The sequence below is a fragment of the Ruegeria arenilitoris genome, from assembly GCF_013031355.1.
Lineage (GTDB): Bacteria > Pseudomonadota > Alphaproteobacteria > Rhodobacterales > Rhodobacteraceae > Ruegeria > Ruegeria arenilitoris_C.
The window spans coordinates 1073347-1130461 of sequence record NZ_WPZO01000001.1; the positions used below are offsets into that span (position 1 = coordinate 1073347).

Annotated in this window: 55 protein-coding genes (2 of these 55 running past the window's edge); 37 read left to right on the forward strand and 18 right to left on the reverse strand. The window is 60.8% G+C overall.

All coding sequences use genetic code 11. The features are described 5' to 3' along the window. Positions 1-481, reverse strand: partial view of a cobalt-precorrin-6A reductase gene (locus GOX63_RS05335; protein WP_170325438.1) — the 5' portion only. Its footprint begins 269 nt before the window's first position; only the first 481 of its 750 coding nucleotides appear in the window; the start codon lies at positions 479-481; its stop codon lies beyond the left edge, outside the window. Here GOX63_RS05335 and cbiE point away from each other — a divergent pair. From cbiE to mdoH, 13 genes are all read left to right on the forward strand, one after another. Further along, positions 480-1679, forward strand: a complete 1200-nt coding sequence (gene cbiE, locus GOX63_RS05340) for a precorrin-6y C5,15-methyltransferase (decarboxylating) subunit CbiE (RefSeq protein WP_170325439.1) — start codon at positions 480-482, stop codon at positions 1677-1679. The two genes, GOX63_RS05335 and cbiE, sit on opposite strands and share 2 nt — an antisense overlap. Then, complete coding sequence (locus GOX63_RS05345; protein ID WP_170325440.1) at positions 1676-2044, forward strand: cobalamin biosynthesis protein; 369 nt, start codon at positions 1676-1678, stop codon at positions 2042-2044. The genes cbiE and GOX63_RS05345 overlap by 4 nt, the downstream gene beginning before the upstream one ends. Then, positions 2041-2835 carry a precorrin-4 C(11)-methyltransferase gene (cobM, locus tag GOX63_RS05350; RefSeq protein ID WP_170325441.1) on the forward strand — a complete coding sequence of 265 codons (795 nt, stop codon included), beginning with the start codon at positions 2041-2043 and terminating at the stop codon, positions 2833-2835. Before GOX63_RS05345 ends, cobM begins: the two co-directional genes overlap by 4 nt. Continuing rightward, positions 2828-4144, forward strand: a complete 1317-nt coding sequence (locus GOX63_RS05355) for a cobyrinate a,c-diamide synthase (RefSeq protein WP_170325442.1) — start codon at positions 2828-2830, stop codon at positions 4142-4144. The genes cobM and GOX63_RS05355 overlap by 8 nt, the downstream gene beginning before the upstream one ends. Next, the gene (gene cobA / locus GOX63_RS05360) at positions 4141-4869 is read left to right on the forward strand and encodes a uroporphyrinogen-III C-methyltransferase (protein WP_170325443.1); all 729 of its coding nucleotides are present in this window, start codon (positions 4141-4143) and stop codon (positions 4867-4869) included. Before GOX63_RS05355 ends, cobA begins: the two co-directional genes overlap by 4 nt. Next, complete coding sequence (cobF, locus tag GOX63_RS05365) at positions 4862-5608, forward strand: precorrin-6A synthase (deacetylating) (RefSeq protein WP_170544997.1); 747 nt, start codon at positions 4862-4864, stop codon at positions 5606-5608. Before cobA ends, cobF begins: the two co-directional genes overlap by 8 nt. A gap of 61 nt (positions 5609-5669) precedes the next feature. After that, entirely contained in the window at positions 5670-6128 is a 459-nt protein-coding gene (locus GOX63_RS05370; protein WP_170544999.1) for a DUF302 domain-containing protein, read from the forward strand. Between the two features lie 79 nt (positions 6129-6207). Beyond that, complete coding sequence (locus GOX63_RS05375; protein ID WP_170545001.1) at positions 6208-7827, forward strand: thiamine pyrophosphate-binding protein; 1620 nt, start codon at positions 6208-6210, stop codon at positions 7825-7827. Beyond that, positions 7814-8998: a CaiB/BaiF CoA transferase family protein gene (locus GOX63_RS05380; protein WP_170545004.1), complete on the forward strand. Its 1185-nt coding sequence runs from the start codon at positions 7814-7816 to the stop codon at positions 8996-8998. Before GOX63_RS05375 ends, GOX63_RS05380 begins: the two co-directional genes overlap by 14 nt. 181 nt (positions 8999-9179) lie before the next feature. Further along, entirely contained in the window at positions 9180-10550 is a 1371-nt protein-coding gene (locus GOX63_RS05385; RefSeq protein ID WP_170325448.1) for a tetratricopeptide repeat protein, read from the forward strand. 35 nt (positions 10551-10585) lie between these two features. Further along, positions 10586-11803, forward strand: a complete 1218-nt coding sequence (locus tag GOX63_RS05390) for an OpgC family protein (RefSeq protein ID WP_170325449.1) — start codon at positions 10586-10588, stop codon at positions 11801-11803. Further along, entirely contained in the window at positions 11800-13299 is a 1500-nt protein-coding gene (locus GOX63_RS05395; RefSeq protein ID WP_170325451.1) for a glucan biosynthesis protein, read from the forward strand. The genes GOX63_RS05390 and GOX63_RS05395 overlap by 4 nt, the downstream gene beginning before the upstream one ends. Next, complete coding sequence (mdoH, locus tag GOX63_RS05400; protein ID WP_170325452.1) at positions 13296-15164, forward strand: glucans biosynthesis glucosyltransferase MdoH; 1869 nt, start codon at positions 13296-13298, stop codon at positions 15162-15164. The genes GOX63_RS05395 and mdoH overlap by 4 nt, the downstream gene beginning before the upstream one ends. Here the strand turns inward: mdoH and GOX63_RS05405 are convergent, their stop codons facing one another. Both GOX63_RS05405 and GOX63_RS05410 read right to left on the reverse strand, forming a co-directional pair. Beyond that, a complete protein-coding gene (locus GOX63_RS05405; RefSeq protein WP_170325453.1) occupies positions 15165-15989 on the reverse strand; it encodes an alpha/beta hydrolase family esterase in 825 nt (274 codons plus the stop codon). After that, a complete protein-coding gene (locus GOX63_RS05410; RefSeq protein WP_170325454.1) occupies positions 15986-16459 on the reverse strand; it encodes a rhodanese-like domain-containing protein in 474 nt (157 codons plus the stop codon). The genes GOX63_RS05405 and GOX63_RS05410 overlap by 4 nt, the downstream gene beginning before the upstream one ends. A 224-nt stretch (positions 16460-16683) precedes the next feature. Between GOX63_RS05410 and GOX63_RS05415 the strand changes: the two genes are divergently transcribed. Genes GOX63_RS05415 through selD form a run of 7 tightly spaced genes read left to right on the forward strand, consistent with a single transcriptional unit; the run spans position 16684 to position 24767 of the window. Then, positions 16684-19551, forward strand: a complete 2868-nt coding sequence (locus tag GOX63_RS05415) for a monovalent cation/H+ antiporter subunit A (RefSeq protein WP_170325455.1) — start codon at positions 16684-16686, stop codon at positions 19549-19551. Then, complete coding sequence (locus GOX63_RS05420) at positions 19551-19910, forward strand: Na+/H+ antiporter subunit C (protein WP_170325456.1); 360 nt, start codon at positions 19551-19553, stop codon at positions 19908-19910. The genes GOX63_RS05415 and GOX63_RS05420 overlap by 1 nt, the downstream gene beginning before the upstream one ends. After that, positions 19907-21445 (forward strand): monovalent cation/H+ antiporter subunit D, encoded by a 1539-nt coding sequence (locus GOX63_RS05425; protein WP_170325458.1) that lies wholly within the window; start codon positions 19907-19909, stop codon positions 21443-21445. Before GOX63_RS05420 ends, GOX63_RS05425 begins: the two co-directional genes overlap by 4 nt. Continuing rightward, positions 21445-21942 (forward strand): Na+/H+ antiporter subunit E, encoded by a 498-nt coding sequence (locus GOX63_RS05430; protein ID WP_170325556.1) that lies wholly within the window; start codon positions 21445-21447, stop codon positions 21940-21942. The genes GOX63_RS05425 and GOX63_RS05430 overlap by 1 nt, the downstream gene beginning before the upstream one ends. Then, positions 21939-22208, forward strand: a complete 270-nt coding sequence (locus tag GOX63_RS05435; RefSeq protein ID WP_170325459.1) for a K+/H+ antiporter subunit F — start codon at positions 21939-21941, stop codon at positions 22206-22208. Before GOX63_RS05430 ends, GOX63_RS05435 begins: the two co-directional genes overlap by 4 nt. Positions 22209-22215: 7 nt before the next feature. Then, complete coding sequence (locus GOX63_RS05440) at positions 22216-22602, forward strand: Na+/H+ antiporter subunit G (RefSeq protein WP_170325461.1); 387 nt, start codon at positions 22216-22218, stop codon at positions 22600-22602. 5 nt (positions 22603-22607) lie between these two features. After that, complete coding sequence (gene selD / locus GOX63_RS05445; RefSeq protein ID WP_170545007.1) at positions 22608-24767, forward strand: selenide, water dikinase SelD; 2160 nt, start codon at positions 22608-22610, stop codon at positions 24765-24767. On the opposite strand, the gene mnmH is transcribed toward selD, so the two are convergent. Next, complete coding sequence (mnmH, locus tag GOX63_RS05450) at positions 24758-25810, reverse strand: tRNA 2-selenouridine(34) synthase MnmH (protein WP_170545010.1); 1053 nt, start codon at positions 25808-25810, stop codon at positions 24758-24760. The genes selD and mnmH overlap by 10 nt on opposite strands. A 44-nt stretch (positions 25811-25854) precedes the next feature. Beyond that, positions 25855-26520 (reverse strand): SOS response-associated peptidase, encoded by a 666-nt coding sequence (locus GOX63_RS05455; RefSeq protein ID WP_170325464.1) that lies wholly within the window; start codon positions 26518-26520, stop codon positions 25855-25857. A gap of 55 nt (positions 26521-26575) precedes the next feature. Here GOX63_RS05455 and GOX63_RS05460 point away from each other — a divergent pair, with 55 nt between their 5' ends. Further along, on the forward strand, positions 26576-28228 hold the full coding sequence (locus tag GOX63_RS05460) for a tetratricopeptide repeat-containing sulfotransferase family protein (protein WP_170325465.1): 1653 nt from the start codon (positions 26576-26578) through the stop codon (positions 28226-28228). A 64-nt stretch (positions 28229-28292) separates the two neighbouring features. Here the strand turns inward: GOX63_RS05460 and GOX63_RS05465 are convergent, their stop codons facing one another. Next, positions 28293-29870, reverse strand: a complete 1578-nt coding sequence (locus GOX63_RS05465) for a bifunctional metallophosphatase/5'-nucleotidase (RefSeq protein WP_170325466.1) — start codon at positions 29868-29870, stop codon at positions 28293-28295. A 108-nt stretch (positions 29871-29978) separates the two neighbouring features. On the opposite strand from GOX63_RS05465, the gene GOX63_RS05470 reads away from it, so the two are divergent. Genes GOX63_RS05470 through arsC form a run of 4 tightly spaced genes read left to right on the forward strand, consistent with a single transcriptional unit; the run spans position 29979 to position 32138 of the window. Next, positions 29979-30317 carry a DUF952 domain-containing protein gene (locus GOX63_RS05470; RefSeq protein WP_170325467.1) on the forward strand — a complete coding sequence of 113 codons (339 nt, stop codon included), beginning with the start codon at positions 29979-29981 and terminating at the stop codon, positions 30315-30317. Next, a complete protein-coding gene (locus GOX63_RS05475) occupies positions 30314-30745 on the forward strand; it encodes a DUF1330 domain-containing protein (protein WP_170325468.1) in 432 nt (143 codons plus the stop codon). Before GOX63_RS05470 ends, GOX63_RS05475 begins: the two co-directional genes overlap by 4 nt. Beyond that, positions 30742-31800, forward strand: coding sequence for a quinone-dependent dihydroorotate dehydrogenase (locus tag GOX63_RS05480; protein WP_170325469.1), 1059 nt, complete (start codon positions 30742-30744; stop codon positions 31798-31800). Before GOX63_RS05475 ends, GOX63_RS05480 begins: the two co-directional genes overlap by 4 nt. Then, on the forward strand, positions 31797-32138 hold the full coding sequence (gene arsC, locus GOX63_RS05485; protein WP_170325470.1) for an arsenate reductase (glutaredoxin): 342 nt from the start codon (positions 31797-31799) through the stop codon (positions 32136-32138). Before GOX63_RS05480 ends, arsC begins: the two co-directional genes overlap by 4 nt. Here arsC and GOX63_RS05490 read toward each other — a convergent pair. Genes GOX63_RS05490 through GOX63_RS05500 form a run of 3 tightly spaced genes read right to left on the reverse strand, consistent with a single transcriptional unit; the run spans position 32135 to position 34395 of the window. Next, complete coding sequence (locus GOX63_RS05490) at positions 32135-33451, reverse strand: MATE family efflux transporter (RefSeq protein ID WP_170325471.1); 1317 nt, start codon at positions 33449-33451, stop codon at positions 32135-32137. The genes arsC and GOX63_RS05490 overlap by 4 nt on opposite strands. 6 nt (positions 33452-33457) lie before the next feature. Next, positions 33458-33976: a PaaI family thioesterase gene (locus GOX63_RS05495; protein WP_170325472.1), complete on the reverse strand. Its 519-nt coding sequence runs from the start codon at positions 33974-33976 to the stop codon at positions 33458-33460. Further along, the gene (locus tag GOX63_RS05500) at positions 33976-34395 is read right to left on the reverse strand and encodes a PaaI family thioesterase (RefSeq protein ID WP_170325473.1); all 420 of its coding nucleotides are present in this window, start codon (positions 34393-34395) and stop codon (positions 33976-33978) included. Before GOX63_RS05500 ends, GOX63_RS05495 begins: the two co-directional genes overlap by 1 nt. Before the next feature lie 113 nt (positions 34396-34508). Here GOX63_RS05500 and GOX63_RS05505 point away from each other — a divergent pair, with 113 nt between their 5' ends. From GOX63_RS05505 to GOX63_RS05540, 8 genes are all read left to right on the forward strand, one after another. Then, complete coding sequence (locus GOX63_RS05505; RefSeq protein ID WP_170329415.1) at positions 34509-34877, forward strand: MerR family transcriptional regulator; 369 nt, start codon at positions 34509-34511, stop codon at positions 34875-34877. A gap of 284 nt (positions 34878-35161) precedes the next feature. Continuing rightward, positions 35162-35563, forward strand: a complete 402-nt coding sequence (locus tag GOX63_RS05510; protein ID WP_170325475.1) for a MerR family transcriptional regulator — start codon at positions 35162-35164, stop codon at positions 35561-35563. Positions 35564-35609: 46 nt separating this feature from the next. Continuing rightward, positions 35610-37391 (forward strand): acyl-CoA dehydrogenase C-terminal domain-containing protein, encoded by a 1782-nt coding sequence (locus GOX63_RS05515; protein ID WP_170325476.1) that lies wholly within the window; start codon positions 35610-35612, stop codon positions 37389-37391. A gap of 53 nt (positions 37392-37444) precedes the next feature. Continuing rightward, on the forward strand, positions 37445-37657 hold the full coding sequence (locus GOX63_RS05520; RefSeq protein ID WP_170325477.1) for a hypothetical protein: 213 nt from the start codon (positions 37445-37447) through the stop codon (positions 37655-37657). Between the two features lie 132 nt (positions 37658-37789). Beyond that, on the forward strand, positions 37790-38428 hold the full coding sequence (locus GOX63_RS05525) for a glutathione S-transferase family protein (RefSeq protein ID WP_170325478.1): 639 nt from the start codon (positions 37790-37792) through the stop codon (positions 38426-38428). An 11-nt stretch (positions 38429-38439) separates the two neighbouring features. Beyond that, positions 38440-39651, forward strand: coding sequence for an acetyl-CoA C-acetyltransferase (locus GOX63_RS05530; protein ID WP_170325479.1), 1212 nt, complete (start codon positions 38440-38442; stop codon positions 39649-39651). After that, positions 39651-40139: a cupin domain-containing protein gene (locus tag GOX63_RS05535; protein WP_170325480.1), complete on the forward strand. Its 489-nt coding sequence runs from the start codon at positions 39651-39653 to the stop codon at positions 40137-40139. Before GOX63_RS05530 ends, GOX63_RS05535 begins: the two co-directional genes overlap by 1 nt. Beyond that, positions 40132-42333 (forward strand): 3-hydroxyacyl-CoA dehydrogenase NAD-binding domain-containing protein, encoded by a 2202-nt coding sequence (locus GOX63_RS05540; RefSeq protein ID WP_170325481.1) that lies wholly within the window; start codon positions 40132-40134, stop codon positions 42331-42333. The genes GOX63_RS05535 and GOX63_RS05540 overlap by 8 nt, the downstream gene beginning before the upstream one ends. A gap of 66 nt (positions 42334-42399) precedes the next feature. Here the strand turns inward: GOX63_RS05540 and GOX63_RS05545 are convergent, their stop codons facing one another. Together GOX63_RS05545 and GOX63_RS05550 are read right to left on the reverse strand one after the other, a co-directional pair. Beyond that, positions 42400-43155 (reverse strand): Hint domain-containing protein, encoded by a 756-nt coding sequence (locus tag GOX63_RS05545; RefSeq protein ID WP_170325482.1) that lies wholly within the window; start codon positions 43153-43155, stop codon positions 42400-42402. Positions 43156-43414: 259 nt separating this feature from the next. Further along, positions 43415-44335, reverse strand: coding sequence for a DMT family transporter (locus GOX63_RS05550; RefSeq protein ID WP_170325483.1), 921 nt, complete (start codon positions 44333-44335; stop codon positions 43415-43417). Positions 44336-44485: 150 nt separating this feature from the next. Between GOX63_RS05550 and GOX63_RS05555 the strand changes: the two genes are divergently transcribed. Further along, the gene (locus GOX63_RS05555; protein WP_170325484.1) at positions 44486-45502 is read left to right on the forward strand and encodes a hypothetical protein; all 1017 of its coding nucleotides are present in this window, start codon (positions 44486-44488) and stop codon (positions 45500-45502) included. Position 45503: 1 nt separating this feature from the next. On the opposite strand, the gene upp is transcribed toward GOX63_RS05555, so the two are convergent. Genes upp through GOX63_RS05590 form a run of 7 tightly spaced genes read right to left on the reverse strand, consistent with a single transcriptional unit; the run spans position 45504 to position 51882 of the window. Then, a complete protein-coding gene (gene upp / locus GOX63_RS05560; protein ID WP_170325485.1) occupies positions 45504-46136 on the reverse strand; it encodes a uracil phosphoribosyltransferase in 633 nt (210 codons plus the stop codon). Further along, entirely contained in the window at positions 46133-47119 is a 987-nt protein-coding gene (locus GOX63_RS05565; protein ID WP_170325486.1) for an adenosine deaminase, read from the reverse strand. The genes upp and GOX63_RS05565 overlap by 4 nt, the downstream gene beginning before the upstream one ends. After that, entirely contained in the window at positions 47116-48327 is a 1212-nt protein-coding gene (locus GOX63_RS05570; protein ID WP_170545013.1) for a phosphopentomutase, read from the reverse strand. The genes GOX63_RS05565 and GOX63_RS05570 overlap by 4 nt, the downstream gene beginning before the upstream one ends. After that, complete coding sequence (locus tag GOX63_RS05575) at positions 48324-49631, reverse strand: thymidine phosphorylase (RefSeq protein WP_170325488.1); 1308 nt, start codon at positions 49629-49631, stop codon at positions 48324-48326. Before GOX63_RS05575 ends, GOX63_RS05570 begins: the two co-directional genes overlap by 4 nt. A 4-nt stretch (positions 49632-49635) precedes the next feature. After that, positions 49636-50094, reverse strand: a complete 459-nt coding sequence (locus GOX63_RS05580) for a cytidine deaminase (protein WP_367646698.1) — start codon at positions 50092-50094, stop codon at positions 49636-49638. A 23-nt stretch (positions 50095-50117) separates the two neighbouring features. Continuing rightward, complete coding sequence (locus tag GOX63_RS05585) at positions 50118-51215, reverse strand: cupin domain-containing protein (RefSeq protein WP_170325490.1); 1098 nt, start codon at positions 51213-51215, stop codon at positions 50118-50120. Further along, the gene (locus GOX63_RS05590; RefSeq protein ID WP_170325491.1) at positions 51184-51882 is read right to left on the reverse strand and encodes a hypothetical protein; all 699 of its coding nucleotides are present in this window, start codon (positions 51880-51882) and stop codon (positions 51184-51186) included. The genes GOX63_RS05585 and GOX63_RS05590 overlap by 32 nt, the downstream gene beginning before the upstream one ends. Before the next feature lie 181 nt (positions 51883-52063). Here GOX63_RS05590 and GOX63_RS05595 point away from each other — a divergent pair, with 181 nt between their 5' ends. The 3 genes from GOX63_RS05595 to GOX63_RS05605 all read left to right on the forward strand — a co-directional run. Continuing rightward, positions 52064-54337 (forward strand): NADP-dependent malic enzyme, encoded by a 2274-nt coding sequence (locus GOX63_RS05595; protein WP_170325492.1) that lies wholly within the window; start codon positions 52064-52066, stop codon positions 54335-54337. Positions 54338-54610: 273 nt separating this feature from the next. Next, positions 54611-56500: a propionate-CoA ligase PrpE gene (gene prpE, locus GOX63_RS05600; protein ID WP_170325493.1), complete on the forward strand. Its 1890-nt coding sequence runs from the start codon at positions 54611-54613 to the stop codon at positions 56498-56500. 94 nt (positions 56501-56594) lie between these two features. Then, on the forward strand, positions 56595-57115 hold the beginning of the coding sequence (locus tag GOX63_RS05605; RefSeq protein ID WP_170325494.1) for an amidase family protein. The gene runs 919 nt beyond the window's last position; 521 of the gene's 1440 nt are visible here — the first part of the coding sequence; it begins with the start codon at positions 56595-56597; its stop codon lies off the right edge, out of view.

Below are 57115 nucleotides of genomic sequence, written 5' to 3' on the forward strand. Positions count from 1 at the left end.
GCGCGCCCGGTTCATCGACAAGCCGCAGCAAATAGCGGTGTTGAGGTTGAGCGGCAAAGTCCTCAAGATGCATCCGACCAACAGCCAGAAAGACGCGCTGCGGCGCACCGGACATCGCGGCGACTGCACCGTCGATATCGGGGACGTGGTGCCATCGGTCGCCCTCTTGCGCCGTCCATGCCGGGCGGGTCAGCGCGGCCAATGTCACTCCGGCTTCGCGACACGCTGCGACGGCATTCCCGCTCATCTGCGCGGCAAAGGGGTGGGTGGCATCAACCACGTGGGTCACAGCTTGGTCGCGCAGGTAACGCGCCAAACCTTCGGCACCGCCAAACCCGCCGACGCGTACCGGCAAAGGTTGCGGGCGCGGGTTTTCAACGCGACCTGCATAGGAATAAGTGGCTGGAATGCCCTGTTCGGCCACGGCTTTGGCCAGCGCGTTGGCCTCGGTCGTGCCACCAAGGATCAGGAGGTGTGTCATGCGTGAAGCTCCGTGGCTGACCGTTCTGGGCTTGGGCGAAGATGGACTGGATGGCCTGCCGCCTGCAAGCCGTCAAGTGCTGGAACGCGCTGAAATCATCATGGGCCCGCCGCGCCACCTTTCGTTGGTGCCCGAGACCGGCGCACAACGCGTCGAATGGCCCGTCCCGTTCGCGGATGGCCTGCCGATCCTGACCAAATTTCGGGGGCGACCGACCGTAGTTCTGGCGTCCGGTGACCCGTTCTGGTTCGGCGCAGGCTCGGTCATCGCACGTAACTTCGAGGCCGGGGAATGGGCATCCCTGCCCGGTCAGTCGACCTTTTCTCTGGCCGCCGCTCGGCTGGGCTGGCCGCTGGAAAGCACGTTGACCTTTGGCCTGCATGCCGCGCCTTTGACCCGGCTGCGGCCACATCTGTCACCCGGCCTGCGTGCCATCCTGTTATTACGCAACGGCGCAGCGGTGGCGGAACTGGCGACTTATCTGACCGAGACCGGATTTGCAGACAGCGCCCTGCACGTGATGGAAGCCCTTGGCGGCCCCCGCGAACGCGCACGGACCGTGTCACTGACCGAGGCTCTGCTGGGCAGCTTTGACCATCCTGTCTGTGTCGGGCTTGAGGTCGCGGGCGAAGGGCGCGCTTTCCCGAAAGCCTCGGGCAAACCGGACGAGATTTTCGAAACCGACGGCCAGATCACCAAACGCCCGGTGCGCGCGCTGACGCTGTCGGCGTTGGCGCCACAGCGGGACGAGCATCTGTGGGATATCGGTGGCGGCACCGGCTCGATTAGCATCGAATGGCTGATGTGCGACCCGACCTTGACCGCCACGACAATCGAACCCCGCGCAGATCGCGCCGAACGTATTCGCCGCAACGCCGATGCGCTGGGACAGGACCGTCTGAACGTGGTCCATGGCACTGCGCCTGATGCTCTGACCGGGCTCACCCCGCCGGATGTCGTCTTTATCGGCGGCGGGCTTAGCGCCAATCTGCTGGCATGGCTCCGCGACGCGCTGCCCGAAGGTACCCGACTGGTCGCCAATGCGGTGACGCTGGAAAGCGAAGCGCTGCTGGCGCAATGGCACGAGCAATTGGGCGGTGAGCTGTTGCGGATCGAACTGGCACAGTCTGCGGCCCTAGGGCCCCGACGCGGCTGGAAGTCCGCCTACCCCGTCGTGCAATGGAGCGTCACCCTATGATCGTCGCGGGATTGGGATTTTCATCGAAGGCCACAGTGGACAGCCTGCAGGCGGCCTTCGATCGAGCCAGCGCGGGTCAGACCATCGACGCGCTGGCCACTGTCGCTGACAAAGAAGGTCACGCCGCCCTAACCCAATTCGCAGCATCAACGGCCCTGCCCCTGCATTTCATTGCGCCCGCCGATCTGGCCGGGCAGCGCACCCTTACCTGCTCGAACCACAGCCGCGCCACCTATGGCACCGGCAGTGTGGCCGAAGCATCCGCCCTTGCCGCCGCCGGCCCCGGCGCGCGGCTGACCTCACCCAGACATATCTCGGACGACCGGCTAGCAACCTGCGCCGTCGCCATCGGAGGACAATCATGACCGTTCATTTCATCGGTGCCGGACCGGGCGCTGCCGACCTGCTGACCCTGCGCGGGCGCGATATCATCGCCTCGTGCCCCGTGTGCCTGTACGCCGGATCGCTGGTGCCCGAGGAAATCCTGGGCCACTGCCCCGAGGACGCAAAGATCATCAACACCGCGCCGATGGATCTGGAGCAGATCATGGCCGAGATTGAGACCGCGCATAAGGCCGGTCAGGATGTGGCCCGGCTGCATTCCGGTGATCTGTCGGTCTGGTCGGCAATGGGTGAACAGATCCGCCGCCTGAAAGAGATGGGCATTCCGGTCAGCGTGACCCCCGGTGTGCCGTCCTTTGCCGCCGCTGCAGCCTCGCTGGGGACTGAGTTGACCCTGCCTGGGCTGGCGCAATCGGTAGTTCTGACCCGCACCCCGGGCCGTGCGTCGTCAATGCCCGAGGGCGAGACACTGGAAAACTTCGCCCGCACCGGGGCAACGCTGGCCATCCACCTGTCGATCGGCAATCTGGACAAGGTCATTGCCGATCTGACCCCGGCCTATGGCGCGGATTGCCCGGTCGCCGTCGTGTATCGTGCAAGCTGGCCGGATGAGCGGATCATCCGCGCCACATTGGCCACGCTGAAAGAATCGCTGGACGAGAGCATCTCGCGCACTGCCCTGATTATGGTCGGGCCTGCGCTGGCCGGTGAAGGCTTTGACGAAAGCTGCCTGTATTCCAAGGATTACGACCGCCGCTATCGCCCGCAAAGCGCCGACAGCCCGTGGTCGAGCTGGAGCCACGGCGATGACTAACCCTCCGGGTCTTTTGATTTCCGCGCCGTCTTCGGGCACGGGTAAAACCACTGTCATGCTAGGCCTGTTGCGGGCGCTGGCCGAGGACGGGCTGGCCGTTCAGCCGTTCAAGAGCGGACCGGACTATATCGACCCGGCCTTCCACCACGCGGCAGCGGGGCGGGCCTCGTTCAACCTCGACAGTTGGGCGATGGGTGATCCGCTGCTAGGCGCCATTTCGGCGCAGGCCGAAGGGGCTGATATCGTGGTCGCCGAAGGCTCGATGGGGCTGTTCGACGGCGTCGCCAAACCGGGCGAACTGGGCCACGGGTCCAGCGCCGAGACCGCGCTGCGGATGGGCTGGCCGGTTGTGCTGGTGCTGGACGTTGGTGGTCAGGCGCAATCGGCTGCGGCGACGGCGCTGGGGTTCCGGATGTACAACCCGGATTTGCCGTTCGCAGGCGTAATCCTGAACCGCTGTGCCAGCCCCCGGCATGAACGCCTGACGCGGCTGGGGATGGAGCGTGCGGGCCTTCCGGTTCTGGGCGTGTTGCCCCGTCGCGGAGACCTGACGCTGCCCGAGCGACATCTGGGACTGATCCAGGCTGTCGAGCACCCCGATCTGGAAAGCGCGATTGCCGGTTACGCGGCGTTTCTGCGCGAACATGTGGATCTGGAGGCGATCAAGGCGGCGGCTTCCTCAGGCCCGAAGGGGCCATCGTCAGCCGCGCTGCCGCGCCCTCCGGCGCAACGGATTGCGCTGGCTCGGGATGCTGCTTTTTCCTTTACCTATCCGCATTTGCTGGAAGGCTGGCGCGCGGCGGGGGCAGAAATTCTGCCGTTTTCTCCGTTGGCGAATGAGGCCCCGGCAGCGGATGCCGATCTGGTCTGGCTGCCCGGTGGATACCCCGAGTTGCACGCCGGGACGTTGGCTGCAGCCGAAACCTTTCTGACCGGATTGCGCGAGCACGCTGAAACCAAACCTGTTCATGGAGAGTGCGGCGGATACATGGCGCTGGGTCAGGCGCTGATCGACAAGGAAGGTGTTCAACACAAGATGGCCGGGTTACTGGGACTGGTAACCTCGTATGAGAAGCGCAAGTTCAACCTTGGTTATCGCAAGGCGGAACTGTTGGCGCCGATGCCCGGCTTTGCGTCCGGCGCGGCTCTGCGCGGGCATGAGTTCCACTATTCCTCGATTGTCGAGCAACCGGATGCGCCGCTGGCGCGGGTCTTTGACGCCGAGGGGGCCGAGGGTCCGCAGACCGGATCGGTGCGTGGCAACGTCACCGGCACCTTCTTTCACCTGATTGCGGAGGCCACGGCATGAGCGGTTTCGTTTCCTTTATCGGCTCTGGCCCCGGTGATCCGGAACTCCTGACGCTGAAAGCGGTCGACCGGATGCAAAAGGCCGACGCGGTGCTGTTTGACGACCTGAGCAGCGGCCCGATTCTGGAGCACGCGCGCAAGGATTCGGACCTCGTGGGCGTGGGCAAACGCGCCGGGCGGCCCTCGCCCAAGCAGGATCATGTCAGCCGTCTGCTGGTGGATTATGCCAAGACCGGCGCCCGCGTGGTGCGGTTGAAATCCGGCGATGGCGGGCTGTTCGGACGGCTTGAGGAAGAGCTGGTCGCCCTGCGCGAAGCCGGGATCGAGTATGAAATTATTCCCGGCATCCCCTCGGCCGTGGCCGCTGCGGCGGCGGCAGGTATCCCTCTGACGCGACGCCTGACCGCCCGTCGGGTGCAATTCGTCACCGGCCATGATGTCAGCGGCCAACTGCCCGATGATCTGAACCTGCCCGCGCTGGCCGACCCGGACGCCACAACCGTCGTATTCATGGGCAAGCGGACGTTCCCCCTGCTGGTCGAGACCCTGCACGAGCACGGCCTGCCGCTGGATACTCCCGCGCTGATGGCCGAGTCGGTTTCGACCCCTGACCAGAAACTGCGTCGCGCCACAATCGGCGCATTGTCGGAGCAACTGGCAACCGAGATTGGCACTGCACCGGCGCTGATCCTCTATGGCCCTCTGGCAGAGTTCGACGATGTATGACCTGACCCTGATCGGTATTGGCACCGGCAACCCGGATCACGTGACCTTTCAGGGCGCGCAGGCGATCCGCGATGCCGACCTGATCCTGATCCCCCGCAAGGGCGAGAACAAGGCCGACCTGGCCGGGTTGCGCGAAGAGATCATTGCTGCCGTGACCGACACGCCTCCGCAAGTCGCTTACTTTGACATCCCCAAGCGCCGCTCGGATGACGGTTACCTGCGTGGCGTGGATGAATGGCACGACGCAATTGCCCTGCGCTGGCACGAGGCGATCCAAGCCCACCCGGAGGCGCAGCATGTAGCTTTGTTGATCTGGGGCGACCCATCGCTTTATGACAGTTCGCTGCGGATCGCCTCGCGGTTGGACCCGCAGCCGAAAACCCGAGTAATCCCTGGCATCACCGCGCTGCAGGCGCTGACGGCAGCCCATGCGATTCCGATCAACGATCTGGGCGCACCTTATGTCGTCACCACGGGTCGGCGTATCCGGGATGAAGGCTGGCCTTTAAATGCCTCGAAAGTGGCGGTTATGCTGGACGGCGAATGCTCGTTCCAAAGCCTTGAGATGCAGGACTATGACATCTGGTGGGGCGCATATGTGGGCATGAAAGAGGAACTGCTGATCAAGGGACCTCTGACCGACGTGGCGCAACAGATTCTGGACACCCGCGCCCGCGCGCGGGCCGATCATGGCTGGATCATGGATATTTATCTGCTGCAGAAACGCACAGGATTGTGAGTGCGCCGCACCCCATTCTCTGTCATCAATAAGACCAGTTTTGGTGCTAGAGGTGACATGAATGCGTGTTCTATGGGCGTTGCTTTGCTGTCTGACGCTGCCTGCCTGGGCCGAAGAACCCCTATCGGGCTGGGCGGTTTATCCAACTGACAAAAGCTACGAGGATCTCGTGGCCGACACCAAGGCTGCGGTGAAAGAAAACGGGTTGATCGTGGTCACACAGGCCGGGCCAACCAAGGCAGCGGCGGCGCGGGGCATCATCATTCCCGGCAATCTGGTGATCGGGGCCTTTAACAACGACTATGCGGTCCGCGTTCTGGAAACCTCGGTCCGGGCGATGATCGAGGCCCCGATCCGGTTCTATGTCACCGAAAATGAGGATGGCACCGCCACCCTGTCTTACAAAACGCCCAGCTTCGTGTTTGCGCCCTATGTGTACGAAGGTGGCGAGCCCCTGCGTGACATTGCCGAAGAACTGGACACAAAGTTTCAGTCGGTGGCGGAATCCGCAGTCAAATAGTCACACTGACGTGAACCTGCTTGCGTCCGGGCGTGTCCTCCGCAATCTGCAATGCAGCAAAGAATTCGGAGTTTGACTGATGCAGGACCTGTCCCCCCGCGCGGCTGATCTTTTGGCACAACGTCTCTACGAGGCCGGGTGCCGCCACGCCTTTGGCATGCCCGGAGGCGAGGTTCTGACGCTGGTGGACGCGTTGGAGCAGGCAGGGATCACCTTTCACCTGACCAAACACGAAAACGCCGCCGGATTCATGGCCGAGGCCGTGCATCACCGCGACGGTGCGCCCGCGATTTTGGTGGCCACCCTCGGCCCCGGTGCGATGAATGGTATCAACGTAGTGGCCAATGCGTTGCAGGACCGTGTTCCGATGATCGTGCTGACCGGCTGCGTCGATGCGGATGAGGCGCTGACCTATACCCATCAGGTTATGGATCACGCGCAGGTCTATCGCTCGATCACCAAGGGCACGTTCACCCTGACCGCGCAGGGTGCAGATATCGTGGCGGATAAGGCCGTATCGCTGGCCAACCAGCCGCGCCCCGGCCCGGTGCATATCGACGTTCCGATCTCGGTCGCGGATACGCGTGTATCTGGAGTGAAGCGTCGCCGCCTCACCAAACCCGCCGCCGTTGCGCCCGAGGGTAATTGCGTTGAAAAAGCCCGCCGCTGGGTGGCCGAGGCCGAGCGTCCCATCGCGATTGTGGGTCTGGACGTGCTCTATGACGACTCGCGCAATGTCGTGCAGGCTTTTCTGGAGCATTTCAACATTCCCTTCGTGACCACCTATAAAGCCAAGGGTGTGGTCCCCGAAGATCACCCCCTGTGCCTGGGGGGCGCCGGTTTGTCACCGCTGGCCGACAAGCATCTGGTGCCGCTGGTTGAACAATCCGATCTGGTGCTGTGTCTGGGCTATGACCCTATCGAGATGCGCCCCGGCTGGCGCGAGATCTGGGACCCCGAGGAAAAGCGCGTCATCGATATCTCTGCTGTGGTCAATGATCACTACATGCACCAGGCCGGGTTGAATCTGGTGGCGCATACCGGTGCCACGCTGGAGGCCATTGCCAAGGGCAACCCTGCCCGCGCGACATGGCCGAGTGGTGAGCCCGCGCGGGTCAAGGTCGCGCTGGCGCAGGCCTTCCCCACCGATGACGAGTGGGGGCCTGCCGCCGTCATCGCCGAAACCCGCGCCGTTCTGCCGCCAGAAACACTGGCGACCGCTGATAGCGGTGCGCATCGTATCCTGCTGAGCCAGATGTGGGACTGCAACGAAGAACGCGGGCTGATCCAGTCCTCGGCTCTGTGCACCATGGGTTGCGCCGTTCCGATGGCAATTGGTCTGAAACTGGCTGAACCGGAACGTCCGGTGATCAGCTTCTCGGGCGATGCCGGGTTTCTGATGGTCGCCGGCGAGCTGTCGACCGCCGCTGAAATGGGCGGCAACCCGATCTTTCTGGTCTTTGTCGACGCCAGCCTTGCGCTGATCGAGTTGAAACAACGGCAGCGCCAGATGGGCAACACAGGCGTCGATTTCGACCGCCACGACTTTGCCGCCATGGGCCGTGCCTTTGGCGGCAACGGCCACACCGTCCGCAACCGGGAAGAACTGCGCACGGCACTGGACGCCGCTGTTAAGGCCGATACATTCACCGTGATCGCCGCCGAGATTGACCGTGGAGGCTATGATGGCCGGATCTGAAGGACCTCTGAAGGGTATCAAAGTACTGGACCTCAGCCGCATTCTGGCCGGGCCGACCTGTACGCAGTTGCTCGGTGATCTGGGCGCAACTGTCATCAAGATCGAAAACCCTGCGACGGGCGGGGACGACACCCGGCAATGGGGCCCTCCGTATGTTGAGGACGCTGACGGCAACCGCTCGGACCTGAGCGCCTATTTCATGTCGACCAACCGGAACAAGAAATCGGTGGCCGTCGACATCACCACGGCCGAGGGTCAGGCGCAAATCAAACGGCTGGCCGCGCACGCGGATATCTTGATCGAGAATTTCAAACCCGGCGGGCTGGCGAAATACGGGCTGGATTACGCGACCCTTTCGCCAGAGTTTCCCGACCTCGTCTATTGCTCGATCTCGGGCTATGGCCAGACCGGACCGAATGCGTCCAAACCCGGATATGACCTGATGGCGCAGGGTTACGGCGGGATCATGTCGCTGACCGGTGACGCTGACGGGGCCCCGATGAAGGTGGGCGTCGGCATCTCTGACGTGATGTGCGGGATGTACGCGACTGTCGGCATTCTGGCCGCGCTGCGCCACCGCGATCAGACCGGCGAAGGCCAGCAGATCGACCTTGCACTGGTCGATACGCAAGTGTCATGGCTGATCAATGAGGGTGTGAATTACCTGACCTCGGGCGAAGTCCCCCAACGGCGCGGCAACGGTCATCCGAATATTGTGCCCTATGACGTCTATGAAACCGCCGATGGTCACGTCATTCTGGCCGTAGGCAACGATGGCCAGTTTCGCCGCTTTTGCGAGTTCATCGGCCATCCGGAGCTTGCCGACGACCCGCGCTTTGCCACCAATCCCGCGCGGCTGGAAAACCGCGACGCCCTGAACGCTGTGCTGCGCCCGGCCGTTCAGACCTATGCCACGGCCACCGTTATTGACGAGCTTGAAACACGCAAAGTGCCGGTTGGTCCGGTGCAAACGCTGGACCAGGTTTTTGCCACAAATCAGGTCGCGGCTCGGCAAATGCAGATCGCCATGCAGGCCGCTCCGGGCGAGGTGAAATTGATCGGCAATCCACTGAAACTGTCCCGCACACCTGTAACATATCGCAGCGCTCCGCCCGTATTTGGGGCGGACACTCAGACCGTTCTAAACGCCGAAAACCCATTCGAAGATTGAAACACAGCGCCTATTTCGGCGGCATGTTGCTGAAACATGCCGTTGAATCGGCGGTTTTTTTCACGTTTTCCACACACGGCATTTCACCAATTCGAGAGCAGCGGCGATACTGATACGACGCCGCCAAAGTCTCTGCTAAATCAGATATTGTACAAATTCATAATTGGATCGGATCGCTCCCATGAAACAAGATGTGTTCGGACAGATGAACACCCTCAACCAGCCCGCAAGCGTCGAGGCGTGGAATGGTGTTCTGCTTGGCTTCATGGCGCATTCGGCCAGCACGCCGCAGCATCTGGGCAAAGTGCTTGAGCTTGAGCCCGACTTTGCCCTGGGCCATGCGATCAAAGGTCTGTTCATGGTTCTGCTGGGCCGGCGTGAGATGACAGCAGTCGCGGTTGAGGCATTGTCAGCCGCAAACGCAGCGGCAGAACAGCAGCCGGTTTCCGCGCGCGAGCAACTGTATATCGACGCGCTGGGTTTGTATCTGGCCGACCTGCCCTCGCAGGCAATTCAGAAGTTCGAAGAAATCCTGCGCGCCCATCCGCATGACACGCTGGCAATGAAGCTCAGCCATGCGACACGGTTTGTTCTGGGTGACTCGGCCGGGATGCGCCGGTCGATCGAACGGGTTATGCCCGCCTATGCGCCCGACCACCCCGGTCGCGGCTATCTGCTGGGCTGTCATTCCTTCGCGTTGGAGGAAACCGGCGCATATGAAAAGGCCGAAATCGCCGGACGTCAGGCCCTGTGGATGGTGTCGGACGACGCATGGGGCCTGCACGCAGTGGCGCACGTGCATGAGATGACGGGCAACGCACAGCTGGGTCTGGACTGGCTGGCCGGGCGCGAGGACGCTTGGACGCACTGTAACAATTTCCGCTATCACGTCTGGTGGCACAAAGCGCTGATGCATCTGGATCTGGGTCAGGTCGAACGGGTGATGGAGCTGTATGACAACTACATCCGTCAGGACAAAACCGATGATTACCGCGATATCTCGAACGCCACCTCGCTGCTGTCGCGGCTGGAACTGGAAGGTATTGATGTCGGCAACCGCTGGGAAGAACTGGCCGATCTCAGCGCTGCCCGGACCGAGGATGGTTGCCTGATTTTTGCCGATCTGCACTACCTTCTGGCCCTGACCGGGGACAACCGCACCGACGCGACAAACAAGATGTTGAAGCGTATCCAGAAGGACGCGCAGCGCAATCAGGGTGACACCCCGATCCGCATGTCCGATCCGGGCATTGCAGCTGCCAAAGGGCTTGAGGCCTTCGGTGAAGGCCTTTACGGATCGGCATTCGACTTTTTATCGAGCGCCCGTAGTGGTATGCAGCTGGCAGGGGGCAGCCACGCCCAACGTGATGTATTCGAGCGCATCACAATTGATTCCGGCCTGCGCGCGGGCCGTCTGGATGCTGTCGAGCGCATCCTGGACGATCGCCGCGCCAAACGCGCCGGAGGCGAGGATAATTACGCTCTGGCGCGCCGCGCATTAATCGACGCGGCCCGCGATGACCGAGACGCACAAAGCGTCCCGGCTGAATAACAAAACAATAAAAGACCAAGAAGGACAGAATACGTATGGCGACAGCTTCGCCCGCTTCTGATTTTGCGCCTGTGGTGGCCTCGACGGTTACCCCTGCGCGCACGCGCGACCCGCGGCTGGATTTCTATCGCGGCATCGCGATGTTCATTATTCTGATCGCGCATATCCCTAACGACCCGTGGGCCAAGTGGATACCGGCCCGCTTCGGATTTTCGGACGCGACCGAGATTTTCGTGTTCTGCTCGGGCATGGCCTCAGCCATTGCATTCGGCGGCGCGTTTCTGCGCAAAGGCTGGTGGATGGGCACAGCCCGTGTCGCCTTCCGCATCTGGCAAGTCTACTGGGCGCATATCGCGCTGTTCTTCTTTGTCGCCATGACCATGGCGGCGCTGGATCAAAGCGGGCTGTTCGAGAAAAGCTACATCTCATCACTGAACCTGCAGCATTTCTTCAACGACCCGGCGCCGCAGATCGTCGGGATGTTCACCCTGACTTATGTGCCGAACTACTTTGACATCCTGCCGATGTATCTGGTGGTTCTGGCGATGATGCCGCTGGTCATGGGCCTGTCACGGATCGGGTTCTGGGCGGTCGCCTTGACCTCGGTCACGCTGTGGCTAGTGGCACAGACCGACGTTCTGGACTTGCCGGCCGAGCCGTGGTCGGACCGTCAGTGGTTCTTCAACCCCTTTGGCTGGCAGTTGCTGTTCTTCACCGGGTTCGCCTTCATGCGCGGTTGGATTCCTGCCCCTCCGGTATCGAAGACCCTGATCTGGACGGCGGCACTGTTCCTGATCTTCTCGATGCCATTTGGTTCGTGGAAAGTGTTCACCTGGATCAACGCGGCTGCCCCAGATCTGGCCGAGGAAATCCGCAAGGTCTGGCCGGTCACCAAGGAACTCCGCGACAAGACCGACTTTGGCCTGTTCCGTTACCTGCACTTCCTGTCACTGGCCTATCTGGGCTGGGTCGTCGCCGGAGAGCACGGCCACCGCCTGATCGCCACCGGGCACGGAGCAGCCGCCAAGGTCTGGCAATTCCTGCTGACCGTGATCACCAAGGTCGGGCAGCAATCGCTGGCAGTATTCGTGTTTTCCATGGCAGCAGCACGACTTATCGGCGTCGGACTGGACCTGAGTGGGCGGGATGTTGCCAGTGTGTTCGTCGCCAACATGATTGGATTTGCGATGATCATCGGCGTTGCTTACATGGCCGCTTGGTTCAAGTCACAACCCTGGAAGTCGAAAAAATGAACTTTACACGTCGCGCATTTCTGGCCTCGACTTCGGCGCTTGCCTTTGCGCCGGCCACGTTTGCCACCGGTGGGGAAACTCCGTTTGACCGCAACGACGTCATCGCAATGGCCCGGGAATTGGCCAGCCAGCCTTATGCTGAACGCGAAATGGTACCGCAGGAATGGCAGGACCTGACATATGAGCAATACCGCTCGATCCGGTTCCGTCTGGACCGCGCGCTTTGGTATGAGACCGAGACGCCTTTCAACGTAGATTTCTTCACCCCCGGCCTGTACTTCCCGCGTACGGTTAAGGTGATGACAGTCGAAAACGGGATGGCCTCGCCTGTCGCCTTTGACCTGAGCATGTTCGACAAATCCGAGGACGTGCCAGAATTGCCGATCGACGACACGCTGGGTTTTTCCGGCCTGCGCCTGCGCACCGAAATGCACCGACCCGGCAAGACCGACGAATTCTGCGTCTGGCAAGGAGCCAGCTATTTCCGCGCCATTGGCCTGCACGAAGTCTACGGCCTGTCCGCCCGCGGTCTGGCCCTGAAAACCGGCGACCCGGACGGCGAGGAGTTCCCCGAATTCATACGCTTTTGGCTGGAACGCCCGAAACCTGGTCAGCGTGAAATGGTGGTCCACGCGCTGATGGACAGCCCCAGCGTGACCGGTGCCTACCGGTTCAAAGTGACGGCCGGTGCGGATTGCGTGATGGATATCGAGGCCACTCTGTTCCCGCGCGTAGAGCTGACCCATGTCGGCATCGCGCCGGGTACCTCGATGTTCCTTTTCGATCAGACCAACCACAGCCGCTTCGACGATTTCCGCCCCGCCGTGCATGACAGCGACGGCCTGCTGATCCGCAACGGTGCCGGAGAGGTGCTGTGGCGACCGCTGGCCAACCCCACGCGCCTGCAATTCTCGTCCTTCGTCGACATGAACCCGCGCGGGTTTGGCCTGTTGCAGCGCAAGCGTGAGTTCTCGGACTACGCCGATCTTGAGGCGAATTACCACAAGCGCCCGGGCCTGTGGGTCGAACCCAATGGCGATTGGGGCAAGGGAGCCGTCACTCTGGTCGAGATTCCGGCCGATCAGGAAATCTATGACAACATCGTCGCCTATTGGCGCCCGATGGAACCCTATGCGGCAGGCAGTCAGGTCGATCTGTCCTATCGCCTAATCTGGGGCGAGGAACCCCAGCGCACGCCGATGCCGCGCGTGATCAATACCGCAATGGGCGACAACACCTTTGGCGAAGGCCGTCTGGCCGTCATCGACTTTGAGGAAAGCGAGCTGTTCGAAGACCCCGAAGCGATGACGATCTTTGTCGACTCTCCCCATGCTGAAACATCCGAGGGCGTATTGCAACGCAACCCCGACACAGGCGGCCTGCGACTGGCCTTTTCGTTCCAGCCGGGCGACCGCAACCACGTGGAACTGCGTGCGCAGTTGCTGAAAGACAAACAACCGGCCTCTGAGGTCTGGCTTTATCGTTGGACCGCATGACCCAAGACTTGCACATCATGCCCCCCGAGGCGCCCTTGGCCATGCCCGCGCAAGATTTCAGCGCGGATTTCCGGGATGCGCAGGTGCCATCGGGTCAGCGCCCCTCGGCTGGGTTCTGGCGCGCGCTTGCGTTTTCCCCTGCCATGGCGGCCACGCTGGGCCTGTTGTGGGTCATGAGCGATTGGTTCGGCGCCGAAGGGATCAACCTGATCGAAGCAATCCTGCTGGCGCTGATCTCGTTCAACTTCTTCTGGATTTCCTTCACGGTCTGCACCGTGTTGCTGGGCATGGTGTCCCTGTCGCGGCAGGAGCAGCCGAAACGCGAAACTCGCCCGCAGCCGCTGCGCGTGGCGCTGCTGACGCCGGTCTACAACGAAGTGCCGTGGAACGTGCTGGGCAACGCCCGCACGATGCTTGAAGATCTGCGTGCGCGCGGTGGTCAGCACCACTATGCCATGTTCATCCTCTCCGACACCCGCGACCCCGAGATCGCGGCCCAGGAGCAGGCCAGTGTCGAGGCGCTGCGAACCACCCTCGCTCCCGGTCTGGAGCTGTATTACCGTCGGCGTGAAGAAAACACCGACCGCAAGGTTGGCAATATCGCCGATTGGGTCAGCCGCTGGGGCGCCGATTGGGACGCGATGCTGGTGCTGGATGCCGACAGTCTGATGACCGGGCGCGCCATTCTGCGACTCACGGACTCACTGGCGCGCGATCCGGGTGCAGGTTTGATCCAGAGTTACCCGCAATTGATCGGCGCGCAGTCGGTCTTTGCCCGAATGCAGCAATTCGCCAATGGCGTCTACGGCATCGCCTTTGCCGAAGGTCTGGCCCGCTGGTGCGGTCAAGAAGGCAACTATTGGGGGCACAACGCCATCATCCGCACACGTGCCTTTGCCACAAGCGCGGGCCTGCCGAAGCTGCGGGCCTACAATGGTCAGGAAAAGCTGATCATGAGCCACGATTTCGTCGAGGCCGGTCTGCTGCGTCGCGCCGGTTGGGGCGTGCGCTTCCTGCCGCGTATTCGGGGCTCTTACGAAGAAACCCCTCCCACGCTGATTGATCATGCCCTGCGCGACCGCCGCTGGTGTCAGGGCAACCTGCAGCACCTGAAACTGTTAGGCTCGACGGGGTTCCGCGCCGTGTCACGGTTCCACATGTTCCATGGTGCGGTCGGGTATTTAATGTCGCCGCTGTGGTTCGCGCTGCTGGTGATGTGGGCGCTGATTGGTCAGGGCGAGGATGCCTCTGTCCTGCATTATTTCAGCCCCGACAACCCATTGTTCCCTCAATGGCCTGAGATGTCGGAAACCCGCCACGTGCTGATCATTCTGGTCATGTACGCGATGTTGCTCGCCCCCAAAGTGCTGGGCGTTCTGGCCCTGCCCCTGAGCGGTGTGCGCTATGCGGAATTCGGCGGCGGGTCCAAGTTTGTGACGTCCTTCCTGGCCGAGGTGGTTCTGTCGATCCTCTACGCTCCGATCCTGATGGTGCAGCAGATGATCGCTGTGTTCCGCACGGCGCTTGGCATTCAAAAGGGCTGGTCCCCGCAGGCACGCGACGGCGGCACCTATAGCCTGCGCACCCTGATCCTGTGCCACACCCTGGAAACCATCAGCGGCGTCGCGCTGAGCGTTGGTATCCTGTCCGGTCTCGTCTCGGTCTGGTTGGCCCCGATCGCGATCAGCCTTGCACTGGCCATTCCTCTGTCCGCGCTCAGCGGTGTCTCGGCTGGCGCTGCACGGCGTATGGTCGGGATGAGAGAGGATTTCCGCGAACCCGCGATCACCCGTTCGGCCCGGCGCCATCGGAACGAGTTGAAGCGTCTGATCGAGGGCAAAGGCGTGATGACCCCGGCAGAGTGATCAACCGCCGGGCAGACCTTCGTACCAATCCACCATCATGTCCGCCCAGCCCTTGGGTACCCCGTGACCGCCGGGGAACAGCGCGAATTCCAGCGCGCTGCCTTCGGCGCATCCGGTCCAATAGCGGCGCATGAATTGGCCGGTGGTAGAGAACCCGCTGGGTTTGGTGTCGACGCACTCGTTGGCAACGCGCCAGATCTCCAGACCGGCAAAAATATCGCCCTGATGGAACCGACCGCCGCCCAGTAGCCGCCCCTCCAGCGGCACTACGTTGTCGGTCCAGCCATGGGTGTGAAACAACCGCACCGGGCCTTCGCAAGCCTCGGGGTGTGGACGCCAGAACCCGCCCGACACCGGAACATAGGCCGAAAACGTGTCCGGGGCGGCGCAAGCCAGATAGTAGACCATAAACGCACCGGCAGAAAACCCGCCCAGTACAACCCTCTCGGTGTCGACCCCGAACCTGTCTGCCGCATCCTGAACGGCTTCGGTCAGAAACGCGGTCTCATCCCGCTCGCCAAATCCCGGATAGAAGTTCCAGCTTTTAATTCCGTCGCGGTTCGGCCGCTCAAGCCCTTCGGGCGCCATTACGGCATATCCGCGCGCCAAAAGGGGCTCGACCATGCTGCGGTTCTTCATTGTGCCAGCACCGCTGCCGCCATAGCCGTGCAGGAACACGACCAACGGCGGGTTTTCCGCCTCGGACAGTTCGATGTGATAGCCGCCTGAGGCGGTTTCGCACACACCTTCCTGATCGGCACACGCGGCAAGACCAGCTTGCCCCGCCAGCACCAGCCCGGTTGCCAGCGTCAATTCACGGATCATCCAGTCTCTCCTGTATTGCGCTCAACCGGCAACCCGGCGCGCACCCATCCCGGCCCTGCGGCCGACCCCAACATACCCTCGGGCACATCTAAGATATTTGTAAACCCGGCCTCAGACAGCCGATTGCTCAGACGGGCCGACCGTACCCCACGGGCGCAGATCAACGCGACCGGAGCATTGCGGTCTCCGCCTGTCAGTTCTGTCAGCGCCTGTTCAAAATCATCACGGCGCATGTCCAGCGGAAGGGCCCCTTCGCCAATGCCAGTGGCCGTCCACTCGCGCGGGGTACGGATGTCCACCAACAGGATATCGCCCGACAGCGCCTGCTCATGCGCGTCCGAAACACTGAGGTGACCGCCCGAATAATCCTGAGGGATCAGGCGATACTCCCGGATGGCAAAACCGGTGGCGATGGCGGTGACACCACCCAGCAAAACCCACCTTCGGGTCCGGTTCACCTTGATTGCCATTCAGCGCCCTCCTGAGCCGATAGGGCGGTTTTACCACAATCACTCGGGCGCTGCTGCGCGTAAATTCGATCCTCAGATCAAGTTCGCGTCATTATTTCGCACCTGAAATGCCGTCAGTTTCATTGCCCTAGAACGCAGTGAAAAACTTGCAATAGCTGGACAGTCAGAAAATTATCCTTACAAAATCAGGACTACTATTGACCGCTCAGACCGGAGTATCGCACTTGTCCCTATTCCTCATCGCGGCCCTTCCCTTCCTCGGAGCTGTATTCCCAGCCCTTCTGATCCGGGCAGGACGAAACGCAGCCGCCTCGGCAGCAGGCCTGACCACATTCCTGGCGCTCATGGGGCTGTTGATCCACATCCCCGCAGTCATGCGCGGAGAGGTTGTGACCGCCCGGTTCGAGTGGATACGTGCACTGGGTCTGAATGCGAACTTCATGCTGGACGGTCTGGGGTTCCTGTTTGCCCTGCTGATCTTGGGTATCGGGTTGCTGATCATCCTTTACGCGCGGTTCTACCTTTCGCGCGAAGATCCGATGGGGCAGTTCTATACCTACCTGCTGCTGTTTCAGGGCGCGATGGTCGGGATTGTTTTGTCCGACAACATCCTGCTTCTGCTTATTTTCTGGGAACTTACGTCGCTCAGCTCATTCCTTCTGATCGGCTATTGGAAACACCTGCCCGAGGGCCGCCAAGGCGCGCGGATGGCGCTGGCCGTGACCGGTTCCGGCGGGTTGGCGATGATTGCCGGGATGTTGATCCTGGGCAATATCGTGGGGTCCTATGACCTGAGCGTGATCCTGCAGAACAAGGAACTGATACAGGCCTCGCCTTATTACATGCCGGCGCTGATCCTGATCCTTCTAGGCTGTTTCACCAAGTCGGCGCAGTTCCCGTTCCACTTCTGGCTGCCGCACGCGATGGCCGCGCCAACACCGGTTTCGGCCTATCTGCACTCGGCCACGATGGTGAAGGCCGGGCTGTTCCTGATGGCGCGGATGTGGCCGGTTTTGGCGGGGACCGATGCATGGTTCTATATCGTCGCGACCACCGGTCTGGTGACCATGCTGATCGGTGCCTGCATCGCGCTGTTCAAGGACGACCTCAAGGCGCTGTTGGCGTTTTCGACCGTGTCGCATCTGGGTCTGGTCACGATGCTACTGGGCTTTGGCACCAAGATTGCCGCCGTGGCCGCGATCTTTCACATCATCAACCACGCGACCTTCAAGGCCGCGCTGTTCATGACTGCCGGGATCGTAGATCACGAGGCCGGAACCCGCGACATCAAACGGCTGGGCGGGCTGCGGCAACTGATGCCGATTACTTTTACCATCGGCACGATTGCCGCCCTGTCCATGGCCGGTCTGCCGCCGTTGAACGGCTTCCTGTCCAAGGAAATGATGCTGGAGGAGACGGTCCACACCACGTGGCTGAACTCGCATTATCTGGTGCCGGGACTGGCGCTGCTGGCGGCGCTGTTCTCGGCCGCCTATTCCTTCCGCTTTGTCAGCCATGTCTTCCTTGGCCCGCAACGCACCGATTACCCACATCATCCGCATGACCCGCCCGTGGGCCTGTGGCTGGCCCCGGCCTTCCTTGTGGTGCTGGTGGTTCTGATCGGTCTGTATTCGGCGGCTATTGTCGGACCTCTGGTTGCAGTGGTGTCCAGCGCGGTAATCGGAGGTGAGAAACTGCCCTATTACTCGCTGAAACTGTGGCATGGGTTTACGCCCGCGCTGTACATGTCCGCCGTGGCCACGCTGGGCGGTCTGTTCCTACTGGCGCTGCACCGTCGGGGAGAGGCGCTTTGGAACGTCCTGCCCCGCCCCGAGGCCAAGACGATCTTTGAAGCCGTGATCGGTGCCTTGACCGCGTTCAGCCGCTGGGTCACCGACACGCTGCACAACGGCGTGATCAGCCGCTATGCGATTATCCTGATCGCCTTCACCGTCGGGCTTGGCTACTACGCCTATACGACCGGGACGATTGGTCCGGAAACGCGCGAGCCTTTGCCGATTCAGATCATCCCGTTCATCGGCTGGATCTGTCTGGTAGCCGCAACGCTGGCGATCATGTGGTTCCACCGCAACCGCCTGTTGTCACTGGTGCTGATCGGCGTGGTCGGCCTGATCGTCTCGATGGCGTTCAACTACCTCTCGGCCCCGGACCTGGCGCTGACGCAGATCTCGGTCGAGGTGGTGACGATGATCCTGTTGCTGCTGTCGCTGAACTTCCTGCCCACGGATACACCCTGGGACAGCAGCGCCGCACGCCGCTGGCGCGATGCGGCGATCTCGGTCGTGGCGGGTCTTGGCACCGGCGGGCTGATCTATGCGCTGATGCTGCGCGATTTTGCCTTCCCGACAATCTCGGAGTTCCATCTGGCGAACTCGTACAAAGGCGGTGGGGGCACCAACGTGGTCAACGTGATCCTGGTCGACTTCCGGGGCTTTGATACCTTTGGAGAGATCATCGTTCTGGGTATCGCCGCCCTGATCATCTTTGCCCTGACCGAAGCTGTTCTGGGCTCGAACGTCCGCGCCTATCTGCTGAACCGCAAGCCGCATTGGCCACAATCGGGGGACTCGCATCCGCTGATGATGGTGGTCGCGACCCGCGTGATGATGCCCATTGCCCTGATGGTTGGTGCCTACATCTTTTTCCGCGGACACAACCAGCCAGGTGGCGGTTTCATTGCCGGTCTGGTCGTGGCCATTGCGTATCTGATGCAATACATGGCCAGCGGCTACACCTGGGCCATTGAACGGCAGCGGTTCTATTACCACGGCACAATCGGCTGGGGTGTGCTGATCGCCGCCGCAACCGGTTTGGGCGCATGGTTCAATGACCGTCCCTTCCTGACCAGCGACTTTGGCTACATCCACTGGCCACCGCTGGAAGAGTTCGAATGGGCCACCGCGATCCTGTTTGACACCGGTGTGTTCCTTGCCGTTCTGGGCGCGGTGATGCTGGCGCTGGACAGCCTTTCGCGCTTTGCGTGGCAGCCGGGCATGGCACAGGAATTCCCGATGGATATCAACCCGCTGCGGGATGATCTGAAAGAAGACGAAAAGAAGGAGCAGGCCTGATGGAAGCGCTCGTAGCCTCAGCCGTAGGCATTCTGACCGCTGCCGGGATTTTCCTGATCCTGCGCCGTCGGACATTCCCCGTGATCCTGGGCCTGTCACTGATCACTTATGCGGTGAACGTGTTCCTGTTCGCCACCGGTCGGCTGGCGCTAGACGCGCCCGCTGTTCTGAACAAATACGAAGACGTCCCCTATACCGATCCGCTGCCGCAGGCGCTGGTTCTGACGGCAATCGTGATTTCGTTCGGAATGACGGCGGTGATCGTGATGATTGCACTTTCGGCCTATCTGTCCTCGAAGGATGACCATATCGACATGACCGCGCAGGACAGCGTGGACGCGCCGGGAGAAGACGCATGAACCACTGGATCGTAGCGCCGATCGTCCTGCCCGCGATCCTGGCCCCGTTCATCATCATGGTCCTGCGATACCATCTGGACCTGCAGCGCATTTTCTCGGTCGCTGGTGTGGTGGGCCTGCTGGGGATTGCCCTGACCATCACCGCGCAGGCCTCTGGCGGCGATATTCAGGTCTATGAGCTGGGCAACTGGCCCGCGCCGTTCGGCATTGTGATGGTGCTGGATCGGCTGTCGGCCATGATGGTCCTGCTGACCGCCCTGCTGGCCTTGCCCATTGTGCTTTATGCCATTGCGTCGGGTTGGGACGAGAGGGGCAAGCACTTCCACGCGCTGTTTCATTTCCAGCTCATGGGTGTCTGTGGTGCCTTTCTAACTGGCGACGCATTCAACCTGTTCGTGTTCTTCGAGGTCCTGCTGATCGCATCCTACGGCCTGATGACGCACGGCGGTGGCGCGGTGCGCCTGAAGGCAGGCGTTCAGTATGTTGCCTATAACCTTCTGGGCTCGACCCTGTTCTTGTTTGCGCTGGGGACGCTCTATGGCGTGACCGGGACGCTGAATATGGCGGACATGGCAGTGCGCGTGGCGGAACTGCCCGCCGACGATACGGCGCTGCTGCGTGTGGGGGCCGTGCTGCTGCTGCTGGTGTTCTGCATCAAGGCCGCCGTTCTGCCGCTGCACTTCTGGCTGCCCGCAAGCTATGCCAACGCGCCCCTGCCGGTGGCCGCGCTGTTTGCGATTATGACCAAGGTCGGCGCTTATTCGATCTTGCGGATGTACACGCTGGGCTTCGGTCCCGAGGTCGAGGCGACACAAGGACTGGTCGGCGCATGGCTGCAACCGGCGGCACTGGTGACACTGGCCGTTGGGGTTATCGGCATTCTGGGAACGCAGCACATCGCGCGGATGGTCGCCTTTTGCGCCATCGCATCGATGGGGACGCTGTTGATTGCCATTTCGCTGTTCACGGAAACCGCCACTGCCGCGGCGCTCTACTACATTTACCATTCAACCCTTGCGACGGCATTGCTGTTCCTTGTGGCTGACCTTGTGATGGAGCGTCAGGGTGGATCCATCGAACCCAAGACACCCATGCCACAGAGCGGTCTGATCTCGGCCTTGTTCTTTGTCGGCGCTATCGCGCTGGCAGGGATGCCTCCGTTGTCGGGCTTTATCGGCAAGCTGCTGGTGCTGGACGCGTCCCGCGACGCGCCGGATGCGAACGCGATCTGGGCCGTTGTTCTGATTGGGTCGTTTGTCACCATCGTCGGGCTGGCGCGTGCGGGTTCGCTGATTTTCTGGAAAAGCCACGACGCCGAGCACAACCCAGCCCCCGAAGAGGACGAAGAAGCCCCCGCCCTGCCCGCCCCCGAGCTGAACGCTGGGCTGGCCTTCACGTCCGTCTTTGGGCTGGTGCTGGGCCTTGTCATGCTAACCCTGTTCGCGGGTCCGGCTCTGAATTATGCTGGCAAAACCGCTGAGCAGCTGTTCACGCCTGAACACTACATCTCAGCCGTTCTGGGAGGAGAAGAATGATGAGACTTCTGCACCGGATTTTCCCACACCCGCACCTGACCTTCCTGTTGACGATTGTGTGGGTTCTGCTGGCCAACAAACCCTCGCTGAACTCGCTGGTCTTTGGCCTGATCCTGGGGATCATCATCCCGTTCATCACCCAGCCCTACTGGCCTGACCGGCCCAAGCTGCGCAACTGGCCGATGGTGGTGGAATATATGCTGGTGGTGCTGTGGGATATTGTGATTGCCAATATCACTGTCGCTCGGATCATCCTGTTCAAACGCGATGCCGACCGGCAACCCAACTGGATCTGCATTCCGCTGGAACTGCGCACGCCCGAGGCGATCACGGTTCTGGCCGGAACCATCACCATGACCCCTGGCACCGTCAGTTCAGACCTGTCGGCGCAGGGGCACAACCTGCTGGTTCACTGCCTGGATGCGCCCGACCCTGATGCTGTGCGGGATCAGATCAAACAGCGCTATGAGCGTCGCCTGAAGGAGATTTTCGAATGATCGAGGTTGCGATCTGGTTTGCCTTCGCCTGTTTTGGAACGGCCATTATGCTGTGCCTTTATCGGATTATCTCGGCCGAAGGTGTCGGCACCCGGGTTCTGGCGCTGGATACGATGGTGATCAACACCATCGCGCTGATGATCCTTTACGGCCTGGCTCTGGGAACCGAAATTTTCTTCGAAGCCGCCATGATCATCGCCATGCTCGGCTTTGTTTCAACCGTGGCTTATGCGCGCTTCATGCTGCGCGGCAATATCATCGAGTGAGGGCGGTATGGAGTTCATTTTCGAAATTCTGATCGCGTTCTTTCTGGTTGTCTCGGGCATTTTCGGCTTTGTCGGGTCGTTTGGGATGATCAAGCTGAAAGACCCGATGTCCCGTCTTCACGCCCCCACCAAGGCGACGACGCTGGGCGTGGGCGGCGTGTTGCTGGCTTCGATCTGTCACTCGGTTCTGATCGAAGACCACCTGTCGCTTCACGAACTGCTGATCACCCTGTTCCTGTTCCTGACCGCGCCGATCACGGCCCTGTTCATTGCCAAATGGCACATTCACCGTCATGAAAAGCCCAACGATCTGCCGGACGCGGGCGAGGATGAGCTTTGGGCCACCCACGCGGTCGAACAGGTCGAAGACGTCCCTGAACACACAGCGAACTAACACACATGCATCACCCTCCGCTGCCCCTGACCCGTGATCTGGTTCTGATTGGCGGAGGGCATACCCATGCGCTGGTGCTGCGGAAATGGGGGATGAACCCGCTGCCGGGCGCGCGAGTGACGGTAATCAACCCCGGCCCCACTGCGCCCTATTCCGGGATGTTGCCCGGCTTTGTCGCGGGGCATTATGAGCGCGGTGAACTGGATATCGATCTGGTACGCCTTGCCCGGTTTGCCGGTGCGCGCGTCATCCTTGGCCTGGTCGAAGGGATCGACGTTGATCGGCGTCTGGTTCACGTGCCTGATCGCCCTCCGATCGCGTTCGATGTGGCCTCGGTCAATGTGGGGATCACCTCGGACATGCCCGCCCTATCCGGTTTTGCCGACCATGCGATCCCGGCCAAACCGCTGGGGCCTTTCGCGGCGCGGTGGGCGGAATATCAGCAGGGCACCGGCCCCGCCTCGGTCGCGGTGATCGGCGGTGGCGTGGCGGGCGTTGAACTGGTGATGGCCATGGCCCACGCCCTGCGTGCCAAAGGCCGTGCGGCGCAGGTGACCCTGATCGATAACGCCCAAGCCCTGACCGCCACAAAGCCAAAGGCAGGCACCACCATTCGCAAGGCAATGGCTGATCTGAACGTTGATCTGATCGAAAATGCGCCCATTTCCCGCATCGAGGCCGATCATATCGTTCTGGAGGATGGCCGTGAAATTCCGGCCGCTTTCGTGACCGGTGCCGCTGGTGCCCGCCCTTATGACTGGATCGCCCAAACAGGTCTTGATCTACAAGACGGCTACGTTCGGGTGAACGGTTTCCTGCAATCCAGCGATCCAGAGATCTTTGCCGCCGGCGATTGTGCCCATCTATCGGAAAACCCGCGCCCCAAGGCGGGGGTCTATGCGGTACGAGAAGCTCCGGTCTTGTTCGATAATCTGCGTGCCGCATTGGGGGCAGGACGGATGCGGCGGTACAAGCCGCAGAAGGACTACCTGAAACTGATCTCGCTGGGCGGAAAATCTGCCCTGGCCGAGCGGCTGGGCACCTCGTTCAGCGGACCCTTGATGTGGCGCTGGAAGGACCACATCGACCAGACCTTTATGAACAAGTTCCGCGATCTGCCCGAAATGCCGCCCCCTTCCGTGCCGCGGCTTCACGCGGCGGGACTGTTGGGCGCACTGGGCGAAAAGCCCATGTGTGGTGGTTGCGGCTCAAAAGTTGGACGCGGCGCGCTGCAGGCTGCGCTGCACACCCTGCCCGCGCCAGAGCGCTCTGACATCACCCCCCTACCCGGCGACGACGCGGCACTGCTGACAACCGGCGAGGCGCGGCAGGTCATGACTTCGGACCATCTGCGCAGCTTCACCAATGACCCGGCGCTCATGACCCGCATCGCCGCCGTTCACGCTCTGGGGGATATCTGGGCCATGGGCGCCAGCCCGCAAGCGGCAACTGCAACAATCATCCTACCCCGCATGTCGCCGGACTTGCAGCACCGGACCATGGCCGAGATCATGGCCACCGCGACCGCGGTCATACGCGATGCCGGTGCCGAGATTGTCGGCGGCCACAGCTCAATGGGCGATGAGATGACCATCGGCTTCACCCTCACCGGCTTGTGCGAGACTGATCCGATCACCCTGTCAGGCGCCCAACCGGGCGACGCGCTGATATTGACCAAACCTTTGGGCAGCGGCGTGTTGATGGCTGCTGAAATGGCAGGCAAGGCCCGGGGCGAATGGGTCGTCGCTGCGTTCCATCAGATGGTTCAGCCGCAAGGAGAAGCCTCCCGCATTCTGGCAGGCGCCCACGCGATGACCGACGTGACTGGGTTTGGTTTAGCCGGACATCTGCTGGGGATGTGCGAAGCCTCGGACTGCGGCGCGGAACTTGATCTGGACGCAATTCCGCTGACGGCTGGCGCGCTGGAGTTGAGCGCCCAAGGCGTCCGATCAACGATTTTCGACGAAAACCGGTCCATCGTCCCGGATCTGCCGTTTGGCGACAAGGCTGACCTGTTGTTTGACCCGCAAACCGCCGGGGGGTTGTTGGCCGCCGTTGCGCCCGATCAGGCGCAGGGGTTGTGCGAAAAGCTGAGGCACGCAGGCTATCCGGCGGTCATAATCGGGCACATGTCCGACACACCGGGTCTGCGGCTTCAAAGCTGATCCAATATCCGCTCGATCCGCGCGGCCATGTCGTTCAGGCCCGCGTCGTCCAGTGTGGCCGCTTCGATTTGGGCAACCACCTCGGCGGTGCGGGCGCGACTGGACTTGGCATAGGACTGGTCGTAGTGCTGCTCCATCAGCGCCCGAGTCAGCGCCAGTTTGTCACCGGCGTCGATCAGGGCGAGCCAGCCATCCACTACCTCGTGCCCCCGGTGGAACCGCAGCGGAGAAAGCCGATCCTGCAACCGGTCCGCATCCGACAGAATGTCGTCATAGGCACGAGCCAGATAGGCGGTACGTGCCTCTATCGACGCCTGAACCTGAATACGCGGCGCGCAACGCAAAGCGGTCCAGACGCTTGGCGGCAGGATCAGGGTTCCGATCTTGGACGACTCCGCCTCAACCACCACAGGGCGCGCTGGATCGAGCCCGCACAGTGCTGCAGCCAGAGCGGATTCAAACGCCTTCTGGCTGGGTTGCCCACCGGGCATCTCGCCCAGCAACGAGCCGCGATGATTAGCCAGCCCTTCTAGGTCCAGAACCTGAACGCCGCGTGTTTTCAGATGCTTCAGAAGGTCTGTCTTGGCCGTGCCCGTATAGCCGTCCAACGCGATCAGATGATGCGGCAACGGGTCTTCGTACAGAAATCGGTTCACCAGACGCCGATAGGTCCGATACCCGCCCTCGACCACCTCGGCCCGCCAACCGATCTGTTGCAACATCCAGGTAAATGACCCCGACCTCTGCCCGCCCCGCCAGCAATAGACCAGAGGTTTCCAGCCCCCTTCGTGATGCGACAGGCTGTGCTCGATGTGGTTGGCTGCGTTGCGGAACACCAGCGCTGCGCCCAGTTTGCGGGCCAGAAACGGGCTTTCCTGCACATAGATCGTGCCCACCCGGGCGCGTTCGTCATTGTCCAGAACCGGCAGATTGATGGCGCCGGGCAGATGATCCTCTGCAAACTCTGCCGGGCTGCGCACATCAATCACCGTATCGAAATCATGCGCATAAAGGCTGGGCAGGTCGGTGAAGTTCAAAGCCATATCAGGGGTCTATCCTGCCAAGCCTGCATTGAAAAGGCACGCTGTCATGCCGGAATCGGTTCGATCAGGTCAGACCCGCTGGCGCGGTTCGAATTCACCGCCGAGTCAACACGGTAAAAGTTCAGCACATCCTCGGCGCCGGGCCGCATCAGGCGCGCGGCCCCCTTTCCGGCCTCACCCAGCCAGAGAGGCCAGTCGTCAGCTTCTAGGATCAGCGGCATCCGGTGGTGGATGGCGCTGAGATGGCTGTTGGCGGGCGTCGTCACGATGGCACAGGTGCCTTGCCGGGCTTCATCTGTGCCCCAATCCTGCCAGACCCCCGCAAAAGCGATCGGTGCGCCGTCCTTGCGGTGGATATACCAAGGCAGGCGCGTACCCTGCTCGGTCTTTGTCCATTCGTAGAACCCCGTCGCCACAATCAGGCACCGCCGTTCCCGGCAGGCAGCGCGAAACGCGGGTTTTTCAGCCAGCGTCTCGGCCCGTGCATTGATCAGCAGGGGACCGGCCGTTTCGGTCTTGTACCAATGCGGCAGAAATCCCCAGCGCAGCGGATCCAGCCTGCGCCCGCTCTCTCCGGCCCGAACCACATGCACCTGATTTGTCGGGCAGACGTTGAAATTCGGCACCGATGGTAGTGTGTTGGCTGGGCGCGCAGAAAACAGCTGCGCCATCGCATCATTGGGAAGGGTTATTGCAAACCGTCCGCACATGGGTAATGAACCATCAATAGTTGTTTCAAACAGGCACAGGGTGTCACGGGGTCTCATGCAAAATCAAACAGCGAAAACCCTCAAAGGCAAGGCCGTGGCAGCTCTGGATGCAGGCAAGCTGCAACAGGCGCTGAAAAAGGCACAGCTGGGTGTCAAGAAATTCCCGAAGGATTCAGATTTCCACGCCATCTCGGGCTTTGTACTGACCGAAATGCAGCAGTACAAGAAATCGATCCCGCATTTCGTTGAAGCATCCCGCATGAAACCGGACGATCCGCAATTTGTGGAAAACCTGGCCAATGCTCTGATGCAAACCGGGCAAATTTTCAAGGCGCTGGAATACACCGAGCAAAAACTGGAGCAGTTTCCCAACAACAAGGAACTGAACCGCGTTCTGGATGAGATCCACCTAAAGGGTGAAAACTGGCGGATGATCGTCGAACATGCCAGCAAAAGGCTGGAAAACGGGCCTGATGATGTGGACCTGCTGGTCAAACGTGCCCGCGCTTATTCGAAGATCGGATTTGTCGACGAGAACTCACGGGACATAGACCATGCCTATAAGCTGGAGCCGGAAAACACAAAGATCGCGTTCCACAAATCGGTGAACCTGCATCAAAGCGGCGACAAGGACGGATCGAAAGAGATCCTTTGGCGCATTCTGGATGAAAAACCGCATCATGCTGCATCCCTGATGCAATTGTCGACTATAGCTTCCAAGGAGGATGCTCCAAATCTGCTCGACTCTGTCGAGAGCGCTATCTCTCTCAGTGACAATGACAATCTGGAGTTGGAATTTGCCAAAGCGCACCTGATCTCGACAATTGAAGGCTTGGCCGCGGCCATGCCCCAATTTGCGCGCGCCAACGCAATTCAACATGACAGCAACCCCTATGATGTCACCGAGGAAGAGAAAAAACTGGACCGGATCACCAGCCTGTTCCCTGCTGGAGCAAAGCTGCCGGACTCTGGCCTGAACGACGTGCCGGTTCCGATCTTCGTTCTGGGTCAACCCCGCTCAGGCACCACCCTGATGGAGATGATGCTGAGCTCGCCCCCCGATGTCGCAGGCTGTGGAGAGTTGACGCTGGGCGCTGACTTGTCGCACAAGTTTGAAAACGAAGACCAAGTTTTCAAAGCCACAGATGCAACGGAATTCGCCGAGCAGTTCCGCAAGCTGATGCCACCGGTCCCTGAAGGGTCTGTCGCCTTTGTCGATAAGATGCCGCACAACTATCAGCGCGTCGGCTTCCTGTTGGCGGCATTCCCCAATGCCAAAATCATCAATATGCTGCGGGATCCGCGCGACGTAGGACTATCCAAATGGATCAGGAGGTTCCCGGCTGGCGGGATGCGTTATGCCTCGAACCTCGCCTCCATTGCCCATTCGGCGAATATGTATCGTCGCTACATGGCCCACTGGGACGCCGCGTTCGGAGATCGCATTCTGACCGTGCCATACGAAAAACTGGTGGCTGACCCGAAAACCTATAGCCAACAGGTGGCTGCCTTCTGTGAACTGAAATGGACTGAGACCATGATGCGCCCCGAAGAAAACAAAAAACAGGTCAGAACGGCCAGCATCGATCAGGTCCGCAACAAGATTTCAACCAAATCGATCGGCGGATGGCAGAGCGTGTCTGAACATCTAAGCCCGATGCTGGACGGTATCGACCCGGCGCTCTGGCCGGAATACGACCTCGGTTGAGCACGCCGGAAATAGCAAAGGCCGCATCGGGTGATGCGGCCTTTGTTGTTACAGGATCGCAGGGTTATTTCTGCTTGATGCGACCGTCCAGATAGGGCTGATACGGCGCATTTTCAGCCAGGTATTCCGCCGTCACATCGGCCAGATCAGGCCCATAGTCGTAGGCGTTCTTATCGTCGCCTTCGAACATGGAATAGCCATCACCACCGTTGCGAACATAGTTGTTGGTGACTACCAGATAAGTCGCGGCGGGATCGATGGGCACAAACCCGTCGCCTTCGGCAACCATCACCTCGGTGATGCGGCCTTCGTTCGGTGCAACCGACGGGTCCCAAGTGAAGGTCAGACCTGCGACCTGCGGGAAGCGACCCTTGACCTCTTCGACCTGGCTGACACCGTTTTCAAGCGCGTCGATGACGGTCTGACCACTGATCTCAAAGGTCGAAAGCGTGTTCTGGAAGGGCAGCACGGTCAGCACCTCGCCCATAGTCACCTCACCCGGATCGATCGAGGCCCGCAACCCGCCCGAGTTGGCAATCGCGATCTGCGCGCCCTGATCGGCAACCCGCGCCAGCATGGCGTCGGCGACCAGATTGCCCATCGCGCATTCCTGCACGCGGCATACAGCGCGGTCGCCTTCGATCGAATCTGCGGCATTCGCCACAACCTTGTTGCGGATTTCGTCCAGCGGCACGGCCAATTCTGCGATGCGGTCCAGCGCGGCCTGATCCTCGGTCACGGTGTTGTCCATGATCAGCGGCTCGCCCACGGCCTCGACCACGTTGCCGTCATCATCGAAGGTCACGTTCAACTCACCCAGGAACTTGCCATAGGCATAGGCCTGCACGATCTGCACGCCATTCACGACGGTCGGATACGGGCCCGCTGCCTTGTCGGACACGTTCGAAAGGTACGTGTTCGAATGGCCACCCACGATGACATCCACGCCGGTGGTTTCCTGCGCCACGCGTTGATCGACACCATAGCCCGAGTGGCTGAGCACGATAATCTTGTTCACCCCCTCACCGGTCAGTTTGTCGACCTCGGCCTGCACCGCCGGAACCGGATCCGAGAAGGTGATGTTGGGCCCGGGCGAGGCAAGATCATGAGTGTCTTCCGGGGTCAGACCGATCAGTCCGATCTGTTCTCCGCCCACCTCGATGACCGTCGATTTCTTGATCTTGTCGGTCAGCAGTTCTTCGTCACGGATATCCGCATTCGACATCAACACCGGGAAACCCACCGAGTCGATGAACCCGCGCAGCACTTCTGGGCCGTCATCGAATTCGTGGTTGCCCACGGTCATCGCGTCATAGCCCAGCTTGTTCATGAACTCGGCCGCGACCTTGCCCTTGTAGTAGGTGTAGAACAACGAGCCCTGAAACTGGTCCCCACCATCGACGAGGATCGAGTTTTCGACCCGCCCCCGCGCCTCGTTCACGGCGGTAACCAAACGGGCAGAACCGCCGAAACACTTGCCTTCTGCGTTGTCTTCCGCATCGCATCCGCTGTCATATTTGTTGATCGGCTCAAAGCGCGCGTGGAAATCGTTAGTGTGCAGAATCGTCAGCTTGTATTCCGCCGCGGCCATGCCTGCGGTCAGGCCTAAAACGGCTACTGACGCCAGAAAACGGGTGAACATATTAATACTCCCTGTATTTGATTGGCGCGATGGTGCGCTCAGCGGCAGGAAGAGTCAAAGGGGGAAATCCGGCTTGATTCTGCCCGTCACGCGGGGCATCACCACCTCATGCTGATTTACAAGATTTTCCGGGCCGACGAATGGGCCACGTTGCAGGATCACGGTGCCTCGGACGGCGCGCCGATTGATGTGTCGGACGGATTTGTCCATTTCTCGACCGCCGAACAGGCCGCCGAGACCGCAGCCAAACATTTTGCCGGGGTTGAGGGGTTGACCCTGCTGGCCTGCGACGCGCATGTAATGGGCGACGATCTGAAATGGGAAGTGTCGCGTGGCGGCGCCCTGTTCCCGCATCTCTACCGCCAGATTCGCATGACCGATGTTGTATGGTCCCGCCCCCTACCCTTTGATGGGCAAGCGCACCAGTTCCCGGCAGAGATGATATGACCGTATTCATCGACCCCGTCCGTGCCCAATTCGAGGCGTTCAAGGCGCTGGACCGCAACCACCCGATCGAGATGCTGAATCTGGTGAAGTTCCGCGCCAAAGCTGAATACCCGGCGGGACACGAACTGGCCGAGGCCGGGCTGACCGGTGCGCAGGCTTATCGCAATTATGGCGCGGAAACCGCTCCGATCATCGAACGGCTTGGGGCGTCGATCCTGTGGCGCGGCGCGTATCAGACCACTCTGATCGGTCCGCAGCATGAAGCCTGGGATGAGGTGTTCATCGCCCGCTATCCAACAGCGCATGCGTTCCTTGAGATGGTGACAGACCCGGTTTACCGGGCGGCTGTCATCCACCGGCAGGCGGCGGTTGAAACCTCGCGCCTGATCCGCTGTGCACCCACCCAAAGCGGAGAGGCTTTCGGATGAAACTGACCGAGAAACTGGGGCTTGCCGTCCTGCATAAGATGGACCCCGAAGCCGCCCATGGCATGTCGATCAAGGCGCTGAAGGCCGGACTGGCCCCGATGCCCGGACCGGTGACGTCGCCCCGGCTGAAGACCCAGGTGGCCGGTCTGAACCTGCCCAATCCGGTCGGTCTTGCCGCTGGCTTCGACAAGAACGGAGAGGTTCTGACGCCTCTGTCCCGTACCGGGTTCGGCTTTATCGAAGTCGGCGCCGTCACTCCGCGACCGCAGCCCGGCAACCCCAAGCCCCGCCTGTTCCGCTTGTCCGAGGACAAGGCCGCCATCAACCGCTTTGGCTTCAACAACGAGGGCATGGAGGTGATGGCAGACCGTCTGGCCAACCGCCCCAAAGACGCGGTGATCGGCCTGAACCTTGGCGCGAACAAGGACAGTGACGATCGGCCCGGCGATTTTGCCAAAGTTTTGGCCCATTGCGCCGCACATCTGGATTTCGCCACGGTCAACGTCTCGTCCCCCAACACTGAAAAGCTGCGGGACTTACAAGGCAAGGCGGCGCTTGGCGCGCTGCTGGGTGGCGTGATTGAGACGCGCAACACGCTGCCGCGTCCGATCCCGATTTTCCTGAAGATCGCGCCTGATCTGACCGAGGCAGAATTGCAGGACATTGCCGAAGTCGCCTCGGAAACCGGCGTGGACGCGGTGATTGCCACCAACACCACTCTGTCGCGCGACGGTTTGCGTAGCGCCTACAAGGGCGAAACCGGCGGGTTGTCCGGCGCCCCGCTGTTCGAGAAATCGACCCGCGTTCTGGCCCGTCTCAGTAACCTGACCGAGGGGAAAATCCCGTTGATCGGTGTGGGTGGCATCAGCAATGCGGAACAAGCCTATGCCAAGATCTGCGCCGGGGCGTCTGCCGTGCAGTTTTATACGGCGCTGGTTTATGGCGGGATATCTCTGGCTGCTGAGATTGCACAGGGCTTAGATGAATTGCTGATGCGGGACGGGTTCAACTCTGTCGCGCAAGCCGTTGGAAGCAAACGAGAGGATTGGCTGTGATCGCATATTGGCACAACCCGCGCTGTTCGAAGTCCCGCACTGGGCTGGCGCTGTTGGAAGAGAATGGCGCGCAGGTCGAAGTGCGCAAATACCTTGAGGATGCGCCCTCGGCAGATGAAATCCGCGCGGTGCTGGGTCGGTTGGGTATCAACGCCATCGACCTGATGCGGACAGGTGAGAAACGGTTCAAGGAACTGGGCCTGACCAAGAACACGCCCGCAGATGACCTGATCACTGCCATGACCGAGAACCCGATCCTGATCGAGCGCCCTCTGGCCATTTCTGGTGACAAAGCCGCCATTGGACGTCCGCCCGAGAACCTGCTGGCGCTGCTTTAAGCCACCTGCGCCTCAAGCCGGGGGTAACGCCAGCCCAGCGTGATACCGCGCGCGATGTTCAGAACCATCAGCGCGGCCCACAGCCCGTGATTGCCCAGCGTCGGCACCAGAATGAACAGCGCGACGATATAGATCGCGACCGACTGGATCATCGCGTTGCGCATGGCGCGGGTCCATGTGGCCCCGATATAGATGCCATCGAACATCCAGCTCGCCACTCCGATAGCGGGGGCCAGAGCCGCCCAGATCAGGTAGTCCCGCGCGGCCAGCCGAACTTCGGGCGAGGTGGTCATCAGGTCGATCAGGGCCGGTCCGGCCAGATAGAACAGAGCGCCCAGCGCAAAGGCGCCGCCCACGCCCCATTGCGACGCCATGATAGACGCGCGACGGACCTGATACCGGTCACGCGCACCCACGGCACTGCCGACTAGAGCCTCGGCAGAGAAGGCAAAGCCGTCCAGCGCAAAGGCGGTAATCTCAAGGAATTGCAACAGCACCTGATTGGCCGCAAGGTTCACATCGCCCAGATCGGAGCCGACAAACAGAAAGGTGGTGAACGCCCCGGTCAGCAGGACCGAACGGATCATGATATCCGTGTTCACCTGCATCATCCGCCGCAGCCGGGCCGCATCGAAAATGCGCGGCCAGTCGCGCCACTGGTTTCCGCCAAACGCGTCGTGGCACAGCCACAAACCCAGCGCCAGACCGGTCCATTCGGCGATCAGCGTGGCAATGGCGACACCTTCGACGCCCCAGCCAAGCCCAAGCACGAACCAAAGGTCCAACAGGATGTTCAGCCCGTTCATCCAGACCTGCAACAGGAACACGCCGCGTGTCCGCTCGACCGCGATCAGCCAACCTGTCACCGCGTAAAGGGCAATCGTCGCTGGTGCGCCCCAGATACGGATTTGCAGGTAATCCCGCGTCAGCGCCTCGACCTCGGGGCTGGCGGGTGACAGGGCAAACGCGCCCCAGAACACCCAGATTTGAGTCAGGATAAAGAACAGCCCAGCCGCGCCGCCCAGCAGCAAACCGCGCATCAGCAAAGCACCGGTTTCGGCAGTGTCCCCAGCCCCGCGCGCCTGCGCTGCCAGCCCGGTGGTCCCCATGCGCAGGAAGCCAAAGATCCAATAGATCGTCGCCAGAATAACCGCACCCATGCCCACGGCACCGATGGGGGCTGCCTGCCCCATCTGCCCGACCACTCCGGTATCCACAGCCCCCAGAATAGGCACCGTGGCATTGGACAGCACGATCGGAAACGCGATCTTCAGCACCCGTTTATGGGTGAGAGGTGCCGAGGCGGCCTGCACGATAAGTTACCCCGCTTTGGGTTTGGACTGCGGCATCAGGAAATGCCCGGTTGCTTGTGCTATCGGACGCGCGTGATTGTCCTGCCATGCCTCGACCCGAACTGACGCATAGCGCCGACCCGAACGGCTGACAAAAGCGCGGGCATAGGCATCGCGCGGCAGGCCTGAACGCAGGTAATCCACTGTGAAATCGACGGTCTTGGGAAAGCGCACCGAGTCAGCCTTGAACAGCTCTTCCGCTTCGATCTCACCGCTTTCGATCATGGGAAAGAAATACTCCCAACTCAGCGTGATGACGGCGGTGACCTCAAGGAACGCCGCCGTGACCCCGCCATGAAGCGCGGGCAGCATGGGGTTGCCGATCAGCTTGTCATCGAAGTTAAGCACTCCGGTCAATTCATCGCCACGCCGGTCGAATGTGATATTTAGGAACCGAATATACGGCACCCCTTCGACAATTGCGTTCAGCGCCGCGTCGCGGCGTTGCTTGACCACCTGCATTGGTTCGGGACGGGGACGCGCCATCACAGACCCTCCACCGTAAAGGAGCCCGCGGCAGTTGCTACCGGCAGATCCTGATTCTCGTCCATCGCCGTGGCCCGGACAAAGGCGACGTTGCGGGTGATGTGATAGCAGGTGGCATGAGCGGTGATGCTCTGCCCAGGTGTTGCGGCGCGCATATAATCGATCCTCAAATCAATCGTGGCAGTTCCCCCGGGAGCCGAAGGGTGGCACATCACGGCGGCACCGCAGCAGGTGTCCAACGCAGCAAACACGGCGCCGCCATGGATGACGCCGGTTCTGGGGTCTCCGACCAGATCAGCGTTGTACGGCATAGAGATCGCGGCCTCACCATCGCTGATTGTGGTCAGCTTGAGCCCCAACGCCTTGGCGTGCGGGATCGCCTCGATGAACCGGCGCGCAATTTCTACTTTATCGACCATTTCGTGTGCCCCCCTTGATTTCCTTCTTTATGAGCCTGTGCCTTGCAAAAGAGCAAGACCGCCTGTTGCGCTTGCCGTCACGACGGCCTAGTTTGCGGCCAAGGAGATCGAAAATGACCGACAACCGTTTGTCATTAAACGAGATGTGCGAAGAGTTCGACGTAACCAAGCGCACCTTGCGTTACTACGAGTATATCGAGCTGTTGCAGCCGGAACGCGAAGGCCGCAGCCGGTATTATGGCCCCCGTGAATGCGCGCGAATGAAGCTGATCATGCGCGGACGGCTGTTTGGATTCTCGCTGGAAGAGATTCGCCAGTGGCTGTTGATCTATGAAGATCAGGGCAATCAGGCGCAGATGGCCGAGTTCATAAAACTGGCTGACCGGCAGATGCCGGAACTGCAGAAGCAACGGCAACAACTGGATGAGGCGATGGACGAGCTTCAGCGCCTGCGTGACCAGACCGCCAAGTCCCTGCGTTAAACCCTCTCCTTTCTTCATTCTAAGCTCTCTGAAGCCCGGGCAATGCAGCCTTGGGCCCTCGGGGTATGTTTCAGCATCGGATGCCCGGCGCCCTCTCATGGCTGAAATTCCGTTACGTCAATTCTCAAAACCCGGGCATCAGGTACCTTGACGCGAAAGGATGCTACGTCAACTTTCAATGTGACGTAGCGTTTGCATTACGTGAACGTCATCTACGTGTTGTAACGTGCGCATCGACTGCGCACCTGACTTTCATAGACGCCAGTGACGAGAGTGCTGAAACCATGACCGAAGACCTGATGACCATCCGTGAAATGTGCGAGACCTACGAGGTCACGCCGCGCACCTTGCGTTTTTACGAGGCAAAGGAACTTTTGTTTCCGATCCGCGAGGGCCAGAAACGCCTGTTCACCAAACGGGACCGGGCGCGCCTGAAACTGATCCTGCGCGGTAAGCGTTTCGGCTTCAGCCTGGAAGAGATCCGGCAGCTGCTGGACCTGTACCATGTGGGTGACCAACAAAAGACCCAGATGATCCGCACGATTGAAATCGCACGGGAACGTCTGGCGGATATGGAAGCCCGCCGCGAAGAGCTGACCCAAGCCATTGACGATCTGAAAGAGCAGTTGCGCTGGGGCGAAAAAGTCATCGCCTCGATTAACCACGAGAAAAAAGCCGCCGGCTAACTCCAGCGGCTCAATCCCCGGACATCTGAATTTAAGGGAGCTTCAAATGCCCGTCTACAACGCGCCAACCAAAGACACTCAGTTCATCCTGCACGATGTGCTGAAAGTCTCGGAATCCGATATTCCAGGCTATAGCGAGCTGGAGGCCGAATTTACCGGCGCGGTTCTGGAAGAAGCCGGCAAGGTTGCCACCAACGTTCTGCATCCGCTGAACGTAGTCGGCGACACCGAAGGATGCCGTTTGGAAAATGGTATCGTCTACACCCCTACCGGGTTCAAGGACGCCTTCGAGCAGATGAAGGAAGGCGGCTGGACTGGCCTCGACATGCCGGAAGAGTATGGCGGTCAGAACATGCCCTATGTGATCGGTACCGCCGTGGGCGAGATGTTCTCGGGCGCGAACCAGGCGTTTGTCATGTATCAGGGTCTGACCCACGGCGCAGCCTCGGCCATTCTGGCGCACGGCACCGAAGAGCAAAAGAACACCTATCTGCCTAACATGGTCAGCTGCGAATGGACCGGCACCATGAACCTGACCGAGCCGCATTGCGGCACCGATCTGGGCCTGATGCGCACCAAGGCAGAACCGCAAGGCGACGGCAGCTACAAAATTTCCGGTCAAAAGATCTTTATCTCGTCCGGCGATCACGACATGGCCGACAACATCATCCACCTGGTGCTCGCCAAGATCCCCGGCGGTCCCGAGGGCATCAAGGGCGTGTCGCTGTTCATCGTGCCCAAGTTCATCGTCAACGAAGACGGTAGCCTGGGTGAGCGCAACGGCGTGTCGGTCGGCAAGATCGAAGAGAAGATGGGCATCCACGGCAACTCGACCTGCGTCATGAACTATGACGAAGCCACCGGCTGGTTGTTGGGCGAAGAGCACAAAGGCATGCGCGCCATGTTCACCATGATGAACGAAGCGCGTCTGGGCGTGGGCATGCAGGGCCTGTCGCAGGCCGAGGCCGCGTTCCAGAACGCCTTGGAATATGCCAAGGACCGCCTGCAGGGCCGCGACGTCACCGGCGTGAAGAACCCGGACGGCCCCGCCGATCCGCTGATCGTGCATCCGGATATTCGCCGTAATCTGATGGATCAGAAAAGCTTCACCGAAGGCGCGCGCGCGTTCATCCTGTGGGGCGCAACCATGATCGACAAAGCGCACCGCTCGGGCGACAAGGACGCGGACGGGCTGATCTCGCTGCTGACCCCGGTCATCAAGGGCTTCTTGACCGATCAGGGCTATGACATGACCGTTCAGGCGCAGCAGGTCTATGGCGGCCACGGATACATCGAGGAATGGGGCATGTCGCAATACACCCGCGACGCCCGCATCGCGATGATCTACGAAGGTGCGAACGGCGTTCAGGCGCTGGACCTTGTCGGCCGCAAGCTGGCGCAGGATGGCGGCAAGCACGTTATGGCCTTCTTCGACATGGTCAAAACCTTCTGCAAGGAAAACAGCGGCAAGGACGAAGCTTATGACAAGGCCTTCATCGAACCGCTGAAAGCCGCGTCGAAAGACCTGCAGGCTGCTGGCATGTATTTCATGCAGGAAGGCATGAAGAACCCGAACAACGCCCTGTCCGGTTCCTATGACTTCATGCACATGTTCGGCCATGTCTGCCTGGGCCTGATGTGGGCGCAGATGGCCAAGGCCGCGCAAGACGCGCTGGACGGTGGGGCCTCGGACAAAGAGTTCTACGAGACCAAGATCAACACCGGTCGCTTCTACATGGCCCGCCGCCTGCCCGCCACGGCGCTGCATCTGTCGCGTATCCAGACCGGCGCGGATACGGTCATGGCGCTGGAGGCCGCGAACTTCTGATCAATCTCCGGTTCCGGGGTTCTGCCCCGGAGCCGGTTTTCGGAGGAGACACTATGCCAAAACGTTTTCGCCTGACCCGACGCTTTCCTGTCGCCATGACAGAGGATGGCTACCGCAAGCTCAGGGCTTTTGCCCGTGAGGCCGGGTTGGACGAAGGTGAAGCGCTGTCTTTTTTGTTCGAGAACTTCAACAGCGTCACAGATGAGGGAAAGCTGACGCGCCGACTGCGCGAATTCAATTCCGAGCTTGAGGCCCGCAAACGCTGACGGGTTCATTCACACACGCTTTGGGCGTGCGTGTTTTCAGAAAGATGAACTGCAGATCGCAGCCAAAGGTTCACCTTTCTCGAAATACGCGAATTGCAGCACGGCACCATGCGCCACGGGAGGGGCGAACGTATGACCATCAAACTTCACTGTTTCGGCGAGAGTGGGAACTCGTACAAAGCCGCACTGGCATTGGAAATGTCCGGGCTGGATTGGGAGCCGGTCTTCGTCGATTTCTTCAATGGTGTTACGCGCAGCCCTGAGTTCCGCTCGGAAGTCAACGTGATGGGCGAAGCGCCCTTCTTGATCGATGGTGATTTTCAAACCTCCCAGTCCGGTGCCATTCAGGCCTACGTCACCGAGAAATCTGGCAAGTTCGGCGGCAAGACACGGGACGAGAATTGCGACATTCTGCGCTGGGTTCTGTGGGACAACCACAAGCTCAGCTCGATGGCGGGGTTGACCCGCTTTCTGATCAACTTCCTGCCTGAAAAACACCGCAACCCGGATGTGATCGCCTTTAACCAAGGGCGCCTCAAGGCAGCATACGAGGTCCTCAACTCCCACCTGGATGGGCGAGACTGGATCGTCGGCGACGGCGTGACCAACGCCGATCTCAGCTGCTGCGGCTACCTTTATTACCCTGAACCATTCGGCTTTGACCGCGCCGACTGGCCTCATATCGACGCCTGGCTGACTCGCCTGTCCGAACAGCCCGGCTGGAAACACCCATATGACCTGATGCCCGGCAAACCGTCGGATCGAGCTTAAGGAGAAGACCCATGACCGAAGCTTATATTTATGACGCCCTGCGCACCCCGCGCGGCAAGGGCCGTAAGGATGGCAGCCTGCACGAGGTGACCTCGGTGCGCCTGTCCGCCCTGACCCTGAACGCGATGAAAGAGCGTAACAATCTGGAAGGTCACGCCGTTGAGGATGTGATCTGGGGCAACGTCACACAGGTGATGGAGCAAGGCGGCTGTCTGGCGCGCTCGGCGGTTCTGGCCTCGGATCTGGATCAGTCGATCCCCGGTCTGGCGATCAACCGTTTCTGCGCCTCGGGTATGGAGGCCGTGAACCTAGCGGCAAACCAGGTCAAGGGCGGCGCTGGCGAAGCCTACATCGCAGGCGGTGTCGAGATGATGGGCCGTGTGGCCATGGGCAGTGACGGTGCCGCGATTGCCGTTGATCCGACGCTGGCGATGGACACCTATTTCGTGCCGCAGGGTATCTCGGCCGATATCATCGCCACCGAGTATGGCTTCAGCCGTGACGACGCCGATGCGCTGGCGGTTGAATCGCAGAGACGCGCGGCAGAGGCATGGGACGACAACCGGTTCGAAAAATCGGTCATCACCATCAAGGATCAGAATGGCCTGACCATTCTGGACCGCGACGAATACATGCGCCCCGGCACCGACATGCAAAGCCTTGGGTCGCTGAACCCGTCCTTCGCGATGATGGGCGAGCAGATGCCCGGCTTCGATAAGGTGGCAATGCTGAAATACCCGCATCTTGAGCGGATCAACCACATCCACCACGCGGGCAACAGCTCGGGCATCGTGGATGGTGCGGCTGCTGTTCTGATCGGCAACAAGGAATTTGGTGAGAAATACGGCCTGAAGCCGCGCGCCCGCATCAAGGCAACCGCCAAGATCGGCACCGACCCGACCATCATGCTGACTGGTCCGGTTCCGGTAACTGAAAAGATCCTCGCCGACAACGGCATGAAGATCAGCGATCTGGACCTGTTTGAAGTGAACGAAGCCTTCGCCTCGGTCGTGCTGCGCTTCCAGCAGGCATTTGATGTCGACCCGGCACTGGTGAACGTAAACGGCGGCTCGATCGCGATGGGGCACCCGCTGGGCGCGACCGGCGCGATGATCATCGGCACCCTGTTGGATGAGCTTGAGCGTCAGGACAAGGAAACCGGTCTGGCCACGCTCTGCATCGCGTCCGGCATGGGTGCAGCAACAATTATCGAGCGGGTCTGATGCCCAAGCTGGACCTCTCTCAGATTCCGTTCAAGGGCGGCTCGGCCTATCCCGGCAAGCTGGCCGAGGCGACCGCTGGTCGTTTCGTGCAGCGTGTGGGTGATGCGGGCGGGTTAACCCAGTACGGGGTCAATATCGTGCGGCTGGAACCGCAGGGCATGTCTTCGCTGCGTCATTACCATATGGAGCAAGACGAGTTTGCCATCATGCTCAGCGGCAAATGCGTGCTGATCGACGACGATGGCGAACATGAGATGCTGCCCGGCGACTGCGCCGCTTGGCCCGCAGGTGAGGCGAACGGCCATCACCTTGTGAACAAAACCGATGCGCCCGCGACCTTTCTGGTGGTGGGCACACGGACCCCGACCGAGACCGGCTATTACAGCGACATAGACATGATGGTGAAGGATGACGAGAACGGATTCGCCTTCACCCGCAAGGATGGCAGCCCGCTGACGGCTGACCAGATTGGAGATGACAATGACTGATTTCACTCTGAGCAAAGACGCGGACGGCGTCGCCTTTGTTACCTGGGATGCCCAGGGCAAATCCATGAACGTCCTGACCCGCGAGGCCTTTCAGGAGGTCAGCCAACTGATCGATCAGGCCCTGAACGATGATGAGATCAAGGGCATCGTCATCACCTCGGGCAAAGAAGGCTCATTCGCTGGCGGTATGGACCTGAACACGCTGGCCACCATCCGTCAGGAGGCAGGAGACGAACCGGCGCAGGCGCTGTTCGACTTTGTCATGGGCGGCCACCACATCCTGCGCAAGATGGAATTGGCGGGCATGGACCCCAAGACCAAGAAGGGCGGCAAGCCGATCGCCTGTGCCATCAACGGCACCTGCGCCGGGATCGGGACCGAGATCGCGCTGGCCTGTCACCACCGCGTCATGACCAGCAACCCGAAGGCCAAGATCGGTCTGCCCGAGATCATGCTGGGCATCTTCCCCGGCGGTGGCGGCACTATGCGTTTCAGCCGCATGGTTGGCGCGATGGCAGCGGCCCCGGTCCTGCTGGAAGGCAAAATGATGGACCCGGCCAAAGCCAAGGGCGCGCAGCTGATTGACGCTGTGTCGGACGATCCGGTTGCGGCGGCGAAAGAGTGGGTTCTGAACGCCAAAGACGCTGATCTGGTCAAACCTTGGGACGCCAAGGGCTACAAGATGCCTGGCGGTGCGCCCTATCACCCTGCCGGTTTCATGACCTTCGTCGGCGCCAATGCGATGGTGAACGGCAAGACCCAAGGCGCCTTCCCGGCGGCCAAGGCTCTGCTAAGCTCGATCTACGAAGGTGCGCTGGTCGACTTTGACACCGCTCTGAAAATCGAAGCGCGCTGGTTTACCAATGTTCTGATGAACCCGTCCTCATCGGCGATGATCCGGTCGCTGTTCCTGAACAAGGAAGCGCTGGAGAAAGGTGCCGTCCGTCCCAAGGATGTGCCCGATCAACGTGTCCAGAAGGTCGGCGTTCTGGGTGCAGGCATGATGGGTGCCGGAATCGCGCTGGTCTCGGCGCAGGCTGGGATGGAGGTCGTTTTGGTCGACCGTGATCAGGAAGCGGCCGACAAGGGTAAGGCCTATACCGAAAGCTACCTGGACAAGGGCATGAAGCGCGGCAAAGTCACGGCTGAAAAGAAAGAGGCCATGCTGGCCCGCATCACAGCGACTCCGGATCTGGACAACCTCAAAGGCTGTGACCTGATCATCGAAGCCGTGTTCGAAGATGTGGGCGTCAAGGCCGAGATGACCAAGAAGGTTGAGGCGATCATCCCCGAGGATTGCATCTTTGCCTCGAACACCTCGACCCTGCCGATCACCGATCTGGCCAAAGCCTCGGCGCGGCCCGAACAGTTCATCGGCATCCACTTCTTCTCGCCGGTCGAAAAGATGTTCCTGGTCGAAATCATCAAAGGTAAGGAAACCGGTGATCGCGCGGTTGCCAAGGCGCTGGACTATGTCCGTCAGATCCGCAAAACCCCGATCGTGGTCAACGATGCGCGCTTCTTCTACGCCAACCGCTGCATCATCCCGTACATCAACGAAGGTGTCCGGATGATCGCCGAGGGCGTGAACCCTGTGCTGATCGACAACGCCGCGCGCCAGCTGGGCTTCCCGGTGGGGCCGATCCAGCTGACCGACGAGACCTCGATTGATCTGGGTGCCAAGATCGCACGTGCAACCAAGGCGGCGATGGGTGATGCCTACCCGGAAAGCCCCTCGGATGATCTGATCTTCTGGATGGAGGAACAGGGGCGTCTGGGTCGCAAGGCCAATGCGGGCTTCTTCGACTATGACGACAAAGGCAAGCGTGTCGAATATTGGAGAGGTCTGCAGGAGAAATTCCCGCATGCCGAAGACCAGCCAGACCTGATCGAAGTGCAGGAACGTCTGATGTTCGCGCAGGTTCTGGAAGCGGTCCGCGCGCTGGAGGAAGGTGTGCTGGAAGACATCCGCGAAGGCGACGTGGGTGCCATTCTGGGCTGGGGCTTTGCGCCTTGGTCGGGTGGCCCGCTCAGCTGGCTGGACATCATCGGCACGCCTTACGCGGCCGAGCGTTGCGATCAACTGACCGAGGCATATGGCGAACGCTTCGCCTGCCCGCCGCTGCTGCGTGAGATGGCCGAAAAGGGCCAGAGCTTCTACGGTCGCTTCGCACCCAAAGCCAAGGCTGCCTAAACAAAAAACGCTGGCGCATGTCCCCCATGCGCCAGCGTCACCTTGTAGTTTCAGATAGTTCCCCGTTCAGATCATCATCAAAGGCCGACCCGGCCGCCCGGGCCGACGCGCGCCCCTGACCGGCCTCACCGGAACAATCGGATGATCAAAGACAGGTGCGGGAACCGAGCCCAGCGAATTTGCCAGAACACCAATGTCACCGCGTCGTGTCGTCAGATAAATCAAATCCGCCGCGGCCTCACCCGCGACGACCTCATACGACGCACCACCATTGATGCCGCCAGATCCAAATCGGCCCGCCGGGCAAAAGGCCCGAAATCCGCCTTCGATATAGATCACCTCATCCTGATCGAAAAACAGCGTACTGATGTCGAAATAGGATGCTGGCACATCCGAGGTGATCCGGAACATACCGCTCAGCAATCTGGCGGAAACAATCGGCATACTGACGGGCAGTGTGATCGGATCATGGTTCAACTTGGTGTTGTCCAGTGCGACGCCCTGCTCGGGCATCAACCAGACAACACGGCCGTTGTAGGCCGCGTTTGATGGCACCCGGATCGGCATGTTTTCAGCATTGGTTTCGCCGGGCGGCACCATGATGCAATCTGTCGCAACGCGACTTACCGGTCTGAAACCATTATCCAATGTTCGAACGAAATCACCGGCCCGCAACTCTTCGACCAGCTTCCATCCGGCCTTTGTTGCAACTTTAGTCCCGTGTACCAGCCCACCGCGGCGCGCGTTCAGCGCAGCCTGTGGCTCTGCGCCCCCTTGGTATTCGGACCTTTCCGCAAAATCTATTATACTCTCTACCTTCAACAAGTACCCACCCACCTATTACACTCAACAACTAAGATTCATGCGTATCACAGGATTTAGCAGCGGGACTTATTTTTGACATATTATGGTCCAATTTGGACCATTTCGGGCCCGCTAAGCACCCAAAACATAAACAACGTTTAAAATGTTAATGTCATTGGACTCAATCGGGAAACTATGTTCCGCAAGGTGGATCAATAGCTTACCCGAATCTGGCGATGTCTTCGGCACAGGCATTGGCCAAGCCTGCGCGTGGTGATCACACGGTCTCTCCCAACGCGGCGGCGCGTCTTGATCGCCAACCCAGCAGCGCACCAGCTGCGGCGATCAGCCCGATCCCGGCAATCTGCATGACGCCGATCACCTGACCCAGCGCAACCCAGGCGAACAGCGGGCCGAAAATCATCACCGAGTATTCGAACACCGCGACATAAGAGGTTTCCCCAATCTGATAGGCCTTGATCAGCATGAAGACCGCAATCGTGGACCCAACCGCCTGCACGACGATCCATTTCAGCGCTGGTTGCATGTCCCAGACCATGCCCCGCGTCACGAAACCATCGGGCAAGGAAAGCATCGAGAACACGGCCAGGCCAAGCGCTCCGGCCAGCCCAAGGGTCATGATCATGGCCGCCAACAGCGCTACGGTGCTTTCCTGTGCGCAATGGCTGCGAGTAATAATGGAACTGAGCGCATAGAAAAACCCTCCGGCCACCGGCAGCAGGGTTTGTGCATCGAATTCATAGGGATTGGGCTGCAGCACGCAGAGGATACCGAAAAAACCGATCAGAACGGCCAGAATGCGCCACGGGCCGATCCTCTGCCCCATTGCAAGGGCCGAGATCAACAGCACAAAGATCGGTGAGGTGAACAGCCCCGCCAGCGCCTGCGCAATCGGCATCAGCGCCAGAGAGGCAAAGTAAAACAGCATCGCCAGCGTGATCAAAACGCTACGCAGAATGACCGGCCCCAACCGTTGAGGGCGCAAACTGCCCATTCCCAACAGGGACAGGCCACCGATCAGCGGCAACATCAGCAGGGCGCGACTCAGGTGGAACTGCCACAGGCCGATCGTCTCGGCCAGCAGGATAACCACGTTGTCGATCACCCCGATGATCGCCATTGCGCTGACCATCAGGACCGACGCCAAAATCGGTGAGGTCTGAGTGTCCGCCTGCATTCTGCGCTCCGGTTGCAAAGTGGTGTGTGGCGGCGTGGCGTACCGCGCATCGCGCTATCCAGCACATTTTGCAATCCGGGCGCAACAGGTTTGCGCCTTTGGATTTTACCATGCTAAGCTGAGCCAAAATAAACACGAGCATACCTCACCTTGAAGACGGCACTCAAACAGTACCAACGGATCGAAGCCACCGGTCTGTGGCGCCCCTCGCCCGACGTGCAGCGGCGAGAGGTCGTGGTGTCGTTGGGTGAAGCCACGCTGACCATCTCGGATTTCAACGAACAGGCTCTGACCCATTGGTCTCTGGCCGCGTTGGAACGGCAGAATCCGGGCGTCTTCCCGGCGATTTTCAATCCTGATGGCGATCGAGACGAAACGCTGGAATTGGAGGACTCCGAGACCACGATGATCGAAGCCATCGACCGGCTGCAAAGGGCTATCGACCGAGCGCGGCCCCATCCGGGCCGGTTACGCTGGTTCAGCGTCGCCGGTGTGGTGGCCGCCGTGGCGGCGCTGTTGCTGCTGTGGATGCCGTCGGCTTTGCAAAACCACGTTGTATCGGTCGTGCCCGAGATCAAGCGCCAGGATATCGGCAACGCGATTCTGCAGCGGATCGAGCGGGTGTCGGGACGGGCCTGCACATCTGAGGACGCAGAGGCGGCGCTGACCCAATTGGCGACGCGCACCGGGGTTCGAAAGGTCATCATTCTGCCTGCCGGGGTGCAAACCAGCCTCAGCCTGCCAGGTGGGATCGTGCTGCTGAACCGGGCCTTGGTCGAGGACCACGAAGACCCCTCAGTCGCTGCGGGCTACATCATCGCCGAACGCGCAAGGACCGAGGCACAAGATCCGCTGGACGATCTGCTGGACCGTACCGGCGCAACGACAGCCTTCCGCCTGCTGACGACCGGAGAGCTAACGCCCGAGAATGTGGACAATTACACCGAGCAGGTTCTGTCGGAACCTCGCCCCACCCTGCCCGATGATGATTTGCTTGAGGTCTTCGCCCAAGCCGCGCTGCCATCGACCCCATATGCATACGCGACGGATGTCACCGGCGAGACGGTGTTGGGCCTGATCGAGGCCGACCCGATGGCGGGCCGCCCCCTGCAACAGGTTCTGCCGGACCGCGATTGGGTCCGGCTGCAGAATATCTGCGGCGAATAACTTACTTGGTGCCGAACATCCGGTCCCCGGCATCGCCGAGACCGGGCATGATGTAACCCTTGGAATTCAACTCGCGGTCCAGAGACGCGGTGACGATTTTCACATCCGGGTGCGCCTCTTTCATGCGCGCGACACCTTCGGGCGCGGCCAGCAGGCAGAGGAACCGGATATCAGTCGCGCCCGCCTCTTTCAGCAGGTCAATTGCCGCGGCCGAACTGTTGCCGGTGGCCAGCATAGGATCAACGGCGATGACCAGACGGTCTTTCAGCCCTTCGGGTGCCTTGAAATAATACTGCACCGGCTTCAGGGTCTCTTCGTCACGATAGAGCCCGACAAACCCAACGCGCGCCGAGGGGACCAGTTCCAGAACGCCGTCCAACATTCCGTTGCCCGCACGCAGGATCGACACCAACGCCAGTTTCTTGCCAGCCAGAATTGGCGCGTCCATCTCCTCCATCGGGGTTTCGATATGGCGGGTGGTCAAAGGCATCTCACGCGTGACCTCATAGGCCAGTAGCAGCGTGATCTCGCGCAGCAACTGCCGGAATTCAGCGGTCGAGGTGCCCTTGTCCCGCATGAGCGTCAGTTTGTGCTGGACCAGCGGGTGGTCAACGACGGTCAGGTGTTCGCTCATGATCTCTCCAGTCTTTTCTTGACCCGCGCGCGGGTGTCATCATCACAGAAGGCCGCTTTCAGGGCCGTTTCGTTCAGGGCAGCAAAGTCTTCGGCCTCCCAGCCGAAGGCTTGGCTTAACATCTCATATTCGCGCCGCATGGTGGTGTGGAAAAACGGCGGGTCGTCGGTTGATACAGTGACGTTGACCCCGTGGTCGCGCAACCGGGCAATCGGATGCGCGGCGAAATCGGGGAACAGGCCCAGAACCACGTTCGAACCTGGACACACTTCAAGCGTCACTTCACGGTCGACCAGTTCGCGGATCAGGTCTGGGTCTTCGATGGCGCGGACGCCGTGGCCGACACGTTCCACTCCCAGATCGCGCACCGCATCACGCACGCTTTCGGGGCCACCGAATTCACCGGCATGAGTGGTCAGGCGCAGCCCGGCTTCGCGCGCGCAGTCGAAGGCCCATTTGTAGTCACCCTGCGTGCCGACGGCTTCGTTGCCGCCCATACCAAAGCCGGTGATCCAATCTCCGGCCGTTTCGGCGGCGCAATGGGCGCTGCGTTTGGCTTGCTCGGACCCGAAATGGCGCACGCAAGTCACAACGCCGCGAAGCGTGATATCGTATTTGCGCTCGGCCTCATCTGCCGCGTCCTGAATAGCATTCAGATAGTCGCGCCAGGCGTGCAGGTCGCCGCCGCCGCAGAAGTCTGGGCTGAGGAAAGTCTCAGAATAAACCACACCGTTCGCCGCGCTTTCTTCCAGGATCGCCAGCGTCAGGCGACGGAAATCCTCGGGGGTTTTCAGCACTTCGCAGGCGGCCTCGTAGACGCTGAGGAAATGCGCGAAATCGCGGAAGTCATAGCTGCCGTCGGGCTTGAATATCCCGCTCAGGTCGACGCGCTTTTCATGCGCAAGCTGACGGATAAAGGCGGGCGGTGCCGCGCCCTCGTGATGCAGGTGCAACTCGATTTTGGGCAAGTCTGCGACGGTCATAGAAAGCTCTTCCCCGGCCCTTGTGCAGGAATGTTGAGGAGATGCGCGATGCTGCCGGCGACGTCGGCGAAATTGATCGCGCCGATCCGCCCGGCACCCTGCCCTGCGATAAGAACAGGAACCTGCTCGCGCGTGTGGTCTGTCCCGATCCAGCTGGGATCATTGCCGTGATCGGCGGTCAGCAGCATCAGATCGCCGGGGCGCAGACGCGGCAGGATTGCGCCGACCTCTCGGTCGAACCACTCCAGCGCGCAGGCATATCCGCTGATATCGCGTCGGTGGCCATAGAGGCTGTCGAACTCGACGAAATTGGCGAAAGTCAGGCTGCCCTCTTCGGCCTCATCGACCAGATCGGAGAGGTGGCCCATAAGCTCGGCATCCGAGCCCTTGCGCAGCGTGTCGATCCCCTGCATCGAGAAGATGTCGCCGATCTTGCCCACCGCATGAACGCGCCGACCGGCGTCCTGCGCCCAGTTCGTCAGAACCGGCGCAGGCGGCAGGATGGCGAAATCCTTGCGGTTGGTGGTGCGGGTGAAACCCTCTTCCGGCGAGCCGACAAAGGGCCGCGCGATGACACGACCCACCTTCATCTCATGCAGTCGCGGTGCCAGTGCCTTGCACATGTCCAAGAGACGATCGAGACCAAAGCTCTCTTCATGCGCAGCAATCTGGAACACGCTGTCGGCCGAGGTGTAGCAGATCGGCCAGCCGGTCCGCATATGCTCGGCCCCCAGTTCGGCAATGATGGTGGTGCCTGAGGCGTGGCAGTCGCCCAAAATGCCCTCGGTTCCGGCGGCCTCAGCGGCCGCGCGGCTTAGGTCGTCCGGGAAGGATGGCGTCGTATCCGGGAAGTAATGCCAGTCCCACGGCACTGGCAGCCCGGCCAGTTCCCAGTGCCCCGAGGGCGTATCCTTACCCGGCGAATGCTCGCGCGCGCAGCCCCATAGGCCCGTTGGCGTAGCATGTAATCCGGGTGTCTCTGCGCCCGAGGCCAGACGCGTCGCGGCGCCCAGTCCAAGCGCATCCAAATTAGGCAGGTGCAGCGGACCAGAACGACCGTCCTCGGCTCGCCTATCGGCGCAGGCCTGAGCAATATGGGCCAAAGTGTTGGCCCCGGTATCCGGGGTTTCGCCATTAAAGAATCGATCCGCATCCGGCGCGCCGCCGATACCAACCGAATCCATCACAACAAGAAAAACGCGTGTCACGGTGTGATCCTTTCGTGAACAAGCGTCGGCATCGGCCCTGCATCCGCGCCGATCGTTATGGCCTTCTTCACAGCGTCAGCGGCCTGCTGGGCGGCGTCTTCACGGGCCGCGTGGACCACTGCCAACGGCGCGCCCTTTTCGACCCTGTCACCCAGCCGGACGATCCCAGACAGACCAACCGCCGGGTCGATCACGTCATCCTCGACCTGCCGACCGCCGCCCAGCGCGACCACGGACAGGCCCAGCGCCTCACCATCTATTGCGGTGATGTAACCGCTGGTTTCGGCAGAAACCTCAAGGATCACGCTAGCTTCGGGTAGGTAGCGTGACCAGCTGTCGACAAACTGCAATGGCCCGCCCACGGCGGCCATCATGCGACCAAACCGTTCGGCCGCACGACCATCCCGGATGACATCGGTGATTTTGTCACGGCCTTCATCAGCGGTTGCGAACATGCCCGCATCGGCCAGCAGCACTCCGCCCAGCTCGGCCGAGATTTCGGCCAGCGGTTCGTAATGCGCTTTGGTCAGAACCTTCATCACCTCGGCTACTTCCAGCGCATTGCCCAGCGCAGGCGCCAGAGGTTGGTGCATATCGGTGATCACGGCCGAGGTTCGGCACCCCGCCGCATTGGCCGTTTCCGTCAGGGCCTGCGCAAGACTACGAGCATCCTCAAGCGTCTTCATGAACGCCCCACTGCCCACCTTGACGTCCAGCACCAAAGCCTGCGGGCTGGCGGCCAGTTTCTTGGAAAGGATCGATGCAGTGATCAGGTCCAGGCTTTCCACCGTCGCCGTTACATCACGGATCGCATAAAGCCGCTTGTCCGCCGGCGCAATCTGCCCCGTCGCACCGACAATAGCCGCGCCGGTGTCGCGAAGGATCTGGGTCAGACGCTCCTGTCCGATCTGAGTGCTGACGCCCGGAATGGATTCCAGCTTGTCCAATGTACCGCCGGTATGGCCCAGCCCACGGCCCGAGATCATCGGAACATAGGCCCCAAGTTCGGCCAACGCAGGTGCCAAAACCAGTGAAACGCTGTCGCCCACCCCTCCGGTCGAGTGTTTGTCGATCACCGGGCCGTCGAAATCCCAGCTCAGCACGTCGCCGCTGTCGCGCATGGCAACGGTCAGGTCGGCGCGCCCCTGCGCACCCAGCCCGCCCATGCAGACGGCCATGGCAAAAGCCCCGGCCTGCGCGTCGCTGACGCCGCCATCGGCCAACCCCTGCGCGAACCATGTCAGTTCCCCACCGGTGGGCACCTGCCCCCGGCGCAGTTTTGCGATGATCGAACGGGCATCCATGGGTTCAGACGTCCTCCATATGCGAAGCGTCAAAGGCCCCCGGTAGGAGGTCACCGATAGTGGTCTCGAGCTCAGCCCCGTCTACCGTGGCCAGCGTCACCTTGACGTCGCGTCCGCCGAATTCGGCCAGTTTCTGACGACATCCCCCGCAGGGTGGCACGGGTTGAGGTGAGGACGCGACCACGTAAACCTCGGTCAGGGACTGTTCGCCCGCGGCCACCATGGCAGCGATGGCTCCAGCCTCGGCGCAGGTTCCTTCGGGGTACGCCACATTTTCGACGTTGCAGCCGGAATAAACCTCGCCCGAGGCCGACCGGATTGCTGCGCCAACCTTGAAGTTCGAATAGGGCGCATAGGCTTTTTCCCGGACGGACAGTGCGGCGTCTTTCAAAGTCATGGCGATTCCCCAATTTTTGATCATCTGGTCAGAAAGGCATACCCTAAATGAAACTGACCGGGGAATTGAAGCCCCGGGCAGCAGATTCCTTAGCCCAAAGTCGTGTTGAACGCACCCGGAAGCGTAACCTCCAACAGCTCAACATCCTCTGACGGATCGGCCAAACGGGTGCGCATACCGGGCGGGATGACAAAGGCATCCCCCTGTTCAAGCCGGAACGGATCGCGGCCTTCGCCCTCAAGCGTGACTTCCCCGTTCATGACAAAGGTGAAGTGGATATCCGTATCGTGCGCCGCCCAAACCGGATCGCCCTGCCCTTTGCGTACGACCTGTACGCCGGCAACGCCCTTGGTGTTCTCTGAAATGGTCGTGTCGCGGCAGATATAGCCCGGCAGACGGAACGGAACCCATTCGGCGCCTTCGGCCTGATTGAAGACGAACCGTTGACCCTGCCACTCCCGATCCGGGCGGTAGCGGGGCGTGGGCAATTCCATCTCATGATCGATCTCGGTGACATGCTCGGCGGGAACCCCGATCTCGATCACCTGCACATTGTCCGAGGCTTCGAGCACGCGGTGGCGAATCTCCGGCGGCTGGATAAAGCAATCGCCCGCGGTCAGGCGCATCTTGTCGCCCTGGTCTTCATAGACCACGTCGACCCAACCGTGGATACAGAAGATCAGCTGAAACCCGACCTTGTGGAAATGCACCATATCGGGCACCGGCCCACCGTCGGGAATGCGAATATGGCTGGCGATGATCGAGCCGCCCAGCCGGTCCGGCACCAAATCGCGATAATGCATCCCGGCCCGGCCGATGATCCACGGCGCCTGATCCTTGAGCCTGCGCACCACGAAAGAATGCACCGTTTCTGGCATGACCAGAGGCGGGTTCAACTCGTCGATCTCAACGCGGGTACCGTTAGGCGCGACAAGGCTGCGCTGACCCTCCGCGAAGTCATCCGGGTTGTCAGTCAGAATGCGCAGCGTTCCGGGCGGTTCGGGTGCGTCTTTCTCGACCCGCAGGCGCAGGCCGTGGCCCGAGAAAACGGCGATACGCGGGTCATCGGCGGGATAGATCATGTCCATCCGCATCCCAAGAACCTTGGTGTAAAATGGGATGTCGTTACGCAACTCCTGCGTGGGCAGGCGGATTTCAGCTTGGGTCTGGCTGTACGAATTGGTCATTGGGAGTCTCATCGGCCTTGGCTTTCGGCCATCCGATCAGAACCGCGGCCAAAATGCCAATCGAAAAGAACATCTCGAGCGTTTCTTCCAGCGCGAACAGGCGGGTCGCCATGACAGCCGAGATCCCGTCGCCGACGGCACCGCTGACCTCTTCCAACCCCTGGGCGATAACAGCGCACATACCGGCCAGAAAGAACACCAGAAGAAACGGCGCCCGTTCCCTCAACGCTCGCCAGGCGTTCGGCACCCCATGCAGGACAACCCCGCCCAGCACAATCACCGCCAGAACAACGCGCACCGCCGTCATATCCAGCAGGCCATCCAGACCGTTCAGAATAAAGTAAGGCACGCTGTCCACGGCATAAATATCGGCCTCAAGCTCGCGCTCTGCCAATAGCAGCAAAACCACGCCGATATACAGTCGGCTGATCCCACGATACCGATTGAGAGCCACCAAACCAGCGACCAGCAAAGCCACTGCCGAGCCAGTTTCGATCAAACCGCCCTCTTGGTTGAACACCGCGGCCTGCATCGGCCACAAAGAGATGGCGCACAGTATCGCGACGGCCAGAACGATGGCCGCACGAAAAGCGAAATGGTCGGTGCCAAATTTGCCTGTATTCGACGAGAGGGCCGCGCCCGTCTCGACGTCATTCTGATAGCTCATGCCAGTCTTCTCGGTCCGACAAGGGATGAATTCAAAAGTTGCGGGAATATAAGTGTTTTAAAGCGGAATTCAAGAACAGCGGCAAAACAGCCCCGTTCCGAGTTCTCAAGTGACGCAACGTAGCCAAGCCGAAAAAAATAGTTTAAGGCTAAATCAAATTTCAGAAGGGAGCTGAATTTCGATGTCGGATACACCCAGTTTGCGGCAGGCCGCGCTTGAATATCACGCCCATCCAAAACCCGGGAAGCTGGAAATCAAGGCAACCAAGCCGATGGCCAACGGCCGTGATCTTGCGCGCGCCTATTCCCCCGGCGTGGCCGAGGCCAGCCTCGAGATCAAGGCGGACGCATCCAACGCGGAACGCTACACCGCACGCGGCAATCTGGTGGCAGTTGTTTCGAACGGGACGGCGGTTCTGGGCCTGGGCAATATCGGCGCGCTGGCCTCGAAGCCGGTGATGGAAGGCAAGGCGGTCCTGTTCAAGAAATTCGCGGGCATCGACTGTTTCGACATCGAGGTCGACCAGCCCGACCCGGAAAAGCTGGCCGATATCGTCTGCGCGCTAGAGCCGACCTTCGGCGCCATCAATCTGGAAGACATCAAGGCCCCCGACTGCTTTATCGTCGAAAAGCTGTGCCGTGAGCGGATGAACATTCCGGTCTTTCACGACGATCAGCACGGTACTGCCATCGTTGTTGGGGCCGCCGCCAAGAACGCGCTGCACGTGGCCGGAAAGAAATTCGAAGACATCAAGGTCGTCTCGACCGGCGGCGGCGCGGCGGGGATCGCTTGCCTCAGCATGCTGGTGAAACTGGGGGTGAAGCGCGAGAATATCTGGCTGTGCGACATTCACGGGCTGGTCTACGAGGGCCGCGCCGAGGATATGAACCCACACAAGGACCAGTTCGCACAGAAATCCGACCTTCGCACGCTGGACGATGTGATCGGCGATGCCGACCTGTTCCTCGGCCTCAGCGGTCCCAATGTGCTCAAACCCGAGATGGTTGCGAAAATGGCCAAGCGCCCGGTCATCTTCGCGTTGGCCAACCCGACGCCCGAAATCCTGCCCGATGCCGCGCGTGAGGTCGCACCGGATGCGATCATCGCCACCGGCCGCAGCGATTTCCCCAATCAGGTCAACAACGTGTTGTGCTTCCCCTTCATCTTCCGGGGCGCGCTGGATGTGGGGGCGACCGAAATCAACGACGAAATGCAGATCGCCTGCGTCGATGGTATCGCCGAGATGGCCCGCGCCACCACCAGCGCCGAGGCTGCAGCGGCCTATAAAGGTGAGCAATTGACCTTCGGCCCGGACTATCTGATCCCAAAACCGTTTGACCCTCGTCTGGTGGGCGTCGTGTCCTCATCCGTGGCCAAGGCAGCGATGGAGAGCGGCGTCGCCAAGCGCCCGATTGACGATATCGAAGCGTATAAAGAACGCCTGAACCAGACCGTCTTCAAATCCGCCCTGCTGATGCGCCCTGTGTTCGAAGCCGCCGCCGCCGCATCGCGCCGGATTGTCTTCGCCGAGGGCGAGGATGAACGCGTGCTGCGCGCCGCACAGGCCATTCTGGAAGAGACCACCGAAACACCCATTCTGATCGGACGTCCCGACGTCATCAGAGCCCGATGCGAACGGTTGGGCCTGACGGTTCGCCCCGGCGAAGACTTCCAGATCGTGAACCCGCAGGATGACCCTCGGTACTATGACTACTGGAACTCTTATCATGCGATCATGCAACGCCGTGGCGTGACGCCCGATCTGGCCAAGGCGATCATGCGCACGAACAACACCGCGATTGCCGCCATCATGGTGCATCGGGGTGAAGCCGACAGCATGATCTGCGGCACCTTCGGCGAGTACCGCTGGCATCTGAACTATGCGCAACAGGTTCTGGCGGATGGCGACCTGCGCCCCCATGGCGCGCTATCGTTGATGATCCTCGAGGATGGCCCCCTGTTTATCGCGGACACCCATGTGCGACAGTTGCCAACACCCGAAGAACTGGCCGAATCGACACTCGGGGCCGCGCGCCACGTGCGTCGGTTCGGGATCGAACCCAAGATCGCCTTCTGCTCGCAATCGCAATTCGGCAATCAGACAGAAGGATCGGGCAAGCGCCTGCGCGCCGCACTGGATATCCTCGATTCCGAGCCACGCGACTTCACCTATGAAGGAGAGATGAACCTAGACCTGGCGCTGGACCCGGAACTGCGGTCGCGGATTTTCCCGAACTCGCGCTTGGAGGGCACAGCCAATGTTCTGATCTTTGCCCATGCAGACGCGGCCAGTGGCGTACGCAACATTCTGAAGATGAAAGCTGACGGGCTGGAAGTCGGACCGATCCTGATGGGGATGGGCAACAAGGCACATATCGTGACGCCTTCGATCACTGCGCGCGGGTTGCTGAACATGGCTGCCATTGCCGGAACACCGGTGGCGCATTACGGCTGAGGCCGAAAACAGATGCTCGGGTGTCCGCGCCGGCACCCGAGCGTAATTCAAGCGCCAGTGATTCTTTGCACTCGGAACTTTGCAGATTTGCAAATGATGGCGTTCCATGCGTGCAACTTTGCTCCCTTAAGCTACTTTGCAAAAATTTGCAGGCGTTTGCGGCCCGTTCTGCAAATATTTTGCGATAAAGTGACGCCCCGTTATGTCCCTCGCTTGTGCGCAGCCCCCCGCCCCCCTTACACACGTCGCAAGGGATTTAAGGAGGAGACCAACGTGGCCTATCAGGACGTTTACGAAAGCTGGAAATCCGATCCGGAGGCATTCTGGATGGAGGCCGCAAAAGGGATCGACTGGGTCCAACCTCCGACCAAAGCACTGTTTGACGACAACGCCCCGCTGTACGAATGGTTCTGCGACGCCAAGGTCAACACTTGCTGGAACGCGGTCGACCGCCACGTTGAAAATGGCCGCGGAGAACAGACCGCCATCATCTACGACAGCCCGATCACCCACACCAAGCGCGAGATTTCCTATGTCGAGCTGCGCAACCGTGTTGCCAATCTGGCCGGGGCGCTGCGGGCCAAGGGCGTCGAAAAGGGTGACCGGGTCATCATCTATATGCCGATGATCCCCGAAGCGCTCGAGGCGATGCTGGCCTGTGCTCGATTGGGTGCGGTTCATTCGGTCGTATTCGGTGGCTTTGCCAGCAACGAACTGGCCGTCCGTATCGACGACGCCAAGCCCAAGGCGATCATCGCGGCCTCGTGCGGGATGGAACCGGGCCGAGTGGTCCACTACAAACCCCTACTGGACGGCGCCATCGAGATGGCCAGTCACAAGCCCGATTTCTGCGTCATCTTCCAGCGCGAACAGGAAGTGGCGCAGCTGGTCGAGGGCCGTGACTTTAACTGGCACGGGTTCCAATACGGTGTCGAACCGGCGGAATGTGTGCCGGTGGACGGCAATGATCCGGCCTATATTCTTTACACCTCGGGCACCACGGGTGCGCCCAAAGGCGTCGTGCGCCCGACTGCGGGCCATCTGGTTGCGCTGAATTGGACGATGAAGAACATCTATGACGTCGATCCCGGTGATGTGTTCTGGGCGGCGTCCGATGTGGGGTGGGTCGTTGGGCATTCCTACATCTGCTATGCCCCGCTGATCCACGGCAACACCACCATCGTCTTCGAAGGCAAACCGGTCGGCACCCCCGACGCAGGCACCTTCTGGCGGGTGATTTCCGAGCACAAGGTCAAAAGCTTCTTCACCGCCCCCACCGCCATCCGCGCGGTGAAACGCGAAGACCCCAAGGGCGAGATGCTGGAGAAATACGACCTGTCCAGCCTGCGCGCTCTGTACCTGGCGGGCGAACGGGCTGACCCGGACACAATCGAATGGGCGCAGGACGCGTTGAAAGTTCCGGTGATCGACCACTGGTGGCAGACGGAAACCGGCTGGGCCATCGCTGGCAACCCGCTGGGGATCGAGGAACTGCCGGTCAAGCTGGGCTCTCCGGCCAAGCCGATGCCGGGTTATGATGTGCAAATTCTGGACGAGGGCGGCCATCAGATGAAGCCGGGTGAGCTGGGTGCAATTGCGGTCAAGCTGCCGCTGCCTCCGGGCACCTTGCCAACGCTGTGGAACGCGGAAGAGCGCTTCAAAAGCTCGTACCTGAACCACTTCCCCGGATACTACGAAACCGGCGATGCGGGCATGATTGATGAGGACGGCTACCTTTATATCATGGCGCGCACCGATGACGTGATCAACGTCGCGGGCCACCGCCTGTCCACAGGCGGGATGGAAGAAGTGCTGGCCGCCCACCCTGACGTCGCCGAATGCGCGGTGATTGGCGTGACCGATCAGTTGAAAGGGCAGATGCCTGTTGGGTTCCTGTGCCTGAACGCAGGCTGTGACCGCGACCATGGCGAGGTCGTGCAGGATGTGGTCAAGCTGGTCCGCGAAAAGATCGGCCCCGTGGCCGCCTTCAAGCAGGCCGTCGTTGTGGATCGCCTGCCCAAGACCCGCTCGGGCAAAATCCTGCGCGGCACGATGGTGTCCATTGCGGACAGCCAGGACTACAAGATGCCCGCGACCATCGACGATCCGGCCATTCTGGACGAGATCACCGTGGCACTGAAATCCATCGGCTACGCCCAGTAAGCACGCTGCGGGCGGTCTCTGGCCGCCCGCCTTGCGCCTTTCCCTTGCAACCGGGAACAGGGCCCCTACTGTCTGACCAAGACAATGAGGCCGCATGACACATTCCGACATCTGGCGACTGAGCGCCACCGACCTGACCGCCCTCACCCGCAGCGGAGACCTGAGCGCCGAAGACGCAGTGCGCGCATCCATTGACCGGATGCATCAGGTCAATCCGGACCTGAACGCGGTAGTCGAGGACCTGAGTGCCGAGGCAATGGAGCGTGCGCGCGACCTCGATCAAGCCCGGGCTAACGGAACGGCTCCCGGGGCGCTGCACGGCGTGCCGGTGACGATCAAAATCAACGTCGATCAAACAGGTCATGCCACGTCAAATGGCGTCGTGGCATTGAAAGACGTGATAGCCCCAGATGACGCTCCGGTCGTTCGCAACCTGCAAAACGCCGGGGCCGTGGTGATCGGACGTACCAACACGCCCGAGTTTTCGTTCCGCGCCGATACCGACAACCCGCTGCACGGGCGCACGCATAACCCTTGGGGGCGGCATATTTCACCCGGCGGATCTTCGGGCGGTGCCGCGGCAGCTGTGATGGCCGGGGTCGGAGCATTGGCCCA

Excerpts from the sequence above, each read along its gene's own strand:
- cbiE (WP_170325439.1), top strand. The coding sequence starts at position 480 with ATGCGTGAAGCTCCGTGGCTGACCGTTCTGGGCTTGGGCGAAGATGGA.
- GOX63_RS05345 (WP_170325440.1), top strand. The coding sequence starts at position 1,676 with ATGATCGTCGCGGGATTGGGATTTTCATCGAAGGCCACAGTGGACAGC.
- cobM (WP_170325441.1), top strand. The coding sequence starts at position 2,041 with ATGACCGTTCATTTCATCGGTGCCGGACCGGGCGCTGCCGACCTGCTG.
- GOX63_RS05355 (WP_170325442.1), top strand. The coding sequence starts at position 2,828 with ATGACTAACCCTCCGGGTCTTTTGATTTCCGCGCCGTCTTCGGGCACG.
- cobA (WP_170325443.1), top strand. The coding sequence starts at position 4,141 with ATGAGCGGTTTCGTTTCCTTTATCGGCTCTGGCCCCGGTGATCCGGAA.
- cobF (WP_170544997.1), top strand. The coding sequence starts at position 4,862 with ATGTATGACCTGACCCTGATCGGTATTGGCACCGGCAACCCGGATCAC.
- GOX63_RS05370 (WP_170544999.1), top strand. The coding sequence starts at position 5,670 with ATGCGTGTTCTATGGGCGTTGCTTTGCTGTCTGACGCTGCCTGCCTGG.
- GOX63_RS05375 (WP_170545001.1), top strand. The coding sequence starts at position 6,208 with ATGCAGGACCTGTCCCCCCGCGCGGCTGATCTTTTGGCACAACGTCTC.
- GOX63_RS05380 (WP_170545004.1), top strand. The coding sequence starts at position 7,814 with ATGGCCGGATCTGAAGGACCTCTGAAGGGTATCAAAGTACTGGACCTC.
- GOX63_RS05385 (WP_170325448.1), top strand. The coding sequence starts at position 9,180 with ATGAAACAAGATGTGTTCGGACAGATGAACACCCTCAACCAGCCCGCA.
- GOX63_RS05390 (WP_170325449.1), top strand. The coding sequence starts at position 10,586 with ATGGCGACAGCTTCGCCCGCTTCTGATTTTGCGCCTGTGGTGGCCTCG.
- GOX63_RS05395 (WP_170325451.1), top strand. The coding sequence starts at position 11,800 with ATGAACTTTACACGTCGCGCATTTCTGGCCTCGACTTCGGCGCTTGCC.
- mdoH (WP_170325452.1), top strand. The coding sequence starts at position 13,296 with ATGACCCAAGACTTGCACATCATGCCCCCCGAGGCGCCCTTGGCCATG.
- GOX63_RS05405 (WP_170325453.1), bottom strand. The coding sequence starts at position 15,989 with ATGATCCGTGAATTGACGCTGGCAACCGGGCTGGTGCTGGCGGGGCAA.
- GOX63_RS05410 (WP_170325454.1), bottom strand. The coding sequence starts at position 16,459 with ATGGCAATCAAGGTGAACCGGACCCGAAGGTGGGTTTTGCTGGGTGGT.
- GOX63_RS05420 (WP_170325456.1), top strand. The coding sequence starts at position 19,551 with ATGGAAGCGCTCGTAGCCTCAGCCGTAGGCATTCTGACCGCTGCCGGG.
- GOX63_RS05425 (WP_170325458.1), top strand. The coding sequence starts at position 19,907 with ATGAACCACTGGATCGTAGCGCCGATCGTCCTGCCCGCGATCCTGGCC.
- GOX63_RS05430 (WP_170325556.1), top strand. The coding sequence starts at position 21,445 with ATGAGACTTCTGCACCGGATTTTCCCACACCCGCACCTGACCTTCCTG.
- GOX63_RS05435 (WP_170325459.1), top strand. The coding sequence starts at position 21,939 with ATGATCGAGGTTGCGATCTGGTTTGCCTTCGCCTGTTTTGGAACGGCC.
- GOX63_RS05440 (WP_170325461.1), top strand. The coding sequence starts at position 22,216 with ATGGAGTTCATTTTCGAAATTCTGATCGCGTTCTTTCTGGTTGTCTCG.
- selD (WP_170545007.1), top strand. The coding sequence starts at position 22,608 with ATGCATCACCCTCCGCTGCCCCTGACCCGTGATCTGGTTCTGATTGGC.
- mnmH (WP_170545010.1), bottom strand. The coding sequence starts at position 25,810 with ATGGCTTTGAACTTCACCGACCTGCCCAGCCTTTATGCGCATGATTTC.
- GOX63_RS05455 (WP_170325464.1), bottom strand. The coding sequence starts at position 26,520 with ATGTGCGGACGGTTTGCAATAACCCTTCCCAATGATGCGATGGCGCAG.
- GOX63_RS05460 (WP_170325465.1), top strand. The coding sequence starts at position 26,576 with ATGCAAAATCAAACAGCGAAAACCCTCAAAGGCAAGGCCGTGGCAGCT.
- GOX63_RS05465 (WP_170325466.1), bottom strand. The coding sequence starts at position 29,870 with ATGTTCACCCGTTTTCTGGCGTCAGTAGCCGTTTTAGGCCTGACCGCA.
- GOX63_RS05470 (WP_170325467.1), top strand. The coding sequence starts at position 29,979 with ATGCTGATTTACAAGATTTTCCGGGCCGACGAATGGGCCACGTTGCAG.
- GOX63_RS05475 (WP_170325468.1), top strand. The coding sequence starts at position 30,314 with ATGACCGTATTCATCGACCCCGTCCGTGCCCAATTCGAGGCGTTCAAG.
- GOX63_RS05480 (WP_170325469.1), top strand. The coding sequence starts at position 30,742 with ATGAAACTGACCGAGAAACTGGGGCTTGCCGTCCTGCATAAGATGGAC.
- GOX63_RS05495 (WP_170325472.1), bottom strand. The coding sequence starts at position 33,976 with ATGGCGCGTCCCCGTCCCGAACCAATGCAGGTGGTCAAGCAACGCCGC.
- GOX63_RS05500 (WP_170325473.1), bottom strand. The coding sequence starts at position 34,395 with ATGGTCGATAAAGTAGAAATTGCGCGCCGGTTCATCGAGGCGATCCCG.
- GOX63_RS05505 (WP_170329415.1), top strand. The coding sequence starts at position 34,509 with ATGACCGACAACCGTTTGTCATTAAACGAGATGTGCGAAGAGTTCGAC.
- GOX63_RS05510 (WP_170325475.1), top strand. The coding sequence starts at position 35,162 with ATGACCGAAGACCTGATGACCATCCGTGAAATGTGCGAGACCTACGAG.
- GOX63_RS05515 (WP_170325476.1), top strand. The coding sequence starts at position 35,610 with ATGCCCGTCTACAACGCGCCAACCAAAGACACTCAGTTCATCCTGCAC.
- GOX63_RS05520 (WP_170325477.1), top strand. The coding sequence starts at position 37,445 with ATGCCAAAACGTTTTCGCCTGACCCGACGCTTTCCTGTCGCCATGACA.
- GOX63_RS05525 (WP_170325478.1), top strand. The coding sequence starts at position 37,790 with ATGACCATCAAACTTCACTGTTTCGGCGAGAGTGGGAACTCGTACAAA.
- GOX63_RS05530 (WP_170325479.1), top strand. The coding sequence starts at position 38,440 with ATGACCGAAGCTTATATTTATGACGCCCTGCGCACCCCGCGCGGCAAG.
- GOX63_RS05535 (WP_170325480.1), top strand. The coding sequence starts at position 39,651 with ATGCCCAAGCTGGACCTCTCTCAGATTCCGTTCAAGGGCGGCTCGGCC.
- GOX63_RS05540 (WP_170325481.1), top strand. The coding sequence starts at position 40,132 with ATGACTGATTTCACTCTGAGCAAAGACGCGGACGGCGTCGCCTTTGTT.
- GOX63_RS05550 (WP_170325483.1), bottom strand. The coding sequence starts at position 44,335 with ATGCAGGCGGACACTCAGACCTCACCGATTTTGGCGTCGGTCCTGATG.
- upp (WP_170325485.1), bottom strand. The coding sequence starts at position 46,136 with ATGAGCGAACACCTGACCGTCGTTGACCACCCGCTGGTCCAGCACAAA.
- GOX63_RS05565 (WP_170325486.1), bottom strand. The coding sequence starts at position 47,119 with ATGACCGTCGCAGACTTGCCCAAAATCGAGTTGCACCTGCATCACGAG.
- GOX63_RS05575 (WP_170325488.1), bottom strand. The coding sequence starts at position 49,631 with ATGGATGCCCGTTCGATCATCGCAAAACTGCGCCGGGGGCAGGTGCCC.
- GOX63_RS05585 (WP_170325490.1), bottom strand. The coding sequence starts at position 51,215 with ATGACCAATTCGTACAGCCAGACCCAAGCTGAAATCCGCCTGCCCACG.
- GOX63_RS05590 (WP_170325491.1), bottom strand. The coding sequence starts at position 51,882 with ATGAGCTATCAGAATGACGTCGAGACGGGCGCGGCCCTCTCGTCGAAT.
- GOX63_RS05595 (WP_170325492.1), top strand. The coding sequence starts at position 52,064 with ATGTCGGATACACCCAGTTTGCGGCAGGCCGCGCTTGAATATCACGCC.